The sequence below is a fragment of the Micromonospora sp. NPDC048868 genome (assembly GCF_043198195.1).
GTDB lineage: Bacteria > Actinomycetota > Actinomycetes > Mycobacteriales > Micromonosporaceae > Micromonospora > Micromonospora reichwaldensis.
The window spans coordinates 56,767-114,437 of record NZ_JBICUN010000018.1 but is presented as its reverse complement, the minus strand read 5'-3'; the positions used below and the strand labels follow the sequence as shown (position 1 = coordinate 114,437).

At 72.6% G+C, this 57,671-nt stretch carries 44 protein-coding genes and 1 pseudogene (1 of these 45 running past the window's edge); 22 read left to right on the top strand and 23 right to left on the bottom strand.

The features are described from left to right. The 6 genes from ACGFNF_RS24465 to ACGFNF_RS24440 all read left to right on the top strand — a co-directional run. Positions 1–232: the 3' portion of a fibronectin type III domain-containing protein gene (locus ACGFNF_RS24465; protein ID WP_393170919.1), read on the top strand. The gene continues 2,402 nt to the left of window position 1, outside the view; 232 of the gene's 2,634 nt are visible here — the last part of the coding sequence; its start codon lies beyond the left edge, outside the window; its stop codon occupies positions 230–232. 27 nt (positions 233–259) lie between these two features. Further along, entirely contained in the window at positions 260–1,255 is a 996-nt protein-coding gene (locus ACGFNF_RS24460; RefSeq protein ID WP_393170917.1) for an AAA family ATPase, read from the top strand. Between the two features lie 12 nt (positions 1,256–1,267). Next, positions 1,268–2,422, top strand: coding sequence for a DUF58 domain-containing protein (locus ACGFNF_RS24455; protein WP_393170915.1), 1,155 nt, complete (start codon positions 1,268–1,270; stop codon positions 2,420–2,422). Further along, complete coding sequence (locus ACGFNF_RS24450; protein ID WP_393170913.1) at positions 2,398–4,899, top strand: transglutaminaseTgpA domain-containing protein; 2,502 nt, start codon at positions 2,398–2,400, stop codon at positions 4,897–4,899. Before ACGFNF_RS24455 ends, ACGFNF_RS24450 begins: the two co-directional genes overlap by 25 nt. Positions 4,900–5,030: 131 nt before the next feature. Beyond that, positions 5,031–6,098 (top strand): DUF2855 family protein, encoded by a 1,068-nt coding sequence (locus tag ACGFNF_RS24445; RefSeq protein ID WP_393170911.1) that lies wholly within the window; start codon positions 5,031–5,033, stop codon positions 6,096–6,098. 38 nt (positions 6,099–6,136) lie between these two features. Further along, a complete protein-coding gene (locus ACGFNF_RS24440; protein WP_393170909.1) occupies positions 6,137–6,817 on the top strand; it encodes a hypothetical protein in 681 nt (226 codons plus the stop codon). Between the two features lie 56 nt (positions 6,818–6,873). On the opposite strand, the pseudogene ACGFNF_RS24435 reads toward ACGFNF_RS24440, so the two are convergent. Next, positions 6,874–7,161 (bottom strand): annotated as a pseudogene (locus tag ACGFNF_RS24435) (dehydrogenase); the annotation flags it as partial. Positions 7,162–7,445: 284 nt separating this feature from the next. Further along, positions 7,446–7,874, bottom strand: coding sequence for a hypothetical protein (locus ACGFNF_RS24430; RefSeq protein ID WP_393170907.1), 429 nt, complete (start codon positions 7,872–7,874; stop codon positions 7,446–7,448). A 204-nt stretch (positions 7,875–8,078) separates the two neighbouring features. On the opposite strand from ACGFNF_RS24430, the gene ACGFNF_RS24425 reads away from it, so the two are divergent. Next, on the top strand, positions 8,079–9,326 hold the full coding sequence (locus tag ACGFNF_RS24425) for a sensor histidine kinase (RefSeq protein ID WP_393170905.1): 1,248 nt from the start codon (positions 8,079–8,081) through the stop codon (positions 9,324–9,326). 19 nt (positions 9,327–9,345) lie between these two features. Here the strand turns inward: ACGFNF_RS24425 and ACGFNF_RS24420 are convergent, their stop codons facing one another. From ACGFNF_RS24420 to ACGFNF_RS24410, 3 genes are all read right to left on the bottom strand, one after another. Then, the gene (locus ACGFNF_RS24420) at positions 9,346–10,047 is read right to left on the bottom strand and encodes a response regulator (RefSeq protein ID WP_393170902.1); all 702 of its coding nucleotides are present in this window, start codon (positions 10,045–10,047) and stop codon (positions 9,346–9,348) included. A 151-nt stretch (positions 10,048–10,198) separates the two neighbouring features. Continuing rightward, positions 10,199–10,990, bottom strand: coding sequence for an SDR family oxidoreductase (locus tag ACGFNF_RS24415; protein WP_393170900.1), 792 nt, complete (start codon positions 10,988–10,990; stop codon positions 10,199–10,201). Continuing rightward, positions 10,987–11,961, bottom strand: a complete 975-nt coding sequence (locus ACGFNF_RS24410) for an LLM class F420-dependent oxidoreductase (protein WP_393170962.1) — start codon at positions 11,959–11,961, stop codon at positions 10,987–10,989. The genes ACGFNF_RS24415 and ACGFNF_RS24410 overlap by 4 nt, the downstream gene beginning before the upstream one ends. 146 nt (positions 11,962–12,107) lie before the next feature. On the opposite strand from ACGFNF_RS24410, the gene ACGFNF_RS24405 reads away from it, so the two are divergent. Then, complete coding sequence (locus ACGFNF_RS24405) at positions 12,108–13,322, top strand: low temperature requirement protein A (protein ID WP_393170897.1); 1,215 nt, start codon at positions 12,108–12,110, stop codon at positions 13,320–13,322. Positions 13,323–13,372: 50 nt separating this feature from the next. Further along, positions 13,373–14,257: a DUF1028 domain-containing protein gene (locus ACGFNF_RS24400; RefSeq protein ID WP_393170895.1), complete on the top strand. Its 885-nt coding sequence runs from the start codon at positions 13,373–13,375 to the stop codon at positions 14,255–14,257. A 45-nt stretch (positions 14,258–14,302) separates the two neighbouring features. Here the strand turns inward: ACGFNF_RS24400 and ACGFNF_RS24395 are convergent, their stop codons facing one another. Beyond that, positions 14,303–14,968 carry a maleylpyruvate isomerase N-terminal domain-containing protein gene (locus tag ACGFNF_RS24395; protein ID WP_393170893.1) on the bottom strand — a complete coding sequence of 222 codons (666 nt, stop codon included), beginning with the start codon at positions 14,966–14,968 and terminating at the stop codon, positions 14,303–14,305. A 102-nt stretch (positions 14,969–15,070) separates the two neighbouring features. Here ACGFNF_RS24395 and ACGFNF_RS24390 point away from each other — a divergent pair, with 102 nt between their 5' ends. Next, positions 15,071–15,523, top strand: a complete 453-nt coding sequence (locus ACGFNF_RS24390) for a YbhB/YbcL family Raf kinase inhibitor-like protein (protein ID WP_357579419.1) — start codon at positions 15,071–15,073, stop codon at positions 15,521–15,523. A gap of 4 nt (positions 15,524–15,527) precedes the next feature. Here ACGFNF_RS24390 and ACGFNF_RS24385 read toward each other — a convergent pair whose 3' ends face one another. Further along, positions 15,528–16,415: a phosphatase PAP2 family protein gene (locus tag ACGFNF_RS24385; RefSeq protein WP_357579435.1), complete on the bottom strand. Its 888-nt coding sequence runs from the start codon at positions 16,413–16,415 to the stop codon at positions 15,528–15,530. 84 nt (positions 16,416–16,499) lie between these two features. Between ACGFNF_RS24385 and ACGFNF_RS24380 the strand changes: the two genes are divergently transcribed. Then, a complete protein-coding gene (locus ACGFNF_RS24380; RefSeq protein ID WP_357579418.1) occupies positions 16,500–17,192 on the top strand; it encodes a DUF3159 domain-containing protein in 693 nt (230 codons plus the stop codon). Positions 17,193–17,478: 286 nt separating this feature from the next. Here ACGFNF_RS24380 and ACGFNF_RS24375 read toward each other — a convergent pair whose 3' ends face one another. After that, positions 17,479–20,370 (bottom strand): glycoside hydrolase family 48 protein, encoded by a 2,892-nt coding sequence (locus ACGFNF_RS24375; RefSeq protein WP_357579434.1) that lies wholly within the window; start codon positions 20,368–20,370, stop codon positions 17,479–17,481. A 959-nt stretch (positions 20,371–21,329) separates the two neighbouring features. Between ACGFNF_RS24375 and ACGFNF_RS24370 the strand changes: the two genes are divergently transcribed. Then, positions 21,330–22,748, top strand: a complete 1,419-nt coding sequence (locus ACGFNF_RS24370) for a GH1 family beta-glucosidase (RefSeq protein ID WP_393170890.1) — start codon at positions 21,330–21,332, stop codon at positions 22,746–22,748. 98 nt (positions 22,749–22,846) lie between these two features. On the opposite strand, the gene ACGFNF_RS24365 is transcribed toward ACGFNF_RS24370, so the two are convergent. The 3 genes from ACGFNF_RS24365 to ACGFNF_RS24355 all read right to left on the bottom strand — a co-directional run bounded on the left by ACGFNF_RS24365 (position 22,847) and on the right by ACGFNF_RS24355 (position 27,291). Beyond that, on the bottom strand, positions 22,847–23,260 hold the full coding sequence (locus ACGFNF_RS24365) for a roadblock/LC7 domain-containing protein (RefSeq protein ID WP_197697869.1): 414 nt from the start codon (positions 23,258–23,260) through the stop codon (positions 22,847–22,849). 5 nt (positions 23,261–23,265) lie between these two features. Beyond that, on the bottom strand, positions 23,266–25,812 hold the full coding sequence (locus ACGFNF_RS24360; protein WP_393170888.1) for a nitrate- and nitrite sensing domain-containing protein: 2,547 nt from the start codon (positions 25,810–25,812) through the stop codon (positions 23,266–23,268). Positions 25,813–25,911: 99 nt separating this feature from the next. Continuing rightward, positions 25,912–27,291: an FGGY family carbohydrate kinase gene (locus tag ACGFNF_RS24355; protein ID WP_357579415.1), complete on the bottom strand. Its 1,380-nt coding sequence runs from the start codon at positions 27,289–27,291 to the stop codon at positions 25,912–25,914. A 254-nt stretch (positions 27,292–27,545) separates the two neighbouring features. On the opposite strand from ACGFNF_RS24355, the gene ACGFNF_RS24350 reads away from it, so the two are divergent. Further along, positions 27,546–29,486, top strand: a complete 1,941-nt coding sequence (locus ACGFNF_RS24350) for an anthranilate synthase family protein (protein ID WP_357579414.1) — start codon at positions 27,546–27,548, stop codon at positions 29,484–29,486. A gap of 135 nt (positions 29,487–29,621) precedes the next feature. Here ACGFNF_RS24350 and wrbA read toward each other — a convergent pair whose 3' ends face one another. Then, on the bottom strand, positions 29,622–30,239 hold the full coding sequence (wrbA, locus tag ACGFNF_RS24345; RefSeq protein ID WP_357579413.1) for an NAD(P)H:quinone oxidoreductase: 618 nt from the start codon (positions 30,237–30,239) through the stop codon (positions 29,622–29,624). A 101-nt stretch (positions 30,240–30,340) separates the two neighbouring features. After that, entirely contained in the window at positions 30,341–30,730 is a 390-nt protein-coding gene (locus ACGFNF_RS24340) for a hypothetical protein (RefSeq protein WP_357579412.1), read from the bottom strand. Positions 30,731–30,857: 127 nt separating this feature from the next. On the opposite strand from ACGFNF_RS24340, the gene ACGFNF_RS24335 reads away from it, so the two are divergent. Next, on the top strand, positions 30,858–31,967 hold the full coding sequence (locus tag ACGFNF_RS24335) for a winged helix DNA-binding domain-containing protein (protein WP_357579411.1): 1,110 nt from the start codon (positions 30,858–30,860) through the stop codon (positions 31,965–31,967). A gap of 180 nt (positions 31,968–32,147) precedes the next feature. Next, a complete protein-coding gene (locus tag ACGFNF_RS24330; RefSeq protein ID WP_393170885.1) occupies positions 32,148–32,882 on the top strand; it encodes a PRC and DUF2382 domain-containing protein in 735 nt (244 codons plus the stop codon). Between the two features lie 60 nt (positions 32,883–32,942). On the opposite strand, the gene ACGFNF_RS24325 is transcribed toward ACGFNF_RS24330, so the two are convergent. Genes ACGFNF_RS24325 through ACGFNF_RS24310 form a run of 4 tightly spaced genes read right to left on the bottom strand, consistent with a single transcriptional unit; the run spans position 32,943 to position 37,327 of the window. Further along, positions 32,943–34,148, bottom strand: coding sequence for a sn-glycerol-3-phosphate ABC transporter ATP-binding protein UgpC (locus tag ACGFNF_RS24325; protein WP_357578697.1), 1,206 nt, complete (start codon positions 34,146–34,148; stop codon positions 32,943–32,945). Positions 34,149–34,157: 9 nt separating this feature from the next. After that, positions 34,158–34,991, bottom strand: a complete 834-nt coding sequence (locus tag ACGFNF_RS24320) for a carbohydrate ABC transporter permease (RefSeq protein WP_121400801.1) — start codon at positions 34,989–34,991, stop codon at positions 34,158–34,160. A 1-nt stretch (position 34,992) separates the two neighbouring features. After that, on the bottom strand, positions 34,993–35,991 hold the full coding sequence (locus ACGFNF_RS24315) for a sugar ABC transporter permease (protein WP_357578696.1): 999 nt from the start codon (positions 35,989–35,991) through the stop codon (positions 34,993–34,995). Between the two features lie 46 nt (positions 35,992–36,037). Beyond that, complete coding sequence (locus ACGFNF_RS24310; RefSeq protein ID WP_357578695.1) at positions 36,038–37,327, bottom strand: ABC transporter substrate-binding protein; 1,290 nt, start codon at positions 37,325–37,327, stop codon at positions 36,038–36,040. Positions 37,328–37,558: 231 nt separating this feature from the next. Between ACGFNF_RS24310 and ACGFNF_RS24305 the strand changes: the two genes are divergently transcribed. The 3 genes from ACGFNF_RS24305 to ACGFNF_RS24295 all read left to right on the top strand — a co-directional run bounded on the left by ACGFNF_RS24305 (position 37,559) and on the right by ACGFNF_RS24295 (position 39,086). Further along, positions 37,559–38,137 (top strand): hypothetical protein, encoded by a 579-nt coding sequence (locus tag ACGFNF_RS24305; protein ID WP_357578694.1) that lies wholly within the window; start codon positions 37,559–37,561, stop codon positions 38,135–38,137. Positions 38,138–38,331: 194 nt separating this feature from the next. After that, positions 38,332–38,763: a hypothetical protein gene (locus ACGFNF_RS24300; protein WP_357578693.1), complete on the top strand. Its 432-nt coding sequence runs from the start codon at positions 38,332–38,334 to the stop codon at positions 38,761–38,763. Positions 38,764–38,810: 47 nt separating this feature from the next. After that, a complete protein-coding gene (locus ACGFNF_RS24295; protein WP_357578692.1) occupies positions 38,811–39,086 on the top strand; it encodes a hypothetical protein in 276 nt (91 codons plus the stop codon). Positions 39,087–39,230: 144 nt separating this feature from the next. On the opposite strand, the gene ACGFNF_RS24290 is transcribed toward ACGFNF_RS24295, so the two are convergent. Continuing rightward, positions 39,231–42,140, bottom strand: a complete 2,910-nt coding sequence (locus ACGFNF_RS24290; RefSeq protein ID WP_357578691.1) for a BTAD domain-containing putative transcriptional regulator — start codon at positions 42,138–42,140, stop codon at positions 39,231–39,233. Positions 42,141–42,231: 91 nt separating this feature from the next. On the opposite strand from ACGFNF_RS24290, the gene ACGFNF_RS24285 reads away from it, so the two are divergent. From ACGFNF_RS24285 to ACGFNF_RS24270, 4 genes are all read left to right on the top strand, one after another. After that, positions 42,232–42,957, top strand: a complete 726-nt coding sequence (locus ACGFNF_RS24285) for a hypothetical protein (RefSeq protein ID WP_357578690.1) — start codon at positions 42,232–42,234, stop codon at positions 42,955–42,957. Positions 42,958–42,977: 20 nt separating this feature from the next. Continuing rightward, on the top strand, positions 42,978–43,616 hold the full coding sequence (locus ACGFNF_RS24280) for a hypothetical protein (RefSeq protein ID WP_357578689.1): 639 nt from the start codon (positions 42,978–42,980) through the stop codon (positions 43,614–43,616). A gap of 95 nt (positions 43,617–43,711) precedes the next feature. Continuing rightward, positions 43,712–43,888: a hypothetical protein gene (locus ACGFNF_RS24275; RefSeq protein WP_357578688.1), complete on the top strand. Its 177-nt coding sequence runs from the start codon at positions 43,712–43,714 to the stop codon at positions 43,886–43,888. Next, positions 43,885–44,640, top strand: a complete 756-nt coding sequence (locus ACGFNF_RS24270) for an SH3 domain-containing protein (protein WP_393170879.1) — start codon at positions 43,885–43,887, stop codon at positions 44,638–44,640. Before ACGFNF_RS24275 ends, ACGFNF_RS24270 begins: the two co-directional genes overlap by 4 nt. Positions 44,641–44,714: 74 nt before the next feature. Here the strand turns inward: ACGFNF_RS24270 and ACGFNF_RS24265 are convergent, their stop codons facing one another. The 5 genes from ACGFNF_RS24265 to ACGFNF_RS24245 all read right to left on the bottom strand — a co-directional run bounded on the left by ACGFNF_RS24265 (position 44,715) and on the right by ACGFNF_RS24245 (position 57,028). Then, positions 44,715–46,607 carry a BTAD domain-containing putative transcriptional regulator gene (locus ACGFNF_RS24265; protein WP_357578686.1) on the bottom strand — a complete coding sequence of 631 codons (1,893 nt, stop codon included), beginning with the start codon at positions 46,605–46,607 and terminating at the stop codon, positions 44,715–44,717. Between the two features lie 680 nt (positions 46,608–47,287). Further along, positions 47,288–47,923, bottom strand: a complete 636-nt coding sequence (locus tag ACGFNF_RS24260; RefSeq protein ID WP_357578685.1) for a hypothetical protein — start codon at positions 47,921–47,923, stop codon at positions 47,288–47,290. Between the two features lie 678 nt (positions 47,924–48,601). Then, a complete protein-coding gene (locus ACGFNF_RS24255; protein ID WP_393170876.1) occupies positions 48,602–49,057 on the bottom strand; it encodes a hypothetical protein in 456 nt (151 codons plus the stop codon). 211 nt (positions 49,058–49,268) lie between these two features. Further along, positions 49,269–51,866, bottom strand: coding sequence for a hypothetical protein (locus ACGFNF_RS24250; protein ID WP_393170873.1), 2,598 nt, complete (start codon positions 51,864–51,866; stop codon positions 49,269–49,271). Continuing rightward, the gene (locus tag ACGFNF_RS24245) at positions 51,863–57,028 is read right to left on the bottom strand and encodes a DNRLRE domain-containing protein (RefSeq protein WP_393170871.1); all 5,166 of its coding nucleotides are present in this window, start codon (positions 57,026–57,028) and stop codon (positions 51,863–51,865) included. The genes ACGFNF_RS24250 and ACGFNF_RS24245 overlap by 4 nt, the downstream gene beginning before the upstream one ends. Positions 57,029–57,671 lie beyond the last annotated feature (643 nt).

Below are 57,671 nucleotides of genomic sequence, written 5' to 3'. Positions count from 1 at the left end.
CTTCAAGGTCACCCGGCAGGACAACGACCAGCAGGCCGGCTGGGCGAAGCCCGGCACCCGGCTGAAGGCGTACTGCAAGAAGTCGGGCGAGAACGTCGATTCCTGGATCTACAACAACCAGAAGCAGAGCACCTGGTGGGTGCAGGTCGACTACAAGGGGAAGAACTACATCCCCTGGGCCTGGCTCAACCTGGAGGGCGGCGACGACATCAAGGACCTGCCCACCTGCTGACCCACCCAGGCAAGGAGCACCACCCGCGTGAACACCCCAGAACCGCTCACCCAGCAGGAGGTGCAGGGCTTCGCCGCCCTCGCCGCCCGGCTGGCCGAGAACGTCAACGCGGTGGTGCTGGGCAAGCCCCAGGTGGTCCGGCTGGCGCTGACCGCGCTCTTCGCCCAGGGGCACGTGCTGCTGGAGGACGTGCCCGGGGTCGGCAAGACCACCCTGGCCCGGGCCGTCGCGGCGACCGTGAAGGGACAGTGGCGGCGCATCCAGTTCACCCCCGACCTGCTCCCCTCCGACGTGTCCGGGGTGACGATCTTCAACCAGGCCACCCGGGGCTTCGAGTTCCACCCGGGCCCGGTGTTCGCCAACATCGTCATCGCCGACGAGATCAACCGGGCCTCGCCGAAGACCCAGTCGGCGCTGCTGGAGGTGATGGAGGAGCGCACCGTCACCGTCGACGGGGTCCGGCACCCGGTGCCGCAGCCGTTCCTGGTGGTGGCCACCCAGAACCCGGTGGAGATGGACGGCACGTACCGGCTGCCCGAGGCACAGCTCGACCGCTTCCTGGTGAAGCTCTCCGTCGGCTACCCCGACGAGGCGGTCGAGGTGGAGGTGCTGCGCGGGGCGACGGTCCGCTCCCCCGAGGCGCTGACGGCGGTCACCGACACGGCCACCGTCGGGGAGATGGTCCGCATGGCCCGCCGGGTGCACATCGCCGAGCCGCTCTACGCGTACGCGGTGCGGCTGGCCGCAGCGACCCGCACCCATCCGCAGGTGCGGGTCGGGGTCAGCCCCCGGGGCGTCATCGCGCTGACCAGGGCGGCGTGCGCGTACGCGCTTATCGACGGGCGGGGCTGGATCATGCCGGAGGACCTGAAGACCCTGGCCGAGCCGGTCTTCGCGCACCGGCTGCTGCTCACCCCCGACGCGCAGGTGCGCGGGGTGACCGCCGCCGAGGTGCTGCGCCAGGCGGTCGCCTCGGTTCCGGTGCCGCTCCCCTCGGGCCAGCCGGCCCCGGTCCAGGGCTGACCGGCGACGCCGGTGTCCACGCTCACCGCCCGGTGTGTCGGGCTGCTCGTCGCCGCCGTCGTGCTGCTCGGCGTCGGCTTCCGCTTCGCGTACCCGGAGCTGACGCTGCTCGGGGCGGCGGCCGGCATCGCCGTCGGGTACGCCGTGCTGAGCGCGGCGTGGCGGCCCCGCCTGGAGGTGACCCGCAGCGCCGACCCGGACCGGGTGGCGCGGGGCGAGCCGGCCGCGATGACCCTGACGGTGCGCAACGCGGGGCGGCTGCGGGCGGCGAGCCTGGTGGCCGAGGACCGGTGCGGGGACCGGTCGGTCCCGGTGCCGCTGCTGCGGCTGCGACCGGGCCGGGACACCACGGTCCGCTACGAGGTGCCGACCGCCCGCCGGGGCGTGGTGCCGGTGGGGCCGCTGCGGGTGACCCGGCGCGACCCTCTCGGCCTGGTGGCGCTGGCCCGCCCGTACGGCGGCACGGTGCCGGTCTGGGTGCACCCGCGCGTGCACCCGCTGAACGCGGTGCCCACGGGGGCGGGGCGCAGCCTGGACGGCCGGGTGGACAAGGTGCCGCACGGCTCGATCACCTTCGACTCGCTGCGCGAGTACGTGGTCGGTGACGAGCTGCGCCGGGTGCACTGGCGGACCAGCGCCCGGGTGGGCGAGCTGATGGTGCGGGAGAACGTGGACACCAGCCTGCCCCGGATCGTGGTGCTGCTCGACAACCGGGCGGCCGCCCATCCGGCTCGCCCGGACGGGGTGGCCGAGTCGTTCGAGTCGGCGTGTGAGGCCGCCGCCTCGGTGCTGGTCGCCGCATACCGCGAGGATCTGCCGGTGGTGCTGCTGCTGGTCGCGCCGGAGCCGGCGGGCGGTGACGCGGCGGCGCAGGGGCCGCTGGACCGGCTCGCGGCGGCGGAACTCGCCGACGGGGGCGACCTTCAGCCCGCCACCGGTCGGCTGCGGCGGGAACGGCTCGGCGACACGCTGGTCTTCCTCACCGGGCCGGGCGGCCGGGACGACCTGGGGACGGTGGGCGGGCTGCGGGCTGCGTACCCGTCGGTGGTGGTGGGGGTCTTCGGGGCGACGGAGCCGGCGCCGTCGGGCGCGGCCGGCCTGGTGGTGATCGACGCCGCGGACGGGGCGGCGTTCGCCGCCGAGTGGGACGGGGTGCGCAGGTGGTGACGGTGGCCGACGGTCAGGCGGGGCGGAGCACCGGCGGCGCCGCGACCGACGCCGCCGGGCCGTCCGGGGGCGGCGGCGGAGCTGACGACGCCGCCGGGCCGGCCGGTGGCGGTGGGGTCGCCCGGGTGACGCGGGCGCTGCGGGCGGTCCCGGTGCCGCTGGCGCTGATCGCGATGATCGGCCTGGCCGGCGCGGTGCTCGGCCGGGTCTACGCCGGCCCGCTGCTGACCTGGCTGGTGCTCGGGGCGGCGATCGGCTCGGTGCTGGTCAGCGTGGCCGCCCGCCGGCTGCCCTCGTGGCTGGTCGCACCCGTGTCGGTGCTCGCGATGGCCGGCTGGACGGCCTGGTCGCTGCGGCTCACCGCGACCCGCGCCGAGCTGCCCGGGGGCCTGGCCGAGGTGACCGCGGACGCCGCCGCGAACGGCATCCCCCGGCTGCTGACGGCGATGATCCCGGTGGAGCCGACCCCGGACACGGTGCTGGTGCCGCTGGTCGCCGCGTGGCTGGCCGGTCTCGCCGGGGCGGAGGTGGCGATGCGGGCGGGTCGGGTGCTGCTCGGCTACCTGCCGCCGGTGCTGCTCTACGCCGCCGCGCTCTACGTGGTCGGCCCGAACGCCGATCCCGCGATCGGGCCGACGCTGGCCCTCGTAGCCGTGGCGGTGCTCGGCCTGGCGGTGCCGCCGCGCGGGGCGGCCGGCGCCGACGCGGCCGCCGGGCTGGCACCGGCGGTCCGCGCGGCCGTTCGGGCCCGGCTCGCCGCCGCCTCCGCCGCCGGCCTCGCGGTGGTGGTCGGCCTCGTCGCGCTGCTCGGTCCGCTGCTCGCCGGCCAGGTCGACGGCCGGCCGGTGGACCCCCGGCGGTACGTCGAGCCGCCGCAGGTGGAGACCCTCGACGAGAACCCGCTCATCCGGATCTCCGGTTGGGCGCTGAACCCGGGCCAGCAGCTGCTCGACGTGCGTACGCAACGGTCGGGCCCGCCGGGTTCCGTGCCGGCCGAGGAGCCGGGGCCCACCCCCGGGCCGGGTGCCGCCGCACGCCCGGTGCCGATCCGGCTGGCGGTGCTCAGCGACTACGACGGGGTGACCTGGCGGGTCGGCGCCACGTATCGCAACGCGGGGCGGATCCTGCCCGTGACGGCGCCGGCGGCCGACAGCACCGTGGAGACGGTACGGCAGGAGATCACCGTCGCCGGGCTGAGCGGCCGGCTGCTGCCCGCCGTCGCCACCCCGCGCCAGGTCACCGGCGCCCGGGTGGCGTACGACCCGACGACCGGGACGCTGATCCGCCCGGAGGGCCTGACCCCGGGGCTGCGCTACGGCGTGACGTCGGCGCTGGAGACGCCCGACTTCAACCTGCTCGCCACGGCGGACGTGCCGGCCGGCGAGGAGGTGGCCCGGGTGCTGCGGGTCGCCGACGGGGTGCCGGAACCGTTGCGCCGGCTCGCCGCCCAGCTCGCCGAGTCCAACGGCGCCCCGTACGCGCGGGCCGCCGCCGTGGAGCAGTTCCTCGCCGAGCACTACCGCCTCGTCGCGGACGCGCCCAGCGGGCACGCGTACCCGAACCTGAACTTCTTCCTCTTCGGACCCCGCAACGCCGGCGGGCAGCGGGGCACCTCCGAGCAGTTCGCGGCGGCGTTCGCCGTGCTGGGCCGGCTGACGGGGCTGCCGACCCGGGTGGTGGTGGGCTTCCGTGCCGCCGGCGACGGTCCGGTCCGGGCCGGCGACGCGTACGCCTGGCCGGAGGTGCTCTTCGAGGGGCTGGGCTGGGTGCCGTTCGACCCGCTGCCCAGGCCCGACGAGGAACCGCGCCCGGTGGAGGAGGACTTCCGCCCCACGCCGGAGGAGCCGCCCCCGTCGGAGGTGCCGGAGCCCACGGTCGAGCCGACCGTGTCGCCGGAGCCGGTGGTCGCGCCGGGCGGGCCGGCCGGCTCCGGTGGACCGTCGACGGCGCTGCTGGTCGGCGGCGGGACGGGCGGCATGCTGCTGCTGGTCGCGGCGGCGCTGCTCGCCCTGCTGACGATGCGCCGGGCGCTGACCCGGGCGCGGCTGGAACGGGGCGACCCCGGTCAGCGGATCGCCGGCGCCTGGCGGGAGGTGACCGACGCGCTGCGGTTGGCCGGGCACCCGGTGGGCGGGGACCTCTCCGCCTCCGAGGTCGCCGCCCACGCCCGCGCCGTGCTCCCCGTCGCTGACGCCAGGACCGAAACCGGCACCCCGGCCGACCCCGCCGGCCCTGACCCGGCAGGCCCCGGCCGGCCGGACAGCGAGGCGGGCGAGGCGGATCTCGACGCGCGGTTGGTGGGCCTGGCCGGCCTGCTCAACCAGGTGGCCTTCGCGCCGGGAACGGCCACCGCCGAGCAGGCCGCCGTGGCCGTCACGACGGCCGGCGACTACGTCGCGCGGTTGCGCGCCGCCCGCCCCTGGTGGCGCCGCGTCCTGTGGGCCGTCCGCCCCGGTCCGCTGCGCTGGCCCCGCTGAGCCTTCGACGGGCTGGTCGCCCGCGACGCCACCAGCGGTCCCGACGCGCTCGCCCGTCAACCGGACGGCCAGTGGGATTTTGCACTCACAGTGCACTTGTCTCGGGTTCCGCGCCTGCCTAGCGTCAGCTCATGCCTGATTCCTGGACGTTCGCCGTGGCCCGTGACGACCTGGGCCGGACCACGATCACCGAGGGCACGACGCCCGCACTGGCCGACGGCGAAGCGCTGCTGCGGGTGGACCGCGTCGGCCTCACCGCCAACAACGTGACGTACGCGGTGCTCGGCGACGCGATGCGGTACTGGGAGTTCTTCCCGCCCGGCCCCCGCGGGCTCGGCCCGCAGTGGGGACTCCCGCCACTGTGGGGCTTCGCCGAGGTGGTCGCGTCGACGGTCGACGGGGTCACCGCCGGGCAGCGGGTCTACGGCTACCTCCCGCCGGCGGGTCACCTCCTGCTGCGGCCGGACCGGGTGGACGCGTCCGGATTCCGCGACGCGAGCGGACACCGGGCCGACCTGCCCTCGCCGTACAACGTGTACCGGTCGACCACCGGCGACCCGGCGTACCGGGAAGACCAGGAGGACCTGCTGGTCCTCTTCCGGCCGCTGTTCTTCACCTCCTTCATGCTGGCCGACCAGGTCGTCGACAACGACTTCCACGGGGCGGCGACCCTGGTGCTGTCGTCGGCGTCCAGCAAGACCGCGTACGCCGCCGCGTTCGAGCTGCACGGGCGCGGCCCGCGTCTGGTCGGTCTCACCTCCCCCGGCAACCTCGCGTTCACCCGGTCCCTCGGCTGCTACGACGACGTCCTCACCTACGACGACATCGCCGTTCTCGACGCCGTACCGACCGTCTATCTCGACCTGTCGGGGGCGCCCGCCATCCGCGCGGCCCTGCGGCGGCACCTCGGCGACCGGCTCGTACGGGACGTCGCGGTCGGGCTCACCACCCAGATCCCGAACGCCGACGCCGCCGACGAGGTGTTCTTCGCCCCGGTGCAGATGCGCAAGCGCCGCCAGGACTGGGGGCGCGACGGGCTCGACCAGCGCTTCGCCGACGCCTGGCGACGGTTCACGGCGGTCGTGGGCGGATGGCTCGACGTCCGGGTCGACACCGGTCCCGACGCCCTGGAGCGCGCCTGGCTGGAGGTGCTCGCCGGCCGGACACCGCCGCGCATGGGTCAGATCGTCCGACTGTGAGCGGCGCGGGGCTTGCACCCCTCGGTGAGCATGGTGAGATGCGCATCGCGGAGTTGGTTCTCGCGTACGTTCGCGTGCTGGTCTGGCCAGCCACGGTGGTGATCCTCATGGTGTTGTTCCGTTCCCGCGTCCATCACCTGTTCGACCGGATGAACAAGGTCGACGCCTTCGGCGCGAGCATCGAGTTCGTTCAATCAGTCGGGGCCGCTCGCGAAGCCCTGTCGGCGGCCCAGGACCCGGCACGTGAAGTGCCTGCCTCCTCGGGCCCCGGCGACTCGCACGACGAGGACGCCGGCCATACGCGCGTCGCTGACGCCGCACAGCATGCTTTGGACGGGATACCTGCCTGGCGGTGGCCGGCAGGAAACCTGGCGGATGCCCGTGCTGCGATCGACATCGGGGTGCTCCGGCAGGCGCGACAGTCGTTGGCTGCGGCCCTCGATCGCCTGGAGCAGGCGTTCGGGCCATTGACCCGGGCAAGTGCCAGCCAGATGAGCGAGCGCATGCAGATGGCGCAGTGGGGGGCGCTGATGCGCGCCCTGGACGGCGCCGACCGGGCCAACAGCCTCGCCAGCTACCTGATCACGACCGCGGGCTCGGACGGGCTGTCCCCGTACCACCGGGAGTTGGCGGCCGACTACCTGACGGTCATCAGTGGCGCGCTGGACCTTCTCGCGGACACGTTGGCGGCGACGATCAAACAACACCGCGCCGTCTGAACGGGGCGTCGGTCGGTCGCTGACACCCGGCGCCGGACGTCGACAGGGCCTGCGGGTCAGCCCCGCAGGCGGCGGACGAGCTTGCGCAGGCCGGACTGCCAGCCGTCCGGGTCCTCCGCCCTGCGGCGGGCGTAGTCGGCGACCTCGGAGTGCGGGAGAATCAGGAAGCGCTCCTCGGCGATGCCGGCGACCGCCGCGTCGGCGACCTGGTCGGCGGTGAGCACCGCGCCGGAGGCGGCCACGACCCGCGCGCCCAGGTGACCGGCGGCCAGCCCGTCGGCGAGCATGGGCGTGTCCACGCCCTGCGGGCACAGCGCGCTGATCCGGACGCCCTGGTCGCGGTAATCGCGGTCGGGCTCACCACCCAGACTCCGAACGCCGACGCCGCTGGGGAGGTGTTCTTCGCCCCGGTGCTGGTCGGAGACGCTCGCCGGCTGGACGCCCGCCACGCGTGGGTCAGATCGTCCAGTTGTGAGCGGCGTTCCACGACGTCGCCCCGGTCCCGGCTGCGGCCGGGTCCGGGGCTTGGCCCGCGCAGTCAGGCGCACCACGGCTCGGCGACAGTGGCCGGGCCCGCCACCTGTCGCCTCGCCGGATCCGTGCGGGTGTCGTCGCCTGCGCCGGTCGTTCAGGATCGATAGAAGATCGTGCTGTACCTTCCGCAGATGTTGGCGCTCAGGGAATTGTCGGTGCACTCGTTGATCTCGACCCGCGTGACATTCGAGGCAAAGTTGTAGGTCCTGGTGACCGTCGAGTTCGTGCCGTTGTCGTTGGCGAGTTCCTCGTAGCGCGTTCCGCCGTCCCGGTAGTAGGCCATGAGCCGCGCCTTTGCGTTGCGGTCGTTCGCTACGGTGTCCTTGACCTGCACCTTGACGTACAGCCGGCCGTTGTCGCCCCACCACCAACTACCGTGCACCCAGGCGCCGGAGACATCCGCGCTCGTGTTGCTCATCGACCATTCGGTGGCCGCCTGGGCCGGGGCCGGGAAAACCACGACCGTACCGAACAGAGCGAAAACTCCCAAGAGGCCGGCGACGGCGAAACGACGCTTCTTCAATTCGCACTCCCTTTAGCGGTGGCTTGTACCGGAGACGTTAATTTGCGCGGCGTCCGTCCACATCGTCCCGCTGATTGATTCCCTACCGCGACCGCTGCGGTATCCGGATCGGCTGCCTACCGCAGCGGTTGTACGGCACCACCCGCAGGACACCGGGCCTCATCGCCACCGCTCGACCTCGCACCGACCACTTAGGATCCTCCGGTGTCACACCGTGAGCGGCTCCGGCAACAACTGCACGACGTGCCCGCGACGGTCGTCGACGCGGCGGTCGCCACCTGCATCGTGGCGGTCACGGCCTGGATGGGGCGCGACTACCAACTGCCCGGCTTCCGCGAGTTCGACGGCACGGCCCTGGTCCTGACCTGCCTGGCCAACATCCCGCTCGCGGCACGCCGCCGTGCCCCGGTGACCGTCCTGCTGACCTGCTGCACCGTGGTGGCGTGGTTCCTCGCCCTCGGCTACGTGCCCAGCCTGAACCTGTTCGGGCCGCTGCTCGCGATGTACACCGTGGCCGCGACGCGTCCCACCCGCACCGCCCTGCCGGGGGCCGCGGCCACGGCCGGGGTGGTCTTCTACAGCGGCATGGTGGTCGAGGTCTACACTCCGTGGACGGCGCTCGCCCAGGCGCTGGTGGCGACTCTGGTGGCCTGGCTGTTCGGGGCCGGGGCCCGACGGCTGGCCGACCGCAACCGGCGACTGCTCGCCCTGGCCGAGGAACTGCGCCGGGAGCGGGAGGCCCGGGCCCGCAGCGCGGTCATGGCGGAACGGATACGTATCGCCCGCGAGCTGCACGACGTGGTCGCCCACCACATGTCGGTGATCTCGGTGCAGGCCGGCCTGGCCCGGTACGTCCTCGCCACCGATCCGGCGACGGTGGGCGCGGCGCTGGACACCATCGCCGGCAGCAGCCACGAAGCGCTGGAGGAGATGCGCCGGATGCTCGCCCTGCTCCGGGTGTCCGACACCGATCCGCGAAGCGAGGGCGACGGCCGCGACCCCGCACCGGGGCTGGGTCGGCTCGACGAACTCGTCGAGCGGATCAGGGCCGCCGGCGTCCAGGTCGCGGTGGTGGTCGTGGGCTCGCCCCGCCCACTGCCACCGGGGACGGACCTCTGCGCGTACCGGGTGGCGCAGGAGTCGTTGACGAACGTCCTGAAGCACGCGCGCGGGGCCCGGGCGAACGTCACGCTCGACTACGGCCAGCCGGAGCGGCTGACCATCCGGGTCGCCGACGACGGCCCCGGCGCTCCTGACGGGCCGGCGCACGGCCACGGTCTCGCCGGCATGCGCGAGCGGGCACGACTGTACGGCGGAAGCCTGCACGCCGGCACCGCCCCGGGCGGCGGCTTCACCGTCATCCTCAGTTTGCCCGTCGGAGTCGTCCCACCCGACAGGCACGAGCCGGGGGTCACCGGTCGGCGGCCGTCGCCTCCGGCCCGGCCCGCCTAGCCTGCCCGTGTCCGTGCATCTATTGCGGATTGCTGAACCCCCTCTCACCTGGCCGGACCAGACCGGACTCGTACGCCAGGACCACCGCCTGCGCCCGGCTGGCCAGGTCGAGCTTGGCCATGGTCCGGTTCAGATGGGTCTTGACGGTCGCCTCCGCGATCACCAGGCGCCCGGCGATCTCCGAGTTGTCGAGGCCCGTGCCGACCAGCCGCAGCACCTCCCGCTCCCGTCCGGTGAGGACGTCGAGCGCCGGCAGCGCACCGGGCCGCGGCGCGGCGGAGGCGGCAAGTGACTCGACGAGCCGATGGACCACGCGGGGTGTGAAGAGCATGTCCCCGCGCGCCACGGTGGCGACGGCGGCCAGCAGCCGCTCCGGGGGCGTGTCCTTGAGCAGGAAACCGCTGGCCCCGGCCCGCAGCGCGTCGTAGACGTAATCGTCGGTGTCGAACGTGGTCAGCACGAGGACGCGGGGCGGGTCGTCCCCGGCCGCGGCGATGATCTCACGGGTGGCCGCGATCCCGCCGACGCCCGGCATCCGGAGGTCCATCAGGACCACGTGGGGCCGGGTGGCGGCGGCCACGGTCACCGCCTCGGCGCCGTCGGCGGCCTCGCCCACCACCCGCATCCCCGGGGCGGCCCGGAGCAGGGCGGCCAGACCGGCGCGGATCAGCACCTGGTCGTCGACGACGAGAACCCCCACCGATTTACTGCTGCGGGACATGAGCCTCCTGGTCCTTACGGTTCGACGCCAGCAGCGGGCAGGTTCGGCCCGAGCCCCGAGCGGGCACGGTACGAGCTTCGGCCATGCGCCGCCGGGAACCGGCCCGGTCGGACCTCCGCTGTCGCCGGTCGACCCTGCCCTACGACAGCGGCTACGCCCTCAGCCGGCGGACGAGCTTGCGCAGGCCGGACTGCCAGCCGTCCGGGTCCTCCGCCTTGCGGCGGGCGTAGTCGGCGACCTCGGGGTGCGGGAGGATCAGGAAGCGCTCCTCGGCGATGCCGGCGACCGCCGCGTCGGCGACCTGGTCGGCGGTGAGCACCGCGCCGGAGGCGGCCACGACCCGCGCGCCCAGGTGACCGGCGGCCAGCCCGTCGGCGAGCATGGGCGTGTCCACGCCCTGCGGGCACAGCGCGCTGATCCGGACGCCCTGGTCGCGGTAGGTGACGGAGAGCCACTCGGCGAAGCCGACGGCGGCGTGCTTGGTGGTGGCGTACGGGGCGTCGCCGACCGAGGTCAGCACGCCCGCCGCCGAGCAGGTGTGCAGCAGGTAGCCGCCGCCCCGGGCGAGCATCGCCGGCAGCACCGCGCGGGCCGCGTAGACGTGGGAGAGCACGTTGACCCGCCAGGCGCGGTCCCAGCCGGCGTCGTCGACCTCCATCCCGCCGCCGGAGGTGACGCCCGCGTTGGCGCAGAACAGGTCGATGCGCCCGTACCGCTGCTCGGTGTCGGCGACCAGCGCGCGGACCTGCTCCTCGTCGGTCACGTCCAGCCGGACGGCCTGGGCGACCGGGCCGAGGCCGTCGGCCACCGCGCGGGCCGCGTCGGCGTCGAGGTCGGCCACCACGACGGCGGCGGCGCCCTCGGCGGCGAAGCGGCGGGCCAGGGCGGCGCCGATGCCGCCGGCCCCACCGGTGATGATCACCACCCGGTCGGTGAGGTTCACCGCGACCCACCCCCGCCCAGGCGCGTGATCAGGTCGCCCAGCGCCGCCGCGCCACCGGCGGCGAGTTCGGGGGTGGGCAGCAGGGCCAGCACCGGCACGTCCACGCCGGCGTCGGCGTAGCGGCGGACCTGCTCGCGGCAGTGCTCCGGCGAGCCGTGCAGCACCAACGCGTCGACCACGTCGTCTGGCACCGCCGCGCCCGCGCCGCGCCGGTCCCCGGCGGCCCAGGACCGCCACATCGGCCCGAGCACCTCCTCCCGGCCGAGCCAGCGGTGGAACTCGGCGTACGCGGGGACGGTGAGGTAGCTGGTGATGAGCCGGCGGCCCAGGGCGCGGGCGTGCGCGGCGTCCTCGGTGGGGCAGACGAAGATCCGCGCGACCACCTCGAAGCCGGGACGCCGCTGGCCGACCTCGGCGAGGGCCCGGGGCACGTCGGTGGCGGCGAGCCAGTTGAGGATGACGCCGTCGGCCTCGGCGCCGGCCAGCCGCAGCATCCCCGGGCGCAGCGCGGCGAGCAGCACCGGCGGCGGCACGACCGGCTTGCGGTCCAGGGTGAAGCGGCGCACGGCGAAGGTGTCGTACTCCTCGTCGACGGTCTCCCCGGCCAGCGCCGCGCGCAGGAACCGCAGCACGTCGCGGGTGCGCCGGAACGGCTCCTCGAACGGCACGGCGTTCCAGTTGCCCACGACGACCGGCGAGGACGCGCCGATGCCGAGCGCGAACCGGCCCGGGGCGGCGTCGGCCAGCGCCGCCGCGCTCATCGCCAGCAGCCCCGGGCCCCGGGTGAAGACCGGCGTGATCGCGGTGCCCAGGCGCAGCCGGGGCTGCCAGGCGGCGGCGAGCGCCAGCGGGGTGAACGCGTCCGCCCCGTTGACCTCCGAGGACCACACGTCGGTGAAGCCGGCCCGGTCGAGGGCCGCGTAGATCGCGGCGTGCTCGGCGAGCGGGATGCCGTCCAGCGGCACGGTCATGCCCCATCGCGTCGTCATCGGTCGATGGTGCCCGCTCGCCGGGCCGCGGAGCAAGATCCTGTGACTTTCCCGGATACCGCGAGCCCGGCACCCCCGGGTGGTACGACTGCCTGATGGGCCCCGCAGCGAGTGGAGGCCGCTGACCGATGGCCGCCAGCGGCAGGCGACACCTCACGCTCCACACGAAGGACACGGGCAGGGCGACCTTCCTGGAGCTCTTCTTCGACCTGGTCTTCGTCTTCGCGCTCACCCGCATCTCCGCCCGCGCGTTCGAGGATCTCGCCCTGGAGCCGGGGGGCAGCACCGGCTGGGCACCGCTCACCGGCGGCGGCAAGACCCTGCTGCTGCTCTTCGCGCTCTGGGCGGTCTGGCAGGGCACGGCGTGGACCACCAGCCGGTACGACCCGTACCACCTCTGGCTGCAACTGGTGGTGATCATCGCTCTGGTGTGCAGCATGGTCATGGGAGTGGCGATCTCCCAGGCGTTCCGCGCCACCGGCCTGGCCTTCGCGGTGGCGTACGTGGTGGCGCAGGTCTCCCGGCCGGCGATCCTGTTCGTGGCGCTACGCCACCACGGGTCACGGCGGCTGAAGCTGCGGATGACGATCGTCTTCAGCGCCAGCGGCGTGCTGTGGATCGCCGGCGCGTTTCTGCCGAGCACCCCGCGGGTCGTGTGCTGGACGGCGGCCATCGCGGTCGAGTACGTGGCCGCGCGGCTCGGTTTCCCGGTGCCCGGGCTGGGCCGGTCCAGGACGTCGAAGTGGGAGATCGCCGGCGAGCACCTGGCCGAGCGGTACCAGCAGTTCTTCCTCATCGCGCTGGGCGAGACGATCCTGGTGGCCGGGTTCGCCTTCGACGCGGGCACCCACGATCTCGCCCGGACCACCGCCTTCGCGCTGGCGTTGGCCACCTCCATCGTCCTCTGGCGGATCTACGTCCAACGAGCCGGGCAGATCCTCGGCGAGGCGGTCAGCAAGGCCCGGCACCCGGCCGACCTCGGTCGGTCGGCGGCCGACACCCACCTGGTCATGGTGGTCGGCCTGACCGCCGTCGCGATCGGCTACGAACTGGCGGTCGAGCATCCGCTCGGCCAACCCGAGGCGTCCTGGATCGCGATGATCATCGGCGGGCCGGCGCTGTTCCTGCTCGGCCGGGCCCGCTTCGAGTACGAGGTGTTCGGCCGAGTGTCCCGGTCCCGGTGGATCGCAACACTCGTGCTGCTGGCCGCCGTGCCCGTCCTGACGCACCAACCGCTGCTGGTGTCGGCGGCCCTGGTCGTCGTCGTGTTGACCGGGGTCGCGCTCGCCGACGCCCGTCGGGCCAGGGGTCGCCCGCCGGAGCCGGCGGCCCCACCGCTCTAGCCATCGGCGTACGGCGATCGATACCCGGTGCCGCGGGATAGTCTCCATGCGTGACCTTCTCGCTCGTCGCCCGCTCCGCCGACGGCCGCCACCACGGCGTCGTCGTGGCCAGCCGGTTCCTGGCCGCCGGCGCGCTCGTGCCGGCCGCCGAGGCCGAGATCGGCGCGCTCGCCACCCAGGCGCACGTCAACCTCGCCTACCGCCCGCAGGGGCTGACGCTGCTGCGCACCGGGGTGGCCGCGGCCGACGTGGTGGCGGGGCTGGTCGCCGCCGACCCGGACCGGGACCACCGCCAGCTCGGCGTGGTCGCCGCCACCGGCGTGGGCGCGACCTGGACCGGGCCGAGCTGCCACCCCTGGGCCGGCGGCCAGGCCGGCGACGGCTGGGCGGCGCAGGGCAACATCCTGGTTGGCCCGCAGGTGATCGACGCGGTCCGGGACGCCTGGCTGGGCGGGGCCGCGCTGCCGTTCCCCGACCGGCTGCTGGCCGCGTTGCGCGCCGGGGACCAGGCCGGCGGCGACCGGCGCGGCCGGCAGAGCGCCGGGCTGCTGGTGGTCGAGCGCGGCGGCGGGTACGACGGCACCGGCGACGTGCTTGTCGACCTGCGGGTCGACGACCACCCCGATCCGGTGACCGAGCTGGGGCGGCTGCTCGCGGTGCACACCCTGCTCTTCGGCCGGCCCGACCCGGCCACCCTGCTCGACCTGACGGGCGCGGTCGCCGCCGAGGTCGGCGCGCTGCTGGGCGCGCTCGGTCACCCGGTCGACCCCGCGCGGCCGGAGGAGGCGCTCTTCTCCTGGGCCGGCCTGGAGAACCTGGAGGAGCGCCTGGTGCCCGGCCGGATCGATCCGGTCGTGCTGGACCACCTGCGCAGGGCCGCCCCGCACGTGCCCGCCCCGCGCCCGGAGGCGGACCCGCTCGGCGCCAACGCCTGACCCGCCCCCGGGCCGGGCCCGGCGCCAGGTCGGGTCCCGCCCGGGTCAGCCGAAGGAGAGCCAGCGGAAGCCGAAGGCGTCGACGAGGGCCCGCTCGCGGTCCGTGAGACCGGCCCGGCCGGTCGCCTTGCGAATCAGCGTGAGCCGGTCCCAGCCCAGCCCGGGCGGGACCGATCGTCCGCCGGTGAGCAGGTCGGCGACGACCTCCGCCGCCGTCGGCGTCAGCCACGGCCGCCGCTCCAGCGCCGCCGCCAGGTCCAGGCCGTGCACGCCGACCTCCACCACACGGGTACGCAGGAACTCGGCGAGCGCCATCGCGTCGCCGTGCCGGGTGCGTACCACCCGACCTGGCGGTGCGGCGTCGACGGCGTCGAGGGCGGCCCGCCAGGCCCGGTCGAAGTCGGCCACCAGGGCCGGACCGTCGAGTTCCCGGGCCTCCCGCCGGCCGCTGTCGACGCGGGCGGCGTCCACGGACGGGATGAACTTGGCGGCGCCGTAGTAGGCGGGGGCGTCGACCTCGGCGCGGAGCGGGGCGGGCGCGGCGAGCATGTCGACCAGCCGGCCCGCGCCGGTGCGTACGTGGGCCAGCAGTTCGCGTACGGTCCACGGCCGGCAGTCGGTCGGCCGGTCGAGATCCGCCTCGTCGACGCCGCACAGCACCTCGCCGAGGCGCTCGCACTCGTCCCGGAACGCCGCCCGTACGCTCTCCACGATCCCCTCCCCCGTCCCGTCCGACCCTCTCACACCGGCGCGGCCGTTTCGGGGCCCGCCCGGCGGGTACGCGCGGCCGGGCCGACGAGAGGAGCGCCAGGGATGGCCGGGATCATGCTGCGCAGCACCGCGTTCAACGACCACGACATGCTGCCGAGCCGCTTCTCGAAGGAGGGCGGCAACGTCTCGCCGCCGCTGGAGTGGGAGCGGGTGCCGGAGTCCGCCGCCGAGCTGGTCCTGCTCGTCGAGGACCCGGACGCGGGTAGGACGCCGTTCCTGCACTGGCTGGTCACCGGGATCGCGCCGAGCGCCGCCGGGGCGCCGGAGGGCGGCGTGCCCCTTGGCGGTCGCGAGTGGCCCAACGACTTCGGCACCACCGGGTGGGGCGGCCCACACCCGCCTCAGGGCGACGATCCCCACCGGTACTTCTTCCGGCTCTACGCGCTGGACCGGCCGCTGGAGTTGCCCGGGACGCCACGGGCGGACGAGGTGCACCGCCTGCTCGTCGAGCGGGACGCCGCGAGCGGGACGATGGTCGGCACGTACTCCCGCTGAGCGGTCAGCCCTTGACCCGGGGCACCAGCCGGTGCACGGCGGCGAGCACCAGCGCCATGACCAGGCCCATCGTGCCGACGATCCCGGCGGCGCTGCCGGCGTAGCCGACGAGGAGCGGCCTGCGGGCCAGCTCGCTGGGCGGGGTGGCGCGCAGGTCGACCAGCCAGGAGAGGGCGAACCCGCAGGCCACCACCGCCAGTACGCCGCCGACGCCGAGCACCGTCGCGGCGACCCGGTGGGCGTCGGCCGACTCCACCTGCGCCTGCTCCCGCTGGGTGATCAGCAGCACCAGCCCGGCCAGCGCCGCCCAGACCCCGACGATCAGGAACGCGGCCACCGCGTCGCTGGGCCGGTGCCAGCCGGCGGAGAGGGTGGCCACCCCGGCGATCGCGGCATAGCCGGCGCCGAGGAAGGCGCCGAACACCCGCACCTTGCGCGGCAGCACGAGCATCAGCGCGACCGCGACCGAGGCGGCGACCGTGGCGTGCCCGCTGGGCAGGCTGTTGCCGGCGTAGATCCGTTCGGGGTCGATGCCGAAGTCGGGCCGGGCCAGGCCGTACTTGAGCAACTGGGTGGTGGCGTTGGCGCCGGCGATCAGGAGGGTGGCCGTGACGGCCAGGGCGATCCGGCCCCGGATCAGGGCGATGAAGCCGATCACCGCGGTCGCCGCCAGCAGCGAGACGACCGACATGGCGTTGAGGATCCGGTTCACCGGCTCCTCGATGTGGTCCTGCCCGATCCGGTTGCCGGTCAGGGCGACGGTGTCCACCCACTGGCCTATCTCGACGTGCACGGCGACCCGCCACACAGCGATGAAGGCCGCCGCCTGGACGAGCGCCAGGACGACCAACCAGACCGCGGTCCAACCCCTCGGCGTCGTTCGCACCCGCACACCGTAGCGGCAGGCGCAGCCCGGTCGGCGGGTGGCCTGTCGCATGGCTACAGCTAGGTTGGTGGCGGACGTGAGGAGGGTGCGGTGACGCGTACACCGGAGGGTGCGCCGGCCCCGACGGACCGGCCGGAGACGCTCGCGGACCTGCTCGGCGGGCGCCGGGGCGCGGTCGACGCCAGCCTGCCGCCGGTGGCGTTCGCTCTCGGTTGGCTGCTCGGCGGGCACTCGCTGTGGGGCGGGGTGGGCGCGGCCGTGGTCACCGGCGCCGCGCTGGCCGGCTGGCGGCTGCACCGGGGCGACCGGCCGCGTTCGGTACTGGTCGGGCTGCTCGCCGTCTGCGTGGCCGCGCTCGTCGCGTTGCGCACCGGTCGCGCCGAGGACTTCTTCCTCGTCCAACTGCTGTCGAACGCGGCGAGCGCGCTGGCCTGGGTGGTCAGCATCGTGGTGCGCTGGCCGCTGCTCGGGACGGTGGTGGGCGTCGCGCTCGGCCAGCGGACCCGGTGGCGGCGGGATCCGGCGCTGCTGCGCGCGTACGGTCGGGGCAGCTGGGCGTGGGCGGCGTCCTACGTGCTGCGGGTGGCGGTGTTCCTGCCGCTGTGGCTCGGCGGTCAGGTGGTCGCGCTGACGGTGGCCCGGGTCGTGTTGTCCTGGCCGCTGGTGGCGGCGGTGCTCGCGGTGAGCTGGGTGGTGGTGCGCCGGTCGTTGCCGGCCGGTCACCCGGGGCTGCGCCACCCGGTCGTGCCGGCCCGTGCGCCGGTGGAGCCGGCGGGAAATTAAGGGAGAGGCCGCCACGGGGGGAGCGGCCTCTCCGGTGACGTACGTTACTCCGTCCCGGCCCCATGCGTGATCCCGTGGTGGCCGATTTTTCGGGCGTTTTCGCGCCCGGTGCATATCCGGGTGTGGTGGGGTGGGCCGGTTGCCCCGCTGCGTCGGCCGGTTGACCGGCCCACCCCGGCCTGACCGTGGGAGTCAGGCCGTCCACCGACCGGGCGTCTCCGTTCCCCCAGGCCCGCCCGGCCGGCCTCCGGGGGGGCGGGCCGCGCCACCCACCCGGAGGAGTCGGTCAGCCGTTGGGGAACAGCTTTCCGTAGTCGGCGTACGCCATGGCGACGTCCGCCTGGGCCCAGAACCGGTGGTACTTGAACTCCGGCTCGGGGCCGCCGTCCAGGTACGCCTGGACCTTCGGCCAGGCCGGGTCGTTCTTGTAGAAGGAACGGATGTCGAGGAAGCTCTTGCCCGCGGCGATGGGGTCACCGTTGGCCATGGTCCCCGTCCAGCCCGGCGGCACGTAGAGGCCCTGCCCGGTGCTGGCGTCGTAGACGTCGTCGAAGCGGCGGTAGTCGCCGCGCTTCTCCACGGTGGAGACACCCTGGGCGTCGCTGGCCGCGTGCAGCGCGTCCAGCAGCCCCTTGGCGGTGTTCTTCGCCGCCGCGTTGCCCGACTTCGCCGCGTACGCGATGAGCGTGCGGGCGTAGGCGGCGGCGATGCCGACGTCCTGGCCCTTGACCGTGACCTCGACGTGCAGGTTGGTGTTGGGCTGCGGGTTGGCCGGGTTCCAGGTGGTCGGCTGGCCGGTCCACTTCATGTCCGACGGGATCGACCAGTTGGTGCCGACCGTGGTGTTGGCGATCGCCCACGGCACCCACTTGTCCAGCAGCGCCTTGGCCTTGGCGTTGCCGGTCTCCAGGTACAGCTCGGCGATGCGCTGCATGGACCAGGCCTGCATGCCGAACCACTGGTTCGACGGCGGGTCGTTGTAGACCGGGTCGACGTCGTAGTACATGCCGTAGAACGTCGACGTGCCGGCCGGCGGCTGGCCGTAGTGGCCGCCCCAACTGTTGGTCGCGCCGCCGGCGATGCCGCCCTCGGCGGACTGGAGCCAGGTGTAGAACTCCAGCTGCCGCTCCAGGCTCTTGGTCCAGTCGGTGACCGCGGTCGGCGACTTCGGCTTGAGCTCGTTGACGTTGGTCAGCGCCCAGGCCGCGAACGGGTTCTGGTAGCCGAAGTGGTTGTGGCTGGAGCCGATCCGCCACGACCAGTTCTGGTTCGGCTCGTACGCGCCGCCCCAGGCGTAGTACCAGGACATCAGGTAGTGCGCCGAGTCCTTGCCGGTGCCGGCCGGGCAGGTGGCGGCCCCGACGCAGTTGCCGATCTTCTTGAAGTACTTGTCGAACATGGCGTAGCGCAGGTAGTCACCCATCTTGGCGGCCTTGGCCACGGTGGCCGCCACGTCGGCCTCCTTGCCCTGCTCCTTGGCCCAGGTCAGGGCCCAGTACGCGGCCTGCACGGCGCGGGCGTCGGCGTCGGGGGCGTTGGTGTACTTCCACTGCTTCGCCGGCGCGTTCGCCTCCTTGACGAACAGGTCGAGGTAGCCGTTGCGGCCACCGTGGGCGAAGGTGTCGCAGGACGGCTGCGGCACGGTCTCCCACACCGACTCCTGGGTGCCCCGCTGGAAGGTGTTGATGTACGCCGGCCGGGTGGTGCCGTCGCCGCAGCGGCCGTAGCCGTAGGTGTTGTCCACGTCCAGCAGCCAGTGCATGCCGTAGATGTCACCGGTGCCGTAGGTGTTCTGCAGCTCCGCGCGCAGCGGGTCCTGGCCGACCGGCACGGACGGCTCCAGCTGCGACGGGTACTGGCTGGGCAGGTCGTGCTCCGCGGCGTACTGCGCGGTGCCGGCCGCGCCCGCGGTGGGCTGGTCGGCGTGCGACGGGATGATGTACTTCTCCATGACGTTCCAGGAGTTGTTGAACGGGGCCCAGTTCTGGGTCACCCGCCCGTACTGGGCCTCCAGCCAGAGCCAGAAGCTGAACGCCTCGGAGGTCGTCTCGTGCCCGTGGTCGGGCGCCTCGACGATCAGCGTCTCGATCGAGTGGTACGGCACGCCCTCGGGGCTGAAGTAGCCCGAGTTCTTGATCTTGCCGTACTGGTCGAGGAAGCGCTTGACGTAGGTGTTGTCCCCGCCGCCGGTGTCGTTGTCGATCTCGGTGGCGGTGATCGCCAACGGCGCGTAGCCGGTGGCCGAGGCGGTGACGGTGGCGGTGCCGCCGAGCGTGTCGGCGTCCTCGGCCGCCGCGACGGCCACGTTCACCCCGGTGTTCCAGTTGCTCGGGGTCAGCGTCACCGAGGCCGGCGAGACGGTGATGTCGGTGTCACCGGTGCGGGCCAGCGAGACCGGCACGTTGGCCGTCGGCGCCGCGCTGAGCTTGAGGTTGACCGTCGAGCTGCCGCCCTCGGTCACGCTCACCGCCGACGGGGTGGCGACCAGCACCGGCCCGGACGCCTGCGTGACGGTGAATGCCTTCTCTGCGGTGGCGGTCAGGTTCGCGTTGTCGTACGCCTTGGCCTGCACCGTGTACGCGCCGGCCGGCAGGTCCTCCAGCGTGTAGCCGTACGGGGCGGTGGTGTCGGTGTTGACCAGCAGGCCGTTGCGGTAGAACTCGACCTTGCTGATCGTCCCGTCCGGGTCGCTGGCGGTGGCGCTCAGCGGCACGTCGGCGGGGGCCTCGAACGGGCCGGCCGGCACGTTCAGCGCGACCGTCGGCGGCTGCTGCTGCGTGCCGCCGCAGGTGACGCCGTTGACCGAGAAGGACGTCGGCTTCGGGTTGGTGCCGCCGTGCGAGCCGTTGAAGCCGATGCTGGTGGAGGCGCCCGTGGCGATGCCCCCGTTGTAGGACTCGTTGGTGGCCGTGACCTGGTTGCCGGTCTGGCTCCACTTGGCCGACCAGCCCTGGGTCACCCGCTGGTCGCCGGGGAAGGCGAACTTCAGCGTCCAGCCGTTGATCGGATCGCCGAGGTTCTTGATGGTGACGTTGGCGGTGAAGCCGTTGTTCCAGTCGGTGGTCGCGTAGACCACGTCGCAGGCGGGGGCGGCCTGTGCGGCGCCGGCCGGCAGGGTCACCCCGCCGACGGCGAGCGCGGCGGCGGCGACCATCGCCAGGCGGCGACGTCTTGCCAGATTTCTCATGTGTGCGGTGTCTCCTCGGACCTGGCCGGGGACGAAAGGCCCCGGCGGGGCGCCCTCCCGTGAACGGGATTCGGGGGCACCCGGGATGGTGGTCGCCCCGGCCCGAGGCCGGGGTACAGCGGGCGGCGCCCCCTGCGGGGCTGCTGCTCCGCCGACTGCGTCGGATGCCGTACCGGAGACACCGGCTGCCCTCGGCGACCCACGCTTGCGCGATCTGGCTCCGCGTCGCGGTGGCGACAGTGTGCCATGCATGGAAGCGCTCCCACAATGGCCGGAGGCGCACCGAGGCAGCAACATGTTTCGATCTCGTTTTGGGGCTTTCACAAAGCCGTGACGGGCGTTACAGTCGCAGCATCGGTCGATGGGAGCGCTTCCATCGACGGAGATCCAATTAGAAGATCACCCGGAGTCCATCCACGACGGACCCCGGGGACTCAGCCCGAGGGCTGACGACGGGCCAGCCCGGACACCGCCGTCAGCCGTTCCCACCGACATGGAGGGAGGTGGATCCTCTAGCCACTCGCGTGGCCCGGCTCCCGCGCGACACGCACGACAGGACGCCAATTCCGCCCGTGCGTGTGCAGCAATGGTGGGGACGGGGGTTGCCCTCCCCCGTCCCCACACACTAAACCTCCCGCCACGGCGGGAAAAGAGGCCGACGGGACTGGCCGTGTCGCCGTTCCGACCGGCCTCGTCCGCTGTCCGCCCGTACCGCCCGGTCGACGCCCCGCGCCCCGGCGCCCCGCGTCCCGCGGCCGGCCACCCGAGCGCCGGCGCCACCGCGCGCCCCCGCTCCCGCACCGCCGCCACGGGCGCAGCACGCACGCACCCCTCCGCCGTTCCCGATCGCCCTTCGCCCGGCCGGGCGGACGCGACCGGCCGGCGGCTCCTGCCCTATGCTGGGAGCGCTCCCGGCCCGGCGGTGGCCACGCAGACCATGAGGAGAACCGATGTCGATGCCCACCCCGCGCCCGCCCCAGGGCGCCGCGCCCTCCGCCACCGCCCCCGCCGCCGCGACCGGCCCCGCGCCGCACACCGACGAGACGCCGTCGGCCGGCCTGCGCTTCCCGCCGGGCTTCGGTTGGGGGGCGGCCACCTCCGCCTACCAGATCGAGGGCGCGGCCAAGGAGGACGGCCGGGGCGAGTCGATCTGGGACACCTTCAGCCACACGCCCGGCCGCACCCGCAACGGCGACACCGGCGACGTCGCCGCCGACCACTACCACCGGTACGCCGAGGACCTGGACCTGATGCGCGACATCGGGCTGGACAGCTACCGGTTCTCCATCTCCTGGCCGCGCGTACAGGCCGACGGCACCGGCGCGCCCAACCAGCGCGGGCTCGACTTCTACCGCCGTCTCGTCGACGGGCTGCACGAGCGGGGCATCGCGCCGATGGCGACGCTGTTCCACTGGGACCTGCCGCAGTCCCTCCAGGACGCCGGTGGCTGGGAGTCGCGCGACGTCGCCCACCGGTTCGCCGACTACGCCGAGATCGTCTTCCGCGCGCTCGGCGACCGGGTGCCGGTCTGGCTGACCGTCAACGAGCCGAAGACGGTGGTGCAGAACGGCTACCTCGAAGGTCACCACGCCCCGGGCCGGCAGGACCCGGACGCCGCGTACCTGGTCGCCCACCACCTCCACCTGGCCCACGGGCTCGCCGTGGCGGCGTTCCGCGCGACCGGCTCCGGCCGGATCGGCCCGGCGCTCAACCTGCACCCCTGCTACCCGGCCGACGACTCGCCCGAGGCCGCCCGAGCCGCCCGGCTCTACGACGGCTACGAGAACCGCCTCTACCTCGACCCGATCCTCACCGGCAGCTACCCGCAGGACGTGCTGGACGACCTCGGCCCCCACAGCCGGCTGGTCCGGGGCATCCGCGACGGCGACCTGGCGACCATCGCCGCGCCTGTCGACCTGCTCGCCGTGCAGTACTACACGCCCTACTACGTCACCGGCGACGGCGCGACGGTCGGGCGCTGGCCCACCTCACAGGCCTCCTGGCAGCAGATCCACCCCGACGGAATGTACGACATCCTGACCCGGGTGACCCGCGACTACGGCCCGATCCCGCTGACCGTCACCGAGAACGGCCTGCCCACCCCGGACACCCTCGACGCCGACGGCACGGTCGACGACGCCGGCCGGGTCACCTTCCTGCGCGACCACCTCGCCGCGGTGCACCGGGCCATGGCCGCCGGCGTGCCGCTGGAGAGCTACCACGTGTGGTCCCTGCTCGACAACTTCGAGTGGGACGCGGGCTACGACGAGCGCTGGGGCCTGGTCCACGTGGACTACCAGACCCAGCGGCGCGTGCTCAAGCGCAGCGCGCACTGGTACCGCGAGGTCATCGCCGCCAACGGACTCTGACCGCCGGTCATCCGCCACCCCGGCGCCGCTCGGCGGCGTCGGGGTGGACGCCGTCGGCGCGCCCGCCGGGTGGACGCCGGGCGGGCGCGTCGACCCGGTCAGCGGGGCAGGGCCTGCTGGAGTTCCGCCCGCAGCGCCGGGGTGAGCATCTCCCCCGCCTGCTTGGCCAGCCGCGCCATCTCGTAGCCGACCACACCGATGTCGGCCTCCGCCCCGGCCAGCGTGGCCAGGATGGAACCGTCCCGCACCTGCATGACCAGGAAGTAGCCGCGCCCCATCTCGACGACCGTCTGCTTGACGATGTCCCCGTCGAACATCTGCGCCGCGCCCGCGGTGATGCTCATCAGCCCCGAGGTCACGGCCGCGAGCTTGTCGGCGTGGTCCCGGGGCAGGTGGTCGGAGATCGCGACCAGCAGGCCGTCGGAGGAGACCACGATGGCGTGCACCACCCCCGGCACCCGCTCCGCGAACCCGCTGACCAGCCAGCTCAGGTCGCGGGCCTCCCGGCTCAACGTCGTCATCGCTGTCCCCCTTCGGTGCGTACGCCGCCCGGCGGCATGGAAATCTCAGTGGTGTCCTCGGCCTCGGCCCGCCGTACCCCGCTGTAGAACCGGGACAGCATCCCCCCGACCGCTTCCGGGTCCGGGTCGTGGCGTACCGCCGGCTGCTCCGGCCGGGCCGGCCGGGTGACGGCGGAGAGCTGCGCCATCGGCACCCGGACGGGCAGGCCGCGTTCGTTGGTCCCGCCGGTGACCGGGACGGCCGGCGGCGTGGGCGAGGCCCCCGGCACCGGGCCGGGCGACGGGCCCTGCCGGGACCACCAGCCCCCGCCGGTCGACGCGGACGACCGGGCCGCCGGGGCGAGCACGTCCTCGGCCCGCACCGGGACCGACCGTGCCTGCCGGGGCGGGGCCTCGGACCGCCGCCCGGCCGCCGGCAGCTCGCCCGCCGGTCGCGCACCGCCCCACACCGGCGGCCGCCCGGCCACCGGCAGCCCATCGGGCGGCGGCCCGTCCCACGCCGTGGCGGCCAGCATCCGGGCCGTGACGGGCGCCTCCCGCTCGGGTGCCGGCGCCAGCAGGCCACCGGGCAGCCGTACCCGGGCGACGAGGCCCTCCTCGCCGCCGGCCAGGCGCACCTCGACGCGGAGCCGGGCGGCCAGGTGGCTGACCACGAACAGGCCCATCCGCTCGACCGTCGCCACGTCGGCGGCCGGCGGGGTGGCCAGGACGGCGTTCGCCTCCGCCAGCGCGGCCGGGCTCATGCCGAGCCCCCGGTCGGTGATCTCGATGACCGCGCCGGCACCCTCGCCCCGGGCGGTGACCGCCACGACCGTGTCGGGACGGGAGAACGAGGTGGCGTTCTCCAGCAGCTCGGCGAGGATGTGGACCAGCTCGCCGACGGCGTGGCCGACGACGTGCAGGTCGGCGACCGTCCCGTGCCGCACCCGCTGGTACTGCTCGATCTCGGCGCTGGCGGCGAGCAGCATCGCGCCGAGCGCCGCCGGCCGGTTCCACCGGCGGGTCGACTCGGTCCCGGCGAGCACCAGCAGGCTGTCGTCGTTGCGCCGCATGCGGGCGGCCAGGTGGTCGAGCTTGAAGAGGTTCTCCAACTGGTCCGGATCGCTCTCCTCGCGCTCCAGGTCGTCGAGCAGCTCCAACTGGCGCTCCACGAGCACCTGGCTGCGCCGGGCGAGGTTGACGAACATCGCGTTGACGTTGCGCCGGGTGGTCGCCTGCTCGACGGCGACGTTGACCGCGCTGCGGTGCACCGCGACGAACGCCTCCGCCAGCTCGCCGATCTCGTCGAGCGAACGGACCACCGCCGGCGGGACCTCGATTTCCGGGACACCCCCGGTCACGGTACGCAGCCGGTCCAGGGCGTCCGGCAGCTCCAGCTGGGCGATCCGCAGCGCCTGGCCGCGCAGCAGCCGCATCGACCGGGCCATGGACCGGCCGACGAGGACGGAGATGAGCAGGGCGACCAGCAGCACCGCGAGGATGCTGCCGACGACCAGCAGCGTGGTCCGCAGCTGCGTCGCGCTCACCTCGTCGGCCTGCCGTACGGCGTCGTCGAGCACCGACGCCTCGATGCGGCGGAGCAGCTCCTGACGCTGCTCGCCGGCCGCCCACCACTGTGGCGCCGGCAGCACGCTCGGCGCGGCGGCCCCGGTCACCAGGCTCTGCTCCTCCAGCCGGGTGGCCGTCAGGAACGCCGGATCCGTCGAGGTCTCGTCGTAGCGGCGGACCTGCTCGGCGGTGGCGGCGACCCGGAACGCGCCCAGGGCGGTCAGTTGCTGGGCGCGCAGGTCGGTCAGGACCACCTGGTCCTCCACGCCGTACCGGCCGGCGCGGGCGGCCTCGTAGAGCTGGGCCCGGACCCGTGAGGAGAGCTCCTTGACCCGGGCGAGCTGCACGTAGCGCAGCACCGCGTCGCTGAGTGCGGGCCGGTCCTCGCCCGGCGAGGGCTCGGCGAGCAGGCGCAGCAGCGCGTCGACGGCCCGGTGGTAGTTGCTCAGGATGGTGTCGCTGCCCAGCACCGCCGGGGGGATCGCGGCCCGGATGTAGGCGACCTGGTCATAGGCCTCCAGCACCTCCGAGTAGGCGACCCGCCAGGAGGCGTCGGCGTCGGCCAGCGGCCCGGCGGCCCGGCGCAGGTCACGCAGCGCCTGGTCGGTGGCGGCCTGCAACGGCCTCAGCACCACGATTGCCGAGTCCCGGTCGGCGCCCGCGCCGCCCCGGCGCAACTCGCCCAGCTCACCGGCGGCCCGGTCGCGTTCCTGCTGGAGCTGGTGCACCAGCGCGACGATCTCCCGGCCGATGCCGACCTGCTGGGCGAAGTCGCCCAACGCGGTCGTCCGCCCGACGAGGGTGTGGGTCTGCACGCCGGCCAGCACCAGGAACGCGACCGACGGGATGACCAGTACGGTGACGAGCTTGGTGCGCATCCGCCAGTCCCGGAGCCGGAACGGGGAGCGGCGACGGTGCGGCACGACCCGGACGTCGAACCGGCGCCGGCGGTGCTGCGACACCCCGTCGTCGGACGGTTCCGGCCCTGCCCCCACACCTACCCCTTCCCTGTCCCGCGTCCGCCGCGAGCCGGGGAGCGGAGTCCATCCAACCAGGCCCGCTAGCCGTGTCAACGGGGCGGGCTGAGGTGCTGCTCAGGAGGGTGAGGCGGTCTCGTCCGTCCGGACGATGGCGGCGAGCCGGGAGGCGTCACCGATGCGGCCCATGGCCACCAGCGCCGCGCCGCTCGCCCCGACCTCCGGGTTGCGTCCGTACCACACCGGCCGGGGCGCGAGCGCCGCCGCGAACGACGAACGCCACCAGCCGGAGGCCGCCACCGCTCCCCCGCCGAGCACCACCTCGACCGGCTCGTCCACCGTGGACTCGAGCACGACGAGGTCGCCGGCGACCAGGTCGCACAGGCCCCGCATCAGCCCCGCCAGGATCTCCACGGCGGTGGTGCCGAAGCTCAGGCCCCCCAGCGCGCCCGAGCCGGCCGGGGACATCCCGGGCGGCCGGTCCCCGCCGAAGCGGACGTTCACCGGCAGGGTCCTGTCGTGCGGCACCCGGGCCAGGGCGACCTCCAGCTCGCTGCCCCCGGGCAGCCGCAGCTCCCGGTCGGCCCAGGCGAAGAGGTTGCCGCCGGAGGAGTACGCGGCACCGGTCACCACGTGGTCGTGGTCGACCCGGTAGCGCCACAGCTCCTTGGGCAGCGGCGGCATGGCCTGCCCCGCCGGGACGCGCTGCACCAGCCGCACCGCCGCCGACGTGCCGACCGTCACCGCGACCCGGCCCGGCTCGACGCAGCCCGAGCCGACGTTCGACGCCGCGCCGTCGCCCACCGGGCCGGCCCAGGGCGCGTCGGTGAGCTGCGGCCAGCGCCGCGCGTACGCCGGCCGCAGCCGGCCCCGCCACCCGGCCGGAGCCAGCTCGGGCAGCTCGTCGGCGTGGCTGCCGGCCAGCGCGCACGCCTCGGCGTCCCAGTCCAGCGTCCGCAGGTCCAGCAGGCCCGTGCCGGACGCCTGGGAGATCGACATGGGCGCCGAGCCGAGCAGCTCGCCCAGCACGTACTCGACCAGGCCGGCGAACCGGGCGACCCGAACGCCGGTGTGTTCCCGCAGCCAGGGCAGCCGGACCGACCAGTAGCAGCGGTGCCACCACGTGCCGGTGCGCCGGTGGAAGTCGACCGGGTCGGCCGGGCCGGCCGCCCCGGCGGGCACCTCGGGACGGGTGTCCAGCCAGGTCAGCACCGGCCCGAGGGGCGCCCCGTCGGCGCCGAGCGGGACCACCGAGTGCCACTGCCCGGACGTCGCCACCAGCGACACGTCGCGCAGGTGGCCGCCGGCGGCCAGCTCGTCCAGGCACGCCACCAGGCAGGCCAGATAGCCGGGGCCGTCCAGCGTGCCGGTGCCGTCGTCGTCCACGGCGAGGCTCACCTTGCGCCGGGCCAGCGCGCCGGGCAGCGGGCGGGCGTCCGTGTCCAGCACGAGTCCGCGTACCGAGGAGGTGCCCAGGTCGAGCGCGAGAATGTTCATCGCGGGTCAAGTTACCCGGTGCGGCGCGCCCCGGCGTCCCAGCGCCTGGGCCGTACGCCCGATCGGCTTTCCGGTGCCCGCGCGGGGCCGTAGGGTGATCGCATGCCCGCGCACCTGTCCTGCTGGTGGCCCGCCGACCCGGCGGCCATCCCCCGCGCGTAGCTTCCCACGCGGCCGCCCGACGAGGCGGCCGCCGGTCTCTCCCCGGCCCTCCCGGCCGCCCCGCCGGGCGCCGCCCGGCCCGAGGAGACCCGATGACCCACCTGACCGAGTTGCTCGCCGCCGTCGCCGGCGGCGGCGACCCCGGCCCGTTCGCGCTCGTCCGCCGCGAGGGCGCCGCGCACCTGGAGCTGTTCACCGGCACGGTACGCACGGCGGGCCGGCTCGCCGACCTCCCCCTGCCCGGCGGGGCGCCCGGCCCCCGGACGCTGGCGCTGGTGCCCTACCGGCAGATCACCGAGCGGGGCTTCGCCTGCGTCGACGACGGCGTCCCGCTGGAGTTCCTCGAGATCGACCGGCACGAACGGGTCGCCCTGGCCGAGGCGCTCGGCGCGCTGCCCGACGTGCCCGTGCGCACCGCCGACGCCGCCTTCGACATCACCGACGACGAGTACGCCGCCACCGTCGGCCGGGTGCTCGCCGAGGAGATCGGGCGCGGCGAGGGCGCCAACTTCGTCATCCACCGCTGCCTGCGCGCCACCGTGCAGGGCCCGCCGCTGCTCGCCGCGCTCGCCGCGTTGCGCCGGCTGCTGCGGGGCGAGCGGGGCGCGTACTGGACCTTCCTGGTGCACACCGGCACCCGGATCCTGGTCGGGGCCAGCCCGGAGCGGCACGTCAGCGTCGACGACGGCCTGGTCATGATGAACCCGATCAGCGGCACCTTCCGGCACACCGGCGCGGGCGCCGACCGGGCCGCGCTACTGCGCTTCCTCGCCGATCCCAAGGAGGTCGAGGAGCTGTACATGGTGCTCGACGAGGAGCTCAAGATGATGGCCACGGTCGCCGAGCACGGCGGCCAGGTGGTCGGGCCCCACCTCAAGGAGATGTCCCACCTGGCCCACACGGAGTACCTGCTCGCCGGCCGGGGCACGAAGGACGTGCGGGAGGTGCTGCGGGAGACGATGTTCGCGCCCACGGTCACCGGCAGTCCGATGGAGAACGCCTGCCGGGTCATCGCCCGGCACGAGGGCACCGGGCGGCGCTACTACGCCGGGGTGCTGGCGCTGCTCGGCCACGACGACGCCGGCCGGCAGAGCCTGGACGCGCCGATCCTGATCCGTACCGCCGAGATCTCCCCCGCCGGCGAGCTGCGGGTGCCGGTCGGGGCCACCCTGGTGCGGCACTCGACCGCCGAGGGCGAGGTGGCCGAGACGCACGCCAAGGCGGCCGGCGTGCTGGCCGCGCTCGGCCTCGGCCCGCAGGCGCCCGCCGGTGGCCCGGAGCCCGCCGTACGCCTCGCCGACGACCCGCAGGTGCGGGCCGCGCTGGCCGCGCGCAACGCGCCGCTGGCCCGGTTCTGGCTCGACCAGCGGTCGCCGGGTGCCGGTGGCCTGCCCGGGCTGGCCGGCCGGCGGGCGCTGATCGTCGACGGCGAGGACACCTTCACGGGCATGCTGGCCCACCAGCTGCGTGCGCTCGGCCTGGCCGTGACGCTGCGGCCGTGGCACGCCGCCGGTCCGGTGGACGGCCACGACCTGGTGGTGGTCGGCCCCGGTCCGGGCGACCCGGGCAGCACCACCGAGCCGAAGATGCGCACGATGCGCGGGCTGCTCGCCGGCCTGCTCGCCGAGGGCCGGCCGACCCTGGCCGTCTGCCTGGGCCACCAACTGCTCGCCGGCCTGCTCGGGCTGGCGCCGCACCGCCGGGACGCGCCCTACCAGGGGCTCCAGCGGGAGGTGGACGTCTTCGGCACGCGCCGCCGGGTCGGCTTCTACGCCACCTTCACGGCGCGCGCCGACGCCGACCGGCTGGACACCGCGTACGGCCCGGTGGAGCTGGCCCGGGACGCGGCGGACGGCGCGGTGCACGCGCTGCGCGGGCGCGGGTTCGCGGGGGTGCAGTTCCATCCGGAGTCGGTGCTCAGCCCCGACGGCGTGGCCGTCCTCGCCGACCTGCTGGGCGGGCTGCTGCCGGCGCCGGCGGGACCTCCGGCGGCGGCGCACGGCAGGGTGTCGGGAGCGGCCGAACGTGCATAGCCGACCCGATCGGGGGTAGGGGTGCTGCGACCGGCGGTCCGGACGGGTCGAGAGCCCCCGCCCGGGCCGCCGGTCGCGCCGGTACAGCCGACCCGCTGGCAGCGCCGGTCCAGCCGGTGAACCGGCGGCGCCGGGTCAGCCGGCCAGGCCCGCCTTCAGCGCCGCACCGATCCGCACCGCGCGCTTGGCGGTCAACGCGGTGGCGCCGAGCGCGATGTCGTCCGGCGCCGTCTCACCGTTGTTGCTGGTGTGCGAGGCGCCGTAGGGGTTGCCGGCGACGAACTGGCTCGGGTCGGTGTAGCCGGGCGTCACCACGATTCCGCCCCAGTGGTAGAAGACGTGGAACATCGACAGCAGCGTGGCCTCCTGCCCGCCGTGCGAGGTGGCCGTCGAGCAGAACGCGGAATAGACCTTGTCCGCCAGGGCGCCCTGCGACCACAGCGGCCCGGTGGTGTCCATGAACTGCTTGAGCTGGGCGGCCATCACGCCGTACCGGGTCGGGGTCCCGAAGATCACCACGTCGGCCCACGACAGGTCGTCCAACTGCGCCTCGGGGACGTCCTGGGTCTCCATCTGGTGCGCGTGCCAGCCCGAGTTGGAACGGATCGCCTCGTCCGGCGCCAGCTCGCGCACCTTGCGCAGCCGCACCTCGGCGCCCGCCTCACCGGCGCCTTCGCACGCCGCCTGCGCCATCTGGTACGTGATGCCGGTGGCGCTGTAGTAGATCACCGCGACCTTGGTCTGGGCAGCCATCGGGTGTTCCCTCCTCATGTCGGGTCAGCTCCCGCGACTACCCGATGTTTGCGCCGTCAAACGGTCACCGGGGTCGCGCGCCCGGGGTGGGCACCCGGTCGTCAGGTGTCGAGGCGGTCGCGCAGGTCGTCGACCTCCTGCTGGATCCGGTTCACGGCGTCCTCGTTGTTGAGGACGGTGGTGATCCCGGCGGCGAAGGCCAGCCCGAGCAGCACCGCCAGGGCGCTGAGCACCAGGCCGCCGATCGCCACGCCCCGGCCGGTCACCCCGGGCCGACCGGCCATCTTCAGCCCGACGATGCCCAGGATCACGCCGACGATGCCGAGCAGCAGGCCGATCCAGGACAGGATCACGGTCAGCACGCTGATCAGCGCGGCCACCCCGAAGACCAGGGCGAAGGCGGCGGCGGCGCTGGTCTTGGCGGCCGGGCCGCCGCGGCCGGCACGGGTCGGTACGCCGGCGCCCCGGGCCGGCTCGCTGGACGCGGTCATGTCGCTCCCTCCGGGCGCGCGGACGGCACGCCTACTGGCCGGCCGCTTTCCCGCCGCTAGGGCGGTCATGCGTCGGATGTCGGAGGTCGGCCCTAGGCTGATGCCCCACCGGAGCGGAGGAGCCCCCATGCCAGCGGAGCTGACCGGGCGCGAGGCGCTCGCGCTGCGGATGACCGGCCTGCTGCTCCGCCCGCATCCCACGGCGGCGGTGGGCGGGGTCGAAGACGTGGTGGCGTGGTTCGGGGCCATGCAGGCGCAGGACCTGGCCAGTGGCATGTGGTCGCTCGGGGTGCGGCTGCCCGCGCTCGGCCACGCCGACGTGCACACCGCGCTGGAGCGCCGGGAGGCGCTGCGCACCTGGCCGATGCGGGGCACCGTGCACCTCGTGCCGCCCCGCGACGCCCGCTGGATGCTGGAGCTGACCGGCGTACGCTCGCTGGCCGGCGCCGCCACCCGCCGCGCGCAGCTCGGGCTCACCGGGACCGACGCGGACCGCGCGCTCGACGTGCTCGGCGCCGCGCTGGCCGGCGGCGGCCGGCTCACCCGGGCGCGGTGCCTGGCCACGCTGAAGGCGGCCGGCATCGACACCGGCGGCCAGCGCGGCTACCACCTGCTCTGGTATGCCAGCGTCCGCGGCGTCACCTGCCTCGCGCCCAACGTCGGCACCGAGCAGACCTTCGCCCTGCTCGACGAGTGGGCACCCGAGGCGCGCCGGCCGGAGCGGGACGAGGCCCTGGCGATGCTCGCCCACCGCTACGTGCGGGGGCACGGGCCCGTCACCGCCCGGGAGTTCGCCGGCTGGACGGGGCTGACGCTCACCGACGCGCGCCGGGGCTTCGCGGCGGCCGGCGACGCCCTGACCGTGGTGCGGGTCGACGGGCAGGAGGCGCTCGTCGACGCGGCCTTGCTCGACGCGCCCCGCGAGCCGGTCGACGACCTGCTGGTCCTGCCCGGCTTCGACGAATACCTGCTGGGCTTCAGGGACCGCTCGCTGATGCTGGATCCCGCCCACGCCGAGGCGATCGTGCCGGGTCGCAACGGCGTGTTCCAGGCCACGGTCGTCCGGGACGGGCGGGTCGTGGGCACGTGGAAGCGGACGGTCGGCAGAAACCGGGTGACGGTCACGGTGTTCCCGCTGGTGCCCTTCGACGAGGGGACCCGGGCCCGGGTGGCGGGCGCGCTGGGCCGTTACGCCGACTTCCTGGGCCTGCCGCTGCGGATCGACTGGCCCGGCTGAGCGGCGAGCCGCCTGCCGGCAGTCCCAAGGGCCCCGGCAGTCCCAACGGTCCCGGCAGTTCAGGCGCCCGGGTGGGTGAGCCTGGGCTCCCGGCGCTGCTCCTATCCATCGGGTCATCGACGAATCCGTGCTGGCCGGCCGGGTATCCGGACCGTGACACGAGAGGGAGGTAGACGACCGATGAAGCTCACTGAACAGCAGGCCAACTCGCTGTACGGGCAGGACGTCAAGGACCGCTCGGGTTCGAAGATCGGAAGCGTGGGCCAGATCTGGGCCGACGCCGCCGGCGAGCCCACCTGGGTCAGCGTGCAGACGGGCCTGATGGGCCGCAAGGAGTCGATGGCCCCGCTGGACAAGGCCCGGATCACCGACGGCGGGCTCACCGTCGACTACGACAAGTCGACAGTGAAGGACGCCCCGGCCGTGGACGCCGGCACCGAACAGCCGCTGGACACGACGCAGATCCAGCAGCTCTACGGCCACTACCGCCTGACGCCGCAGGCGCCGCCGGCCCCCGACCGGGGACGGAAGCCCGCGGCCGGCGAGGACATGATCCGGTCCGAGGAGCGGATGCGGGTCGGCACGGAGAGCCAGCCCGCCGGCACGGCACGGCTGCGCAAGTACGTGGTCACCGAGGACGTGCACACCACCGTGCCGGTCGAGCACGACGAGGTGCACGTGGAGCGGGAGCCCATCGCCGCCCGCGACGCACGCGGCATGCGCGCCGACATCGGCGAGGCCGAGCAGGAGATGACCCTGCGGGCCGAGCGGCCGGTGGTCGGCAAGGAGACGGTGCCCGTCGAGCGGGTCCACCTGGCCAAGGACGAGGTCGTCGAGGAGCAGCCCATCGACGACCGGATCCGCCGCGAGCGGGTGGACGCGGACATCCCGGAACGCAGCCGGCGACGTCGCTGACCGCTGACACGGCGACGGGCGGGTGGGTCGGTTCGACCCACCCGCCCGTCTCGGCGTACGTCAGTCGGCGAGCGCGCCCGCCGCCCGTCCCTCGTGCAGGGTCAGGTTGCGCCCGTCGGACGGGTCGAACAGGTGGATCTTCTCCAGGTTGAACCAGACGCGCCGGGTCTGTCCCTCCTCGACCGGGGACTCGGCGGAGAGCCGGGTCACCAGGTTGGCCCCACCGCCGCTGAAGTCGGCGCCCGCGTCGGCCGCCAACTCCTCCAGTTCGGCGGCGCTGGCCCGCTCCCCCTCGACGCTGAAGTAGACGTACTTGTCGGAGCCCATGGACTCGACGATGTCGACGGGCGCCTCGAACTCCGCGCCCCGGCGGCGGGTGTCGTCGTCGATCAGCGCGGCGTCCTCGAAGTGCTCCGGCCGGATGCCGAGGATCAGCTCGCGCGGGGCGTCCGCCCCCTCCAGCTCGCGCCGGATCCGTTCGCCGATCGGCACGTCGCCCAGCGCCGTACGCAGCTTTCCGTCCTCGACGGCGGCGTGCAGGAAGTTCATCGACGGCGAGCCGATGAAGCCGGCGACGAAGAGGTTGCGCGGGTGGTCGTACAGCTCCTGCGGCGGGCCGACCTGCTGCACCGCGCCGCCCCGCATGATCACCACGCGGTCGCCGAGGGTCATCGCCTCGGTCTGGTCGTGGGTCACGTAGACGGTGGTGGTGCCCAGCTTCTTCTGCAGGCGCGACACGACGGTGCGCATCTGCACCCGCAGCTTGGCGTCCAGGTTGGACAGCGGCTCGTCCATCAGGAATGCCTTGGGCTGCCGGACGATCGCCCGGCCCATCGCGACCCGTTGGCGCTGGCCGCCGGAGAGGTTGGCCGGCTTGCGGTCGAGCAGCGCGGACAGCTCCAGGACCTTCGCCGCCTCCTCGACCTTCCGGTTGATCGTCTCCTTGTCCAGCTTCGCCAGCCGCAGCGGGAACGCCATGTTCTCCCGGACGGTCATGTTCGGGTAGAGGGCGTAGGACTGGAACACCATCGCGATGTCCCGGTCCCGGGGCGCCTTGTCGTTGACCCGCTGGCCGCCGATGCGCAGCTCGCCGGAGCTGATGTCCTCCAGGCCCGCGATCATGTTGAGGGTGGTGGACTTCCCGCAGCCGGACGGGCCGACCAGGATGACGAACTCGCCGTCGGCGATCTCCAGGTCGACGTCGGCCACCGCGACGGTCCCGTCCGGGAACTTCTTGCTCACCTTGTCGAGCACGATGTCAGCCATGAGTACCACCTATCCCTTGACTGCGCCGGAGGTCAGGCCGGAGACGATGCGGCGCTGGAAGAAGAGGACGAACAGGATGATCGGAACGGTGATCACCACGGCGGCGGCGCAGATCGCCCCGGTGGGGTCCTCGAACTGCGACTCGCCGGTGAAGAACGACAGCGCCACCGGCACCGTGCGCGCCCGCTCGGTGGAGGTCAGCGTGATGGCGAAGAGGAAGTCGTTCCAGCAGAAGATGAAGACCAGGATCGCCGTGGTGAACAGTCCCGGCGCGGCGAGCGGGGCGATGACCCGCCGGAACGCCTGGGCCTGCGTCGCGCCGTCCATCTTCGCCGCCTTCTCCAGGTCCCACGGGATCTGCTTGAAGAACGCCGACAGCGTGTAGATCGCCAGCGGTAGCGCGAAGGTGATGTACGGCAGGATCAGGCCCGGCCAGGTGTCGAAGAGGCCGAGCTGCCGCTCGATCTCGAACAGCGGCGACACCAGGGACACCTGCGGGAACATCGCGATCAGCAGGGAGACCCCGACCAGCAGCCGCTTGCCGGGGAAGTCGAGCCGGGAGATCGCGTACGCGGCCATGGCGCCGAGCACCACGGCGATCACGGTGGCGATCAGCGCGATGCCGATCGAGTTGACCAGGGCCCGGACGAACTGGTCGGTCTGGAAGATCGTCCGGTAGTTGTCGAGCGTCCACTCCTGCGGGATGAACTTCCCGTCGGTCAGGGTCGCCGGCGTCTTGAACGACAGCGACATGATCCAGAGCACCGGCACCAGCGCGAAGACGACCACGATGGCGTCGAGCAGGCCCCAGCGCAGCTTGGCCCGGGTGGTGGTGTCAGCCATCTCAACGCCTCTCCCCGTCGTCGCTGCCGGGGGCAGCGGTACCGAACAGCTTCACGAAGACGAAGGCGATGATCGCCACGGTGAGGAAGATCAGCACCGACATCGTCGACCCGATGCCGAGGTTCAGGCCCCGGATCAGGTTGTTGTAGGCGAGCATCGACACCGACGAGGTCTCGTTCCCGCCCGCGGTCAGCACGAAGATGTTGTCGAACACCCGGAACGCGTCGAGGGTGCGGAACAGCAGCGCGACCAGGATCGCCGGCTTCATCACCGGCAGCATCACCTTGGTGAAGCGCTGCCAGGAGGTGGCGCCGTCGGTGGAGGCGGCCTTGAGCAGGTCCTCCGGCACCAGGGCGAGGCCGGCCATGAGCAGCAGCGCCATGAACGGCGTGGTCTTCCATATCTCGGCCAGCATGATGATCGCCAGCGAGCTGGCCCGCTCGGTCAGGGGCGCGCCGTCGCTGAACAGGTTGGCCAGGTAGCCCGTGCCCGGCGTCCACGCGTACCGCCAGGAGAAGGCCGCGACGACCGTGACGATGCCGTACGGGATCAGCGCGGCGGTCCGCACGATGCCCCGGCCGACAAGCGTACGGTGCATGATCAGCGCCAGTCCCATGCCGAGCACCAGCTCGACGGCGACGGTGACCACCGTGATCAGCGCGGTGACCCCGAAGGCCGTCCACCAGAACTCGTTGGTCAGCACGGTGGCGTAGTTCTCCAGCCCGACGAACTGGCGCTCGGCGGGGAAGCGCAGGTCGTAGCGCTGCAACGACAGCCAGACCGAGTAGATGATCGGGTACGCCGTCACCAGCACCATGACCAGCGCGGCGGGTGCGCAGAGCAGCCAGCCCAGCCGGCGCTCGGCCTTCTTGTTCTCGCTCAGTGGGGCCTTGCGGCCCCGACCGGTGCGCTGGGCCGGCACCTTGGCGTCCCGGCCGGGGCGGGCGGCCGTCTCGTCGGCGGCCACGTCGGCGCCGGCCGGCGTGGCGTTGACGCTCATGCCGCCACCTCCGGGCGGTCGGCGTCGAGTCGCCGGGTGCGCTGGCTCACGGCAGGACCCCCTTCGATTCGAGGGCGTCGGCGATGGCGTCGCGCAGCTCGTCGGCGGTCTGCTCGGGCCGGATCGCCGACGGCGGCGACAGGATCGCCGACATGACGGTGGAGATGCTCTGGTACGCCGGGGTCAGCGGCCGGACCGCCGGCTCCTTGAGCTCTTCGAGGATGGTGTCCCGCATCGGGTACGCCTCGGCCATCTCCGGGTCGTCGTAGACCTTCTCGATGGTCGGCGGCACGCCGTCGTTGACGGCGGAGAACTTCTGGTTCTTCTCGTTGCGGATGCAGCGGGCCGCCTCGAAGGACTCCTCGGGGTGCTTCGAGTAGGCGCTGACCGCCATGTTGATCCCGCCGATGGTGACCTTGCTCGGGGTGTTCTCGTCGACGCCCGGCACGCGCGCCCAGCCGACCTGCTTCGCCAGCTCCGGGTCGGCCTCCTGCATCGCCGGATACACGAACGGCCAGTTGACCTGGAACGCGCCGTCGCCGGACTGGAACTCCAGCCGGACGGGGTCCTCGGTGGCGTTGCTGAACGACGGAGACGTCACGCCCGACGTGGCGAAGCGCTGGAGCTGCTCCAGCGCCCGCACGGTGCCCTCGTCCATGACGGCCTGCTTGCCGTCGTCGCTGAGGATCTTGCCGCCGGCGCTCTCGGCGAGGGTGTTGTAGAGGACGACGAGGCCCTCGTACTGGGCGCCCATGGTGAGCACCTGGTACGGCTTGCCCTGCTGCTTCAGCTCCTGGGCGGTGGAGATCATCTGGTCCCACGTCTTCGGCGGCTGCGGCACGAGGTCCTTGCGGTACCAGAGCAGCTGGACGTTGGTGTTCTTGGGCGCGCCGTAGAGCTTGTCCTCGTAGCGCGCCGTCTCCAGCGGGCCGGCGAGGGTGCCCTGCTCGACCTCGGCGCGGTCCTGCCCGGTCCACTCCCTGATCCAGTCGGCGCTGGCGAACTCCTGGGTCCAGGTCACGTCGAGGCCGAGGACGTCCATGCCGCTGTCCTGCGCGGCCAGCCGGCGGACCATCTGCACCCGCTGGTCGTCGGCCTGCCGGGGCAGCACCCGGTAGACGATCTTGTAGCGCCCCTGGGCCTGCGCGTTGCAGTCGTCGACGACCTTCTGCAGGTTCTGCTCCGGCGGGTAGTACAGGTTGATCGTGGGTGTGCCGCCGTCCCCGTCGGAACCGCAGGCGGCCGCCATCGGTGCCACCAGCGTCAACGCCGCGGCGGCAGCCACCGCGCGCACGCGTGGCCGCCGTCGGCGTCCGGCCTTGTCAGGGTCGCTCATCACCCCTCCCCTCGTGTCGGCCAAGGCCGGGGAGAGGCTCCGCGCCCCGGCGCACGGCGAGCCGTTCGGGCCGTCTGACCAGCGGTTCCGTCGCCCGGACGTTTCGTGGCCCCAACACTGCCCGACCTGCGAAGTTGCGAAACCTGACGCTGCTGGGACGGTGCCGACAGCACCGGCTGTGGCGCGGATCACCGCCGTGCGGGCCGGCCCGGTCGCCCGTAGGCTCGGCCGATGGACGCCACCTTCTTCCTCGACCCCGCCTGCCCGTGGACCTGGCGCACCTCCCGCTGGCTGGTGGCGGTCGCCGACGCCCGGGGCCTGCACATCGAGTGGCGGGCGTTCAGCCTGGCCATCCTCAACTCGGGCCGGGTGGCGCCGGAGTACGCCGACGCGATGACCGCCTCCAGCGGGGCGCTGCGGCTGGTGGAGGCGCTGCGCGCCGAGGGCCGCCACGACGACGTCGCCCGGTTCTACGCCGAGGTCGGCGCCCGAAGCCATGACGCGGGCAACCCGCTGTCGGCGAAGATCGTGGACGCGGCCGTCGAGGCGGCGGGCCTGGGAGCCGCCGCGCCGGCCCTCGACGACGACCGCTGGGACGAGGCGGTACGCGAGTCGCACGCCCTGGCGTACGCCTCGGCCGGCCCGGACATCGGCGCGCCGGTGCTCATGGTCCCGGGCGCCGAGCGGGGCATCCACGGCCCGATCCTGACCGAGGTCCCCGGCACCGACGACGCCCTGACGATCTGGGACTCGCTGCTACCCCTGATCCGGATGCCCGCCTTCCACGAGGTCAAGCGCGCCCGCCACTGACCTGCGGCGTCGCGCTCTCCCGGGCCCTGCGGCCACACCGTAACAAGATCGGTTCCCGCGGGACGGGGTCGGGCGGGGGGCGGGACGGGGCGGGGAGGTGGTGGCGGTGCGCCCCGATCGGTGGGTTCTCGCGCGAACCTCCCTCCACCGGCGGGCCGGTTGGGCAGGATCGTCCCCAACGAGGAGGTGCCGTCGTGCAGGACACCCGCGCTCTCGCCCTGACGTTCGAGGTGAGCGGCCTGCCGCCGGTGAAGACCGAGGCGCTGTCCATCTTCGCGGCCGGGCACCGGCAGGCGACGAGGGTCCGCGCCCTGCTCCAGGCGGCCCGCGCCGCGGCCCAGCGCACCGGCTGGACCCCGCTGTCCGGGCCGGTCGAGGTGGACCTCGTGCTGCGCTGCCCGCCCGGGCACCGCACCTCCGACGCCAGCACCCTGCTGGGCGGGGTGTGCGCGGTGCTCCAGGACAAGAAGCGGGTCGCCAGCATCGGCCTGGCGCACCTCGGCGTCCTGGTGGACGTCGCACTCTACGACGACGACCGGCAGATCCGCCGGCTGTCGTACGCGGAGCAGCCGGCGGAGGACTTCTCGTACCAGGTTCGGGTCGCCGCCGTACCGAACGTGGTTTGACCGACGGCCGCGGTGGGGTACCGCGGACGCCGACGAAGGGAGCGCCGATGTCGGAGCCACATGTCACGCTGGACCCTCGCGGGCTCGATCCCGTGCAGCAGAAGCTGCGGGGCCCGCTGGAAGACCAGCTGACCTCGGCGTTGCAGGCCGCCACGGAACGGGTCAGCGCCAGCTACGCCGGCGAGCCGGTGGAGCAGGTCTGCCAGCGGCTGCTCGACGAGACGCGCTCCGGGCTGCACCCCGACATCGCCGCCGGATTCAACCCGGACATGGACGAGTTCTGCCGGGTGGCGGTGGCGATCGTGCGCGGCGAGACCTCCTGAGAGCGTGCCCGACTGGCCGGGCCTTCGCGGCACCGGCCGTGCGTGCCGGCGCCGCTGGTGGCGCCCCCGCGGATCCCGGCCAGAGCGGAACGTCCCGCCCTGCCAACCGCCGCGATGCGCGACCGTAGCCGCCCGCGACGATGATCAGCCGGCACCCGCCGGCCGGCGTCCGCCGTGCACCTCCGAGCGCGCGGTCCGCGCCCGCAGCTCGGCACGGACCTCGTCGGCCTCGGCGCTACCCACCTCGGTGAACAGGGCCAGCGCCAGCCGGAGCTGTTGGATCCCGCCAGCGGGGTCACCGCGCCGGAACAGCATCCGGCCGAGCCGGCGCAGCGCCACCGCCTCGCCGTGGCGGAAGTCGGCCCGCCGCATCGCCTCCACGGCCAGTTCGGCGTACCGGACGGCCGGACCGACCTGTCCGTCGCCGAGGCACGCCTCGGCCAGGGTGCCCATCAGGCTGCCCCGGTTGCGCTCGTTGAGCGGTACGCCGGCGACCGCCAGGCCACGCCGCAGGTAGTGCAGCGCCGAGCGGTAGCGACCGAGCAGGCACTGCACCTCGCCGAGGTTGCCCAGCGCGTTGGCCTCGATCTCCGGGGCGGCGCTGCGGCGGGCGAGGCGTGCCGCCGCCCGGCAGTGGCGGATCGACTCCTCGTAGCGGCCGGCCAGGCGGTACGCCATGCCGATGTTGCCCTTGGTGGCGGCGCAGGAGCGCAGGTCGCCGAGCCGCTGCCGCAGCCGCAGGCTGCGCGTGAAGCACTCGGCCGACTCCTCGTACTCGCCGGCCATGCCGTGCAGGACGCCGAGTTGGTTGAGCGCGCGGGCCTGGCCCTCGTCGTCGCCCACGGCACGGCTGATCTCCAGGCCGCGGCGCAGCAGGCGCGTCGCCTCTTCGGTGCGGTGCAGGTGGAAGTAGGCCACCGCCAGGTCGTGCAGCAGACCCGCCTGCGCCACCCGGTCGTCCAGCCGCTCCGCCGCGGCGATCCCCGCCTGGTCCACGGTGATCCAGTCGCCCACGTGACCGCGCATCTCGAAGAACAGGAAGAGGCTGTCGGCCAGCTCGACGCCGGCCCGCGCGGTGGCCGCCGAGGCGGCGGACTGGACGACGGCCGCCACCAGGTTCGGCCGTTCGGCGACCAGCCACTCCAGCGCCGCGTCGGCGTCCACGAAGTGTGCCGGGCCGCTGATCGGCGCCGCCCGGGTGCCCGGACGCAGCAACGCCACCGCGTGGCGGGTCCGCTCCAGGTAGTGCGTGAGCATCCGGTTCAGGGCGGCCGTCCGCTGCGCTCCCGTCTCGCCCTCAGCCCGCTCACGGGCGAAGAGCCGGATCAGGTCGTGCAGGGCGTACCGGTTCGCCACGGGCTCGTCGAGCAGTCGCGCGTCGACCAGCTCGTCGAGCGCGTCCAGCGCCGACGGCACGTCGACGTCGAGCAGTGCCGCGGCCACCGCGCAGGTGACGTCCGGGCCGTCGACGGCGCCGACGAGCCCGAACAGCCGGGGCGCCAGCGGATGTGTCAGGTGCTGGTAGCTGACCAGGAAGCTGCTGCGCACCGCGACGTCGCCCAGGCGCAGCTCGTGCAGCACGCGATGCTCGTCGCGCAGGCGGTCGTCGAGCGTCGCCAGGGTCCAGTTCGCTCTGGCCGCCAGGCGCGCGCCGGCGATCCGGATCGCCAGGGGCAGTCCGCCCAGCCGGCGGACCAACCGGGCGGCGGTGTCGGCCTCGGCGTCGATCCGGGTGGCGCCGACGAGCCGGCGGAGCAGTTCGACGGCGTCGGCGTCGTCGAGCACGTCGAGTTCCAGGTGGGTGGCGCCGTCGACGTCGCTGAGGCTGCGACGGGACGTCACCAGGACCGCGCACCCGGCGCCGGCCGGGATCAGGGGCCGCACCTGCCCGGCGTCGTACGCGTTGTCGAGCACCAGCAGCAGGCGCCGGTCGGCCAGCAGCGACCGCAGCGTGGCCGACGCCTCGGCCACGTCGACGGGGATCGCCGTCTCGGCGACACCGAGCGTCCGCAGGAGGCGGCCCAGCGCGTCCAGGGGCGACACCGGGAACACGCCGGCGGTGGCACCGCGCAGGTCCACGTAGAGCTGCCCGTCGGGGAAGGAGTCGGCCACCTGGTGCGCCGCCCGCACCGCCAGCGCCGACTTGCCGACCCCCGCCGGTCCGCTCACCACGCACAGCGGCATGCCGGATCCGGGCCCGGTGCTCAGCGCGTCCCGCAGTGCCGCGAGGGCCCGCTCCCGCCCGACGAGCGTCGGCACGGTGTGCGGCAACTGCCGGGTCGCCGTAGCCGCCGGTCCGGGCGCGCGGGTGTCGGTCGGCGCCGGCTTCGCCGCCAGTTCGCCGAGCCGGTGCAGCACCGGGCCCGGTTCCAGTTCGAGCTCGTCGGCCAGGGCCCGACGACAACGCCGGTAGGCGTCGACGGCCTCGCCGCGGCGCCCGAGGTGGTGCAGCGTCATCACCTGCTGCTCGGCGAAACGCTCGTGCAACGGGTACCGCGCGACGAGTTCGTCGAGAACCGCCAGCATCTCGTGGTGCCGGCCCAGGTCCAGCCCGACGTCGACGTACTCCTCGTACGCCGTCAGCCGCTGCCGGTGCAGCCACGCGACGTTGACTCCGAAGCTGCCCAGGCATGCCACGTCGGCCAGTGGGTCACCACGCCACAGGTCCAGCGCGCACCGGTAGAGCGTGGCGGCCTTCTCGCTCAGGCCGGACCCCGCCGCCGCGCGGGCGGACTCCAGGAGGGCGTCGAACCGGGACACGTCCAGTTCGGCCGGGTCGACCGTCATCCGGTAGCCGGGCGGGTCCGACGCCAGCCGGTCACCCACGAGCTGCCGCAGGCGCCACACGTGGAGCTGGACGTTCTTGCGCGCGGTGCGGGGCGGCTCGTCACCCCAGAGCAGGTCGACGATGTCGTCGACCGCAGTGGCCCGGTTGGCGTGCAGCAGCAGCGCAGCGAGCACCGCCCGCTGCCGGGGCGGACCGGCGGGGACCGGCTCATCGTCCGCGCAGATCTGCACCGGACCGAGCAGCCCGAAGGTCAGCCGACCACCCATACCCCCGAAGCATAGCGGTCCATCTATACCAGAAATAGAACGGCGGCTGGGAGGCTGCGCCGCACCTCCCCCCGGGAAAGGAGATCCTCCCGTGTCTGATCGCAACGTCGGAGAGCGACTGCCTGTCTGGGTGCCGGCGATGTGGGCCGCCGTGCTCGTCGCCGCGCTGCTGGTGCCGGCCGGCCCCGCCCACGCCTCACACCCCAACCCCTCCTCCACCCGTCACCTGCACAACATGCACTACGCGACGTCCGGATCGTCGGCGGGCGCCAACGACGAGCAGTTCTGCGTCGAGTCCACCGACACGTCCAAGGTCAGCCACAGCGCGGCACGCGCCTTCGTCAAGCAGACCCTGACCGAGATGGGCTCCGGGAAGGTCTGGGACGGCCTGGGCAACTGGCGCATCGACCTGTGGGCCACGAGCAGCAACTGCACCTCGTACCCGGCCTCGACCCGCAACACCATCGAGATCGAGGTCCATTACGGCTGGGACTGGAGCGCACGCTGCGGCGCCCCCGTGGGCTACTACAACTGCGTCGAGCACGACAACCCCGTGTGGGACGCCGCCCAGGGCCACTACGACAGCCAGTGGGCGTACGTCTTCCTGGTCTTCAGCTCCGGCGGACGCCTCGACAACGTGGGACGGGGCTTCATCAACCACGAGTTCGGGCACGTCTTCGGGCTGGCCGACGACAACGGCAACTGCAATCCGCCCAGCCTCATGCACAGCACCGTCGTCGGCTACGGCTGCGGCAACTGGACCAACTGGTACCCGAGCCCGTCCGACTTCCAGTCCGTCCTGAACGTCATGGCCTGACGTTCCCGCGAGGAGTCACGATGGCACGACACGCCCTCAGGAACCGCCTGTTGACCACGCTGACGGCCTGCCTCGCGTCGGCCGTCGCGGCCGGAGCCGTCGCGGTGTCCGTACTCGACCGCGACCACGGGCACGACCACGACGACCACGCCCACGTCGACACCACCAACGGGCTGCTCGTCACCAACCGCTCGTCGCTGCGGATGTGCGTCGAGGCCGGCGGCGGCGCCGACGGGCAGGCCATCCACACCGACCTGCTCGCGGGACTCGATCGGGCACGTCAGGACCCGAACTGGACCGGCGCCTACGGCAGGGCGCGCTTCGACCCGGCGACGGCACTGACGTCCGGCTGCCCGGCCCCGAACCTTCCTGACCGGGTCGAACGCACGACGGTGGCCGGACCGGGCCTCACCGACGATCCGAGCCCGTACCGCGTCTGGGTCTACGTCCTCGACGATCCCACCGCCGACCGGATCCTCGGCGTCGGCCGACCGGCCGACGTGGCGACCGCCGAACTGATGCGCGAGGCGACCAGCATGTGGCCCGTCTCCACGGCCCTGCTGGTCCGGCGTAGCCACCTGACGGACGCGGCCGCGGTGGCGCCGACGCTGCGTGCCGCGCTGGGTCTCGTCCGGGCGCACCAGGAACCCGCCCCGTGAACACCCTCCGGCCGGCACCGCCGGCCGGAGGCCGGCGTCCCATCCCGCCCGATCCCGCCCTCGCGGCCGATCGGAACGACTCGAAGGAGAGGCACATGCAACCATCGCCCTCCCCGGCCACCCACCACACCGTACGGACCACGCTGAGCCCCACCGGGCGGCACGCGACACTCATCAGGGACTTCAACGGCCGGTACGACGCCGGCGCCGACGGCATGAACACCAGTTGCACACTCGACTACACCCGGGGGTGGTACGCATGGGCCGCATGACCCGTGGGCTGATCGCACTGGTGGCCGTACTCAGCATCGGGTACGCCGGCGGCCCGGCCGCCGCCGTGCCGGCCAGGACCGACGTGAAGGTACCGGCGGCCCAGGCCGCGTCGGACGCGGACGAGGTGGGCATCCAGGCCACCGCCCGTTCCGTACGCTGCGCCGGAGCCGCCCGGGCCGCCGGCTGGACCGGCGAGAACCTGGTCATCTCGGTCGCCGTGGCGCTGGCCGAGTCGCAGTGCGTCGCGGGCGCGCAGGGCTACAACGGCCCGACGTCCGGCTGCCCCAACGGTTCCCTGGACCGGGGTGCCTGGCAGATCAACAACTGCTACCACTCCTGGGTCACCGACGCCTGCGCCTACGAGGTCTACTGCAACGCCCGCGCCGCCCACGACATCTGGGGCTGGTCGGGCTGGAGCGCGTGGGCCACCTACACCAACGGCTCCTACCGCAACTACCTCACCGAGGCCCGCGACGGCGTGAACAACTCCGGCGGCGGGGTCTACGGCACGGTCAACACCGGCGGAGACCCGCTGAACGTCCGCTCCGGCCCGGGCACCTCGTACGCCCTGGTCGGCACGGTGGCCCACGGCACGACCGTACGGATCATCTGCCAGACCCGGGGCACCCGCGTCTGGAGCGACGTCTACCAGTACTGGACCGACATCTGGGACAAGATCGGCGACGGGCGGTTCGTCTCCGACGGCTTCGTCCACACGGGCTCGTCGGGCACGGTCGCCCCGAGCTGCTGACGCCGGAAACACGATCCCGCGCCCGGGTGAACAGCCCGGGCGCGGACCCGGGCGCAGCGGCGGGTCGCCACCGGTCAGGCGACCAGCGGGCCCACCCGCCGGCCCGTCGACGCGCCAGCCGCCGACCTGGGCTCGGCGGCCAGCTCGGCCGCGTACTCCCGCACCAGCGCCGGCAGCCGGTGACGCCCTGGCTCGTTCGAGTGGGGCTGGAGCAGGTGCGCGTCGGCCAGGTCGTCCAGCGCGCGGTCCAGCCGGGCGGCGGAGATCCCGAGCTGCCGGGCGACCCGCTCGGGCTGGCGCAGCGCGTCGGGTGCCGCGCCGAGCAGGGCGAGGATCCGCCCGGCCATCTCGTCGTCGGTGCGGACGGCGGCGACGGCGGTGGTCAGGCTGCCCCGCACCGACAGGTCCTCGTAGTCCAGCAGGTCCAGCCGCTCCCGCCTGTCGGCGAGCTGACCGACCAGGGCGCCCACCGACATGCCCGGTCGGGCCGCCAGGCGCGTGCCGGCGACGCGCAGCGCGAGCACCGAACCAGCGCAGAGACGCACCAGCTCGCCGGTGGCGGCCGGGTCGACGCGCAGCCGCTCCGGGCCGGCGAGCGTCCCCAGCAGCTCGCGCGCGTCGGCGGCGGCGAGCGGGCGCAGCGTCACCCGTCGTACGCCGTCCAGGCTGCCCAACCGGCGCTGCGCGACCACGACGAGGCCCGGACCGGGCCCGGCCGGCAGCAGCGGGCGGACCTGGGCGGCGCGGGTGACCCCGTCCACCACCAGCAGCAGCCGTCGCCCGGCCACCAGCGACCGGTACCAGCCGGCCCGCTCGTCGGTGCTCACCGGCACCTCCGCGGGGTGGACGCCGATCGCGCGCAGCACCCGGGCCAGCACCTCACCGGGGGCCGCCGGGGTCCGGGTGTTGAGGTCGACGTAGACCTGCCCGTCGGAGAAGTCGGCGGCGACGGCGTGCGCGGCGCGTACCGCCAATGCGGTCTTGCCGCTGCCGAACCCGCCGGTCACGACCACGGTGGCGGGGGTCGGGGCACGCAGAGCGGTGGTGATCTCGTCGGTCTGCCGTCCCCGGCCGACGAAGGTGGCCACGCCCGCCGGCAGCTCACGGGGCACCACCCAGCCGGCACCCCCGACGAACCTGGACGGGGGCGGTGCCACCCCGGCGGCGTCGGGCAGCGAGGCGACCGGCGCGGTCGTCGTCGTGACCGGTGCGGTCGGCGGGGTGTACGCCAACTCGGGTGCCCGGTCGAGCATCGCGCGGTGCAGGGCGGCCAGCTCCTCGCCCGGCTCGATGCCGAGCTGCTCGTCGAGCGTGGTCCGGGCGTCCCGGTAGACGGTGAGCGCCGCCGGGACGTCCCCGCAGCGGTAGAGGGCCAGCATGAGCTGTGTCCAGGCCCGCTCGCGCAGTGGGTGGGCGGCGAGGTGCCCGCGCAGCTCGGGCAGGAGGTGCCCGTGCTCGCCGGCGGCCAGCCTCGCCTCGGCCAGTTCCTCGAAGACCTGGAGGCGCTGCTCGTCGAGGCTGGCCCACCGGTTGTCCAGCGCGGTGCCTCTGGGCAGGCCGTCGCCCGACACCCCGCGCCACTGCGCCAGCGCGGCGGTGAGGGTGCCGACGGCGCTGGCCGGATCGGCCGTGGCGAGCAGGGCCCGCCCCTCGCCCGCCAGCCGGTGGAACTGGGTCACGTCCAGCTCGTCCGGCGAGAGCCGCAGCTCGTACGCGTTGGGGCGGGCGACCAGCCGGTCGCCCAGCTCCCGCCGCAGCCCGGCGGCGTGGGAACGCAGGTTCGCCACCGCGGAGGCGGGTGGCACGTCGGGCCAGACCATGTCGGCCAACCGTGACAACGAGACCGGGCGGTTCGCCTCCAGTGCCAGGCCTGCGAGGACCGCGCGACGTTTCGCCGCGCCGGGCGTGACGAGCTGGCCGTCGACGCACAGCTCGACACAGCCCAAAAGCCGAATCTGTAGTTTCATGGTGCCGCTCCCCCGTTGAACCTTGAGCGCGCTCAGGCTAAGTGGGGGGTTCCGCACGGAACAAGACATGCGGAGAACGGCAGATGGTGACTAACATCAATGTCAGTCGGCGGCGTGTCTCCGTAACGAGATCTGTCAGGGAAACGCTCCCGTCGATCCTTGACGCGGTGTGACGGCCTCCTGTCGACCCGGGCCGGCCAGGCGCCCAAAATACCCGACGCCGTGAGGTGAAACACCGCCGAGGGGCCGCCGACAGTCCACACCGCAGCGGGCGGCACGCCAGGCAGCCGAATGGACCGCTGGCGCCCACCGGCCCGGCTTGGTCACCGGCAGTCGTTCGAGGAACAGCCGCCCGTTGGACGGAGGCGCCCCGGCCCGGCCAGCCTGTCGCGACGGGAACCGTCCGGCGACGAAACGAAGAGGGTGGGCCCGCCGCCGCGGCGAGCCCACCCTCCCGGTCACAAGGGGCCGGTCATCCGGTCTGACCCACGAGCTCCGGCACCGACCGGTCGATGCTGACCGTGAGCGGACCGTCCTGCTCGGATCCCGGAACACCCACAGCCCGGTCGACCGTTCGGCAGAAGGCGAGCCGGTCGCATCGCGACGAAGCCAAGGTATCCAACTGTCGCCCGTTCCCCCATGAGCACTCCCTGCCGACGCCCGCCCGGAGAGGACGGCAATCACCTCGCTTCAACCATGCCAGCGTTGGGCAGGACGACGGCAAGCGCACTCCGCACGAGTTCAGCCTGCTGCGCACGATAGTTGTCGAGATCCTCTGTGGCTCTCAGCCAGAACCCCCCGTTCTCCAACGCCGCCACCTCGGCGAATGCTCCCGAAGCGCGCAGGCCCGCAACTCCCCCCAACCGCACTCCGACCTCTTCTGGGAGAATGGTGATCCAGCCGTAGCCGCGCAACCGACTCCTGGAGATTGGAACCGTATCGCGCGACCTCAGGTGCAGTTGCGCTTCCAAGGGGCTGCTGAAGACGGTGTCGAGGAACGAAATTCCGCCATACGACGGGTTCGCCTTCTCTGCCATTTCACGCAGAAAGGAGAGCGCCTCACCCCACCGTTTGCCACTACGCCGCAACTGCGGTTTGGTCACCATTGACAAATTGAGCCAGGCACGATCTCCGTCTACCCGCTCACAGGAGACGACCGTGGACGGAAAGCTCGGTACCCCTTGAGGACCAAGCTGCTGCGCCTCGAACGAGGCGAAGGAGGGCAACCTGATCAGCGCGTCGAGGAAACCTTGCCAAGATTCAGGCGAATACTCCTGCCGCAACTCTACGCGCCCCTCGAAAGGGGTAATGAACATCGCGGCGCCTGTCCGCCCCTCCAGGGAGTGACCATGGCCCGCGCCTGATCTCGAATTCCCGACAAGGCTGGCCGCCAGGACACGAAGGCCAGCTTCGAACCATTCGCGCAGGAGACTGCGCGCCAAACCCCCGTCGGATTCGACTTCAACCGTAAGTTGCATAACCGTCGGCACATACGGTTGAGGACCAGTCGGCCATTGCCCGACGAACCGCCTGTCCATCACGCCCCTTCCGTCAGATGACACCAACTGCACGAGCACTTGACTGAGCCGTCATCATTCTTCGATCGCCACGGAGCCGAGCGCCGACGACATCGGGACCTCCATTGCCGGAACGACGAACACCACTGGACTGCCGTAGGGCGGCCCGGCACGGGCCGCCCTACGGGAGAATCACCTAGACCGACAGCGCCTGCCCTTTCGCGTTCACCCGCCTACCTGACCAGATCGTAGTCACCGCGACGACCAGGCTCTACACCCCGGCCCGCGCCGCCTCTCGCGCCGGCACCCGCGGCACCGACGCCGACGCCCGGGCAGAGGAAGTAGCAGACTGCCGCAGCCCCGACGCCGACGAGACCCGCGACTATCCACCCACTGACCGGGTCATCCTGCACCGGCTGGTCTATCTCCAGGATTCGACGATGGTTGTTCGAATGGTAGTTCTTGGTAGCCGCCAGATCATGGGCCTCGTTTGCCTTTTGTCGGCGAGGGTCGTTGAGAGGCACCGGCAGCCCGTTGTCTTCCACCGTATAGCGCTCGACGCCATTCTCCTTCGGGTTGCGGGGTAGGGTCGGAATAGACGGTCACGATCTCGTTCGGGGCGTTCGGCACAACGCCGACGTTGGGCGACGGGAATGCCGGGCCAGCCTTGACCACCTGATTCTTGTTCAATGGGTCGTTGGCGGCGTCGGCCATCCCGCTCTCAAGGCTCTGCACCGCAGCCGCATTGGACTGACCAGCCGCCTTGAATTCCCAAACCCAGGTTTCCTTCACTTTGTGCCCTGACGCGATGCTGGCGCAATTCCAACATACCAGATCCGGACCCGCATTCGACCGCTGGTTAGCAGTGATGGCGGCACCTGGGCACATCGCTTCGAGGTCCAGCACTCGAAGGGCGATCGCTGTGTCGCGCATGTGAGTCGCCACCGATTTGGGCGCCGTCCTCCGCACCCAAAGGCCGATGGCCGTCGTACTCGACCATTGTCACCGGGTTTCCTCCGCCAAATGCATAGCGGTTTCCAGTGAACGGGTCGGTGCCGAGCTGCATGTCGTCGAGGGCGCCGTTGTAGCTGTCCCGCGACAAGAACCGGTTGAGGCCGGGATTCTAGTCCCGGAAGCCCATGTCCTACGACTCGGAGTTCTGGTCCCAGCGCTTCGAGTTGAAGCGGTAGGCGCTGTACGGCTCCTTCGCCGGATCCGCGGCGTCGGGCTTGTCGATGCCGGTGAACTGCGCGTCGTCGTTCTTGCCGTAGGCCGTGTAGCCGTAGGTGGCCTTCGTGTCTCCGGTCTCGTCGGTCAGTTGCTCGACGTCGGTGTGCCGGTTGTAACCGTAGTAGGCGTCCTCTTCGCTGCCGTCGTCCTTGTGGGTGATCTGCGAGAGTCGCTGGCCCCACGGCGAGTACTGGTACGACTTGGTCACCTCGCCGGCCACCGCCTCGTTCAGGACCTCGCCCGAGAGACCGAGGTAGTTGAACGTCGTGGTCTTCTCCTTGGCGCCGCCCAGGTCCGTCGTCTTGGTCGTCGTCCGGTCCAGCGGGTCGAACGTGTACTTCGTCCGCGATGTCCCCGTGCTCGTCGTCTTGCGGTTCTCGATGACGTGGTCGAAGCCGTCGTAGACGTTCCGCTCGATGACAGTCCCGGCCGCCGTGACCGTGTCGAGACGGCCGAAGGGGTCGTAGTTGTAAGCGGCGGTCGCACCGCCGGTCGAGGCGGTGAGCAGCCGGTTGCGGTCGTAGTTGAAGGTGGTCGTGGCGTTCTTGATCGTCTGGTTGATGACGTTGTTGTTGGCGTCGTGCACGTAGGTCTCGGTGTCGGCGCCGTGACCGGTCTTGACCAGTTGGGACAGGCGGTCGCGCGGGTCGTAGGTGTAGGCGCTGGTGCTGTCGAGGTACGCCGAATGGTTGTCGGCGTTCATCTTCCTCGCGACGTCCCGGGTGCGGTTGCCGTTCAGGTCGTAGGTGTAGGTGTGCTCCGACACCAACGTCCCGTTGGGCTTCTTCTCGACCTGGGACTTCAGCGCCCCGTCCAGGTAGTAGGTGTGGTCGACGGTGTTGCCGTTGCCCTTCGTCTCCGTCAGATTCTCGCGGCGGTCGGTGTAGGTGAAGGTGGTGGTCTTCTTGTCCGGGTCCGTCGCGGACTTGCCGTTGACCACCGTCGACACCAGGTCACGCGGGTCGTAGGCGTAGCTGGCGTACTGGCTGTCGTGGGTGGTGGTCTTCGGTGCGCTGTTCTCGTTGTAGGTGTAGGCGGTGGTGTTCCTGACCGTCCCCGACTTCCGCTCGGTAACCGTCTGCACCTGGTTGAGCCCGGTGTAGACGACCGTGTAGGTGTCGACCCGGGCTCCGGGCGACGCGTCGGTGATGGTCTGGAGGTTGCCGTTCGGGTCGTACCGGTAGGCGTAGTCGACCTTCTCGTTGTCGGTCTCGCCGGTGGTGTTCCGGACCAGCTTCACCGCGTCGGCGACGACCGTGCCGCCGGCCTGGTCGGACAGCGACACCTTGTGGCTGTTGCCCTCGGTGAAGCTGTACGAGCCGAGGCTCACCCAGGTGCCGGCGTTGGCGGTCTGGTTGACCGTCTTCACCGTGTTGCCGCCGCCGTGGTTGACCGTGAACTTCGCGTCGGTCGCGGCGCCGGACACGCTCGGGTAGCGGGCGAACGCCTCGTACGTGCCGGCCTGGGGCACGTTGAGCTGCCAGGTGAAGGTGTTCGTACCGGTTCCCGCCGGGCGGGTGACGTAGTTGTGCCCGTACTTGTTCGTCGCCGAGGTGGCCCCAGTCCAGGTGCCCGTCGCGGAGGTGTTGTTGAAGTCGGAGTTGTCGACCAGCACCACCTGCTTACCGACCGGCACGCCGTCGTCCGTGCGGGACTTCAGCTTGCCGTCGGGGAAGTAGGACCAGGTCATGGTGCGGTTCGACGATCCGCCCGCCGACGTCACCGTCCGCGCGGTCTGCTCGCCGAGCTTGTCGTAGTCGTAGGACGTGACGATGTCCCACGGGTCGCTGCTGGTCTTCGTAAGGCCATTGTCGAAGTAGCTGTACGTCGTGTCGTTGCGGACCGACTCACCCGCCGACGGCGGCATGCTGACCTTCGCCAGCCGGCCCACGGAGTCGTACTCGTAGGTGGTGACGTCCGCCGTCTTGTAGCGGGCGTCGTCCTTGTCGTACGCCGTGCGGGTCTCCTTTGCCCGGTTCAGCTCGTCGTAGACGGTGACCGTGGCGAAGTCGTCCGGGTCGTCGGTGGTGGCCACACCCCGCGGGCTGACCACCCTGGTCCGGTTGCCGGCCTCGTCGTACTCGTACTTCGTGGTGCGGTAGGTGATGGTGCCGGCATCGTTCTTGTGCGGCACCTTGACCTGGCTCTGCATTCCCCGCGGGTCGCGGGTGACCTCGGTGGTGTTACCGAGTTGGTCGGTGGTGGCCTTGACCAGACCGTCCCGGTCGTACGTGCTGGTGGTGAACTTGCCCAGCGCGTCCGTGGTCCTGGTCAGCCGGTGGGACCAGTCGTACTCGTAGAGAGTGGTGTAGTCGTCGGTCGCGGCCGAGGCGTTCTTCAGCGGGTCGATCACCTTGCGGACGTTGCCGACGTTGTCGTACTCGTAGGTGATCCGGTGGCCCTTGGCGTTGACGACGCTGGTGAGCTGGTAGATGTCGTCGTAGCCGTTGGTGGTGACGAAGTCGCCTTCGACCTCCGGCGTCAGGTTGCCCTTCGGCTCGGTGGTGGTCACCAGGTTGCCGACCTTGTCGTAGGTGAACGAGGTTTTCGCTCCGGGTCACCCGTGACGTCGACCGGGGCCAGCGTGTGGGTCACCTGGTCGGCCTTGTCGTAGACCGCCTTGCTGACGGCGCCGTTCGGAGCGTACGACTCGTAGACGTTGTCGTTCTGGTCGTACTTCGGCGCCGGGGTGACGATGAAGTCGCCGGCGGACTGGTCCTTCGGCACACGGTTCTCCAGTGGGCGGCCGAACGTGTCGTACGTCTGGGTGGTGTCCTTGCTGTAGGCGTCGGTGACCTTCAGGACGTTGCCGCGCACGTCGTAGACGAACGTGGTCGCCTTGCTCTTCGCGTCGGTGATGGTCCGCGGGTAGCCGTTCGGGTCGAAGCTGCTGTTGACCGTGACGTTGCCGCTGGCGTCGGTCGCCGTCATCATCTGGCCCCACGCGTCGTACGTGTAGGAGGTCTTGTAGTCCTCCGGGTCCGTCGTGGTGTTACCCATCGGGTCGACCACCCAGGCCAGGTCACCGTCGGCCTCGTAGCCGAAGGTGTGCTTGCGGCCCTCGGGGCTGGTCTTCCCGGTGAGCTCCGCGACGTAGCCGTTGAGCTGGCGCTGGTAGGTCAGCACCGTGCCCGGCGTACCGTTCCTCACCGCCTCGGCGTCCCTGATCTCGGTCGGGTAGCCGGTCTTGGCGTCGTACGCCCAGGTGGAGACGGCGGTGTTGGCCTCCTCCAGCCGGGTCACGTTGTGGTCGTCGTCCCAGCCGAGCTTCGTGGTCTGGTTCTTGGCGTTGGTCGTCTCCTTCGGCCGCCCGTAGCCGTCCATCAGATAGACGGTCGCGTGGTTCTCCGCGTCGGTGACCGTGGTCCGGATGTCGTTCGTGGCGTCCGGGTCGACGTAGCCGAACTGCGTCAGGTGGTCGAGCCGGTCCTCGTAGGACTTGGTCCGCCAGTGCCACTTCGGGTCGTCGCCGGCCTGCGGGTAGTGGTAGACCACCTCGGTGGCATTGCCGCGCGGGTCGGTGGTCTTGACCAGCTTGACGTTCTTGTTGCCCTGCGTCATGTCGTAGGCGAACTTGAACGTCTTCGGCTGGCTGGAGCCGGCGCCGTCGATCAGCTCACCCAGCAGGCCCTTGTCGGTGTAGGTGAAGGTGAGCTTGCGCCCCGAGATGTCGGTGATCTGCGAGACGTGGTCGATGATCTTCGGGTTGGTCAGGTTGGTGCCGGACTGTCGGGTCCAGGTGGTGTCGTCGATGTAGTCGAACGCCTGGCCCTTGGCGTAGTAGTCGACAGTCAGCGTCTGCCGGCCGGTCGCGTCGAGCAGGTACTTGAGGAACTTGGTCGGCTTGTTGTTGGACCTGCGCTCCTCGTAGACGAAGCGCATCTCGTTGCCGTTGTTGTCGACCACGCTGGACAGGAAGCCCTCGCAGTCGTAGAAGAACTGCGTCCGGTCGGGCTTGGTGAGCAGCCACGCCTTCGGTTCCTGCGTGTTGGGCTTGCAGACGACACTGCTGTGCTTCTGCAGGTGCAGGTGCACGCCCTTGGGTGCAGTCCACTCGTTCGCGGTGGCGTTCCAGGTGAACCGGTGGCTGGTGCCGTCGCCGTCGGTGAGGGTGACCTTCGTCGGGTTGGGGTTGGGGTGGAAGTCCAGCGGCGTGCCGAGGCGCATCATCGACGACGCCTGCAACGACCAGCCGTAGCCGGCGACGGTGTCACTGGTGTCCAGCGAGTTGTACGCCAGCCGGACGAAGGTCGACAGGCCCCGCGACGGGTTGCTGAACGCGTCGTACGACCAGACGGTGTTGCCGGCGTACAGGTTGTTCATGAGGGTGCCGCCGGCGCCGGTGTTCTTCCCCGCGTACGAGTAGAACTTCTCCAGGCCGAGTTGGTCGGAGGCCGGCTCCTCCACGGCGATGTTCTGCGGCAACGCCTTGATCGCCGGGGTGGTCTCGGAGAGCTTCTTGCCGGTGACCTTGTTGCGTAGCTCCCAGTCGAGCACGTAGTCGGTGCGCTTGTTCCCGTCCGACGCCGGCGGTGGGGTCTTGACCTGGGCATTGACGTCGACCGTGCCGGCGATCGGCACGGCGGCCGGCAGCGGCGTCGGCACGTGGATGGCGGGGTCGGACACCGGCAGGCCGTCGGCCCGCTTCCACTGGTACGTCAGCTCCCACTCGGTGGCGGCGAACGCCGCGCCGGTCGGGTTCGACACGGTGACCGGGACCGTGTACGTCGAGGCCGGCGCGAGCTGGTGCGGGGTGCTCGGCGCGTGGTAGGTCGACTCGGCGGTCTGCTCGAGGTAGGTGACCTCCAGCGTCGGGCGCAGCAGCGGCTCGGGCGCCTCCGACGACAGCATCATGGCCCGCGCGGTCTGGGTGGCCTCGTTGCGCATCCGCAGCAGGAAGCCCTGGTTGCTGCCCGGGGTGGCGACCCAGCCCTTCACGGGTTCGGTGACCGCCCAGGTGGCCCACTCCGGGTCGTTGGTGAACCCGTTGAACCCGGCCTTCCAGGTGGTGTCGTAGGTGCCGCCGGGAGTGGTCCAGGCCGTGGTGGCGTTCGCCTTGTCCCAGGTGGCTGTCGTCTCGTCGAAGCCCTGGGTCAGTCTGTGGACGTCGACGTACTCGCTCTGGTTGTCGCCGGGCAACAGCGAGGTGTTCCAGATCCGCAGTTGGGCGTCCACGACCCGCGCGGTCGCCGGGATGCCGGCCAGGCTCGGGAACTTTACCAGGTTGCGGGTGGTGCCGAAGTACGTCGAGTTGTTGCCCACCCCCAGGTACGGGTCCCCGACGTAGCTGTCGACGTTCTCGGTGCGCCGGGTCAGCGACAGGTTCGTGTCGACCACCCCGTTCGCGCCGGTGGTGTCCCCGGCCGCCGCCGCGTCGCGGTAGATCCGGGTGATCTGCCCGGCCTTCGGCAACATGACCGCCTGACTCGGCCCGGCCAGGACCTGCCCGTCGCGGGTCTTCACCGCGACCATGTAGTAGTAGAACTTGCGGGCCATCGGGTCGGTGTTGTCCGCCGCCGTCGGCACCGCCGTGGTGTCCTGATAGGTGTACGTGCTCGTGCCGACCGGGGCGATCAGCGTCGCCGCCGACGGCCGGAAGTCCTGGTAGATGCTGCGGTGCACCTGGTACTCCACCGCGTCGTCACCGGTGTTCGACGACGGGTCCTGATACTGCGGCCAGGCCAGCACCGCACCGGTGGCGGTTACCGTGGTCGGCGGGTGCACCGCCACACCCGGGCGGCCGTAGGTGACGATCAGCCGCGGCAGGTTGTAGTCGCGCCGGTCGTTCTGGTACGCGTACTCCGAGGCCTCGTAGATCGGCCCGCCCCGCCCCTTGGTCTCCTCGTCCACCGCCTTGATCACGAAACCGTGGTTGGGGGTCCCGTTGAGCCACTGCTGCACGACGTCGCGGACGGCGAACGAGTTCCACGCGCTGGAGACGCCGCGCGCCTTGTTCGCCACGCCCCAGCGGGTGAACCGCACCGCGTCGGCGATCACCGCCTTGCCCGCCACGTCCCGCAGGACGACCCGGCCGGCCGTGCCGGCGTTGAAGCGGTACGTGCCGAGGGTCGCCCAGGCCCCCTTGCTGTCCGGGGTGGTCTGGTTGACCGACGGCGTCGACGACCCGTTGGCGTGGTGCACGGTGTACGGGGTGGGGTTGGCCCGGTCGGACGCGCCCACGTAGTGCACCTCGACCTTGTAGTCCCCGGTCTCGGTGATCGTCGGCGTCCAGGTGTGGGAGTCCCCAACGGTGGCGTCGTTGTTGAACCGGTAGTCGGCCTCGACCGCGTGCCGGGTCATGTCCGGGTTGCCGGACCACGCCCACGAACCGGTGACCGAGGTCCCCGCCTCACCGTCGTCGAGCTGCACGAGGTTCCCGGCCGGCTGCGCGTCGATGTTCTCGTGCGTGTTCTTCCACGTCGCCGACTCGTCCGTCCACGGCTGCGTCACCCGACGCGCCTCCATCAGCACGTCGTGGTCGTACGAGGTGTGGGTCTGGTCGTAGTACAACTCCAGCCGGGCGTCGTCGATCGCCGTCCCGGACGGCACCGCGGTCAACGGGAACCGCACCAACGACCGCCAGACCCCGGTGTCCGTGCCCACCCGCAACGGCCACGTCGTGGGGTCCTTCTGGTATTCGTGGTCCGGGTTGCCCGAGTAGACCTGCACGTCCTGGGCGTCGTTCGGCACCGGCTGGATCCGGATGGTCGGGTCGATCACCACCGGGTAGACCCGCTTCGGGTCGGCCAGCCAGCCGGCGTCCGCGGTCACCGTCACCGTCGTGGCGGCCCCCGACCCGGCCACGGTCTGGGTGACCTTGTCACTCCACGCCTTGCCGTGCGGCGACGCCTTGTCGTCCCGGTCGTCGTACATGAACGGCGCCGGCATCACGAAGACCGGCTCACCGCCGGCCAGGCCGACGAACGCGATCGAGCCGTCGGCACGCTGCTGCGCCGTCAGCCCGGTGGCGTCGAGGGTGAAGGTGTACGAGGCCGCACCGCCCGGGGCCCGGTGCAGGACGATCTTCTCCTTCAGCGCCGTCGGCGTCACGTCGTAGACGACGTCCGCGCCACCGGCCACACCCGGATAGGTGACCGACGAGCCGGACACCCGGGGCGTGACCCCCTTCGCCGCACCGGCCAGCCCCAGCTCGACGCTGCGGCCCTCCCGTTCGAACCGCACCAACTCGTCCGAGCGGTCGCCGAAGAGGCTGGTGAAGCTGTTGGTCGTGTTTCCCTGGACGTAGCCCTTGTCACCCGTCGGGCGCACCCTGGTGTCGATCGGCTGGTACCGGCCCTTGCCGTCCCTGTAGTGCAACGGCACGGCCGAGATCTCCGCCTGGAGACGACCGTCGGACAGCTGGTACACGCGGCTGTTCTTCGTACGCTTGCCGGTGACCTCCCTGACCCGCTTCTGCGCCGGCCAGACCTTCGCCGGCGGCGTCTTCTCCTGCACCGCCAGCCCGGCACCGACCACCTCCGGCAGCGCCGAGCGCGGGCCGCCGTCGACCAGCCCCTTCGCCGCGTCGCCGAGCCGGGACAACAGGCCGTCGTCCTTCGCCGCGGTCGCGGCATTCTCCGGTTTCCGGTCCGACAAGACCTGGGTCCCGCCCACGGTGGCGGCCAACGCCACCACCAGGCCCGCGATCAGCGGCCCCCGCAGTTTCCTCTTCACCCGTCACCCTCCGGTCAAGGGCCAATACGACGGGTAGAAGCTAGGAGGGTTATGCACACCGAAAGCTATCGTCCAGTTACCGGGAGGACCTGCTGTCCGCGACCACCGGAACCGGGTGGCGACGCCCAAGGCGGCGCTCTGTGACGGCGGGTCTTCCGCAATCAGGCGGCGCTCTGTGACGGCGGGTCTTCCGCCGTCAGGCGGCGCGACGGAGAGGCGATTCGCCGGGGGTGCCAGGACCGGGGCCGCAACTCCCCGGTCCTGCCCCCAGCCGTCCGGCGTCGTAACGGACGCACCGCGTGAGCGCGTGGGCGTGGCACGCCGCCCACGCCGGGCTCGACGCGGCGAGCCTGCCGCCTGCACTCAGCTCCGTGTGCCCGGCAACCGGACTTCGGCACGCTCCCGGCCCACCCCGAAGGGCCGTGAGCGCCGAATCAGGCTAGGCGTGCCGCCGGGGCCCGGACAAGGACGAGCCGGGGCCGAGGCGGCGTGATTGATGTCAAGGTGGAAAAGCGGCATGTCGACGTAACACGCCCCTCGGGGTCAACGCTGTTTCCCGTCGAGGCGACCATTGTGTCCGGTGCGCCGCCGCCGCTCCCCGGACGGCCCGGCTGTGGCTCCCCGGCGGCGCAGCCGCGGCTTC

What these genes read in the sequence shown, in the direction of transcription:
- ACGFNF_RS24445 (WP_393170911.1), top strand. Translation starts at nt 5,031, where the DNA reads ATGCCTGATTCCTGGACGTTCGCCGTGGCCCGTGACGACCTGGGCCGG.
- ACGFNF_RS24440 (WP_393170909.1), top strand. Translation starts at nt 6,137, where the DNA reads ATGCGCATCGCGGAGTTGGTTCTCGCGTACGTTCGCGTGCTGGTCTGG.
- ACGFNF_RS24420 (WP_393170902.1), bottom strand. Translation starts at nt 10,047, where the DNA reads ATGTCCCGCAGCAGTAAATCGGTGGGGGTTCTCGTCGTCGACGACCAG.
- ACGFNF_RS24410 (WP_393170962.1), bottom strand. Translation starts at nt 11,961, where the DNA reads ATGACCGTGCCGCTGGACGGCATCCCGCTCGCCGAGCACGCCGCGATC.
- ACGFNF_RS24405 (WP_393170897.1), top strand. Translation starts at nt 12,108, where the DNA reads ATGGCCGCCAGCGGCAGGCGACACCTCACGCTCCACACGAAGGACACG.
- ACGFNF_RS24390 (WP_357579419.1), top strand. Translation starts at nt 15,071, where the DNA reads ATGGCCGGGATCATGCTGCGCAGCACCGCGTTCAACGACCACGACATG.
- ACGFNF_RS24370 (WP_393170890.1), top strand. Translation starts at nt 21,330, where the DNA reads ATGTCGATGCCCACCCCGCGCCCGCCCCAGGGCGCCGCGCCCTCCGCC.
- ACGFNF_RS24355 (WP_357579415.1), bottom strand. Translation starts at nt 27,291, where the DNA reads ATGAACATTCTCGCGCTCGACCTGGGCACCTCCTCGGTACGCGGACTC.
- ACGFNF_RS24350 (WP_357579414.1), top strand. Translation starts at nt 27,546, where the DNA reads ATGACCCACCTGACCGAGTTGCTCGCCGCCGTCGCCGGCGGCGGCGAC.
- wrbA (WP_357579413.1), bottom strand. Translation starts at nt 30,239, where the DNA reads ATGGCTGCCCAGACCAAGGTCGCGGTGATCTACTACAGCGCCACCGGC.
- ACGFNF_RS24340 (WP_357579412.1), bottom strand. Translation starts at nt 30,730, where the DNA reads ATGACCGCGTCCAGCGAGCCGGCCCGGGGCGCCGGCGTACCGACCCGT.
- ACGFNF_RS24335 (WP_357579411.1), top strand. Translation starts at nt 30,858, where the DNA reads ATGCCAGCGGAGCTGACCGGGCGCGAGGCGCTCGCGCTGCGGATGACC.
- ACGFNF_RS24330 (WP_393170885.1), top strand. Translation starts at nt 32,148, where the DNA reads ATGAAGCTCACTGAACAGCAGGCCAACTCGCTGTACGGGCAGGACGTC.
- ACGFNF_RS24325 (WP_357578697.1), bottom strand. Translation starts at nt 34,148, where the DNA reads ATGGCTGACATCGTGCTCGACAAGGTGAGCAAGAAGTTCCCGGACGGG.
- ACGFNF_RS24320 (WP_121400801.1), bottom strand. Translation starts at nt 34,991, where the DNA reads ATGGCTGACACCACCACCCGGGCCAAGCTGCGCTGGGGCCTGCTCGAC.
- ACGFNF_RS24315 (WP_357578696.1), bottom strand. Translation starts at nt 35,991, where the DNA reads ATGAGCGTCAACGCCACGCCGGCCGGCGCCGACGTGGCCGCCGACGAG.
- ACGFNF_RS24310 (WP_357578695.1), bottom strand. Translation starts at nt 37,327, where the DNA reads ATGAGCGACCCTGACAAGGCCGGACGCCGACGGCGGCCACGCGTGCGC.
- ACGFNF_RS24305 (WP_357578694.1), top strand. Translation starts at nt 37,559, where the DNA reads ATGGACGCCACCTTCTTCCTCGACCCCGCCTGCCCGTGGACCTGGCGC.
- ACGFNF_RS24295 (WP_357578692.1), top strand. Translation starts at nt 38,811, where the DNA reads ATGTCGGAGCCACATGTCACGCTGGACCCTCGCGGGCTCGATCCCGTG.
- ACGFNF_RS24290 (WP_357578691.1), bottom strand. Translation starts at nt 42,140, where the DNA reads ATGGGTGGTCGGCTGACCTTCGGGCTGCTCGGTCCGGTGCAGATCTGC.
- ACGFNF_RS24280 (WP_357578689.1), top strand. Translation starts at nt 42,978, where the DNA reads ATGGCACGACACGCCCTCAGGAACCGCCTGTTGACCACGCTGACGGCC.
- ACGFNF_RS24275 (WP_357578688.1), top strand. Translation starts at nt 43,712, where the DNA reads ATGCAACCATCGCCCTCCCCGGCCACCCACCACACCGTACGGACCACG.
- ACGFNF_RS24270 (WP_393170879.1), top strand. Translation starts at nt 43,885, where the DNA reads ATGACCCGTGGGCTGATCGCACTGGTGGCCGTACTCAGCATCGGGTAC.
- ACGFNF_RS24265 (WP_357578686.1), bottom strand. Translation starts at nt 46,607, where the DNA reads ATGAAACTACAGATTCGGCTTTTGGGCTGTGTCGAGCTGTGCGTCGAC.
- ACGFNF_RS24260 (WP_357578685.1), bottom strand. Translation starts at nt 47,923, where the DNA reads ATGTTCATTACCCCTTTCGAGGGGCGCGTAGAGTTGCGGCAGGAGTAT.
- ACGFNF_RS24255 (WP_393170876.1), bottom strand. Translation starts at nt 49,057, where the DNA reads ATGCGCGACACAGCGATCGCCCTTCGAGTGCTGGACCTCGAAGCGATG.